Origin of the sequence: Mycobacterium sp., assembly GCF_035274705.1 — a bacterium.
Lineage (GTDB): Bacteria > Actinomycetota > Actinomycetes > Mycobacteriales > Mycobacteriaceae > Mycobacterium.
Map to the genome: position 1 here is coordinate 1 of NZ_DATENY010000015.1, position 57,095 is coordinate 57,095.

The 57,095-nt window shown below is 66.0% G+C and carries 50 protein-coding genes and 5 pseudogenes (1 of these 55 running past the window's edge); 19 read left to right on the top strand and 36 right to left on the bottom strand.

What is annotated here, in order from left to right; translation table 11 throughout:
* Positions 1 to 69: 69 nt before the first annotated feature.
* Together VJV41_RS03200 and VJV41_RS03205 are read left to right on the top strand one after the other, a co-directional pair.
* Complete coding sequence (locus VJV41_RS03200) at positions 70 to 876, top strand: SDR family NAD(P)-dependent oxidoreductase (protein ID WP_325331032.1); 807 nt, start codon at positions 70 to 72, stop codon at positions 874 to 876.
* A gap of 10 nt (positions 877 to 886) precedes the next feature.
* Positions 887 to 1,939 (top strand): dihydrodipicolinate reductase, encoded by a 1,053-nt coding sequence (locus tag VJV41_RS03205; RefSeq protein ID WP_414684868.1) that lies wholly within the window; start codon positions 887 to 889, stop codon positions 1,937 to 1,939.
* Here the strand turns inward: VJV41_RS03205 and VJV41_RS03210 are convergent, their stop codons facing one another.
* The 11 genes from VJV41_RS03210 to VJV41_RS03260 form a co-directional block, all read right to left on the bottom strand.
* On the bottom strand, positions 1,940 to 2,548 hold the full coding sequence (locus VJV41_RS03210; RefSeq protein WP_325331236.1) for a maleylpyruvate isomerase family mycothiol-dependent enzyme: 609 nt from the start codon (positions 2,546 to 2,548) through the stop codon (positions 1,940 to 1,942). It abuts the gene before it with no gap.
* A 14-nt stretch (positions 2,549 to 2,562) separates the two neighbouring features.
* The gene (locus VJV41_RS03215) at positions 2,563 to 3,054 is read right to left on the bottom strand and encodes an SRPBCC family protein (RefSeq protein WP_325331036.1); all 492 of its coding nucleotides are present in this window, start codon (positions 3,052 to 3,054) and stop codon (positions 2,563 to 2,565) included.
* Positions 3,051 to 3,383, bottom strand: coding sequence for a metalloregulator ArsR/SmtB family transcription factor (locus VJV41_RS03220; protein ID WP_325331038.1), 333 nt, complete (start codon positions 3,381 to 3,383; stop codon positions 3,051 to 3,053). Before VJV41_RS03220 ends, VJV41_RS03215 begins: the two co-directional genes overlap by 4 nt.
* Before the next feature lie 53 nt (positions 3,384 to 3,436).
* Positions 3,437 to 4,273 carry a DegV family protein gene (locus VJV41_RS03225; protein WP_325331040.1) on the bottom strand — a complete coding sequence of 279 codons (837 nt, stop codon included), beginning with the start codon at positions 4,271 to 4,273 and terminating at the stop codon, positions 3,437 to 3,439.
* Between the two features lie 2 nt (positions 4,274 to 4,275).
* Entirely contained in the window at positions 4,276 to 5,007 is a 732-nt protein-coding gene (gene octT / locus VJV41_RS03230; protein WP_325331042.1) for a diglucosylglycerate octanoyltransferase, read from the bottom strand.
* Positions 4,997 to 5,683, bottom strand: a complete 687-nt coding sequence (gene gpgP / locus VJV41_RS03235) for a glucosyl-3-phosphoglycerate phosphatase (protein ID WP_325331044.1) — start codon at positions 5,681 to 5,683, stop codon at positions 4,997 to 4,999. Before gpgP ends, octT begins: the two co-directional genes overlap by 11 nt.
* Positions 5,680 to 6,048 carry a ribosome silencing factor gene (gene rsfS / locus VJV41_RS03240; protein WP_325331046.1) on the bottom strand — a complete coding sequence of 123 codons (369 nt, stop codon included), beginning with the start codon at positions 6,046 to 6,048 and terminating at the stop codon, positions 5,680 to 5,682. Before rsfS ends, gpgP begins: the two co-directional genes overlap by 4 nt.
* On the bottom strand, positions 6,045 to 6,668 hold the full coding sequence (nadD, locus tag VJV41_RS03245) for a nicotinate-nucleotide adenylyltransferase (protein ID WP_325331238.1): 624 nt from the start codon (positions 6,666 to 6,668) through the stop codon (positions 6,045 to 6,047). The genes rsfS and nadD overlap by 4 nt, the downstream gene beginning before the upstream one ends.
* 126 nt (positions 6,669 to 6,794) lie before the next feature.
* Positions 6,795 to 8,240 (bottom strand): VWA domain-containing protein, encoded by a 1,446-nt coding sequence (locus tag VJV41_RS03250; protein WP_325331240.1) that lies wholly within the window; start codon positions 8,238 to 8,240, stop codon positions 6,795 to 6,797.
* On the bottom strand, positions 8,237 to 9,112 hold the full coding sequence (locus tag VJV41_RS03255; RefSeq protein WP_325331048.1) for a MoxR family ATPase: 876 nt from the start codon (positions 9,110 to 9,112) through the stop codon (positions 8,237 to 8,239). The genes VJV41_RS03250 and VJV41_RS03255 overlap by 4 nt, the downstream gene beginning before the upstream one ends.
* Before the next feature lie 44 nt (positions 9,113 to 9,156).
* Positions 9,157 to 10,404 carry a glutamate-5-semialdehyde dehydrogenase gene (locus tag VJV41_RS03260; RefSeq protein ID WP_325331050.1) on the bottom strand — a complete coding sequence of 416 codons (1,248 nt, stop codon included), beginning with the start codon at positions 10,402 to 10,404 and terminating at the stop codon, positions 9,157 to 9,159.
* Between the two features lie 103 nt (positions 10,405 to 10,507).
* On the opposite strand from VJV41_RS03260, the gene VJV41_RS03265 reads away from it, so the two are divergent.
* The 5 genes and pseudogenes from VJV41_RS03265 to VJV41_RS03285 form a co-directional block, all read left to right on the top strand.
* The gene (locus VJV41_RS03265; RefSeq protein WP_325331052.1) at positions 10,508 to 11,386 is read left to right on the top strand and encodes a ribokinase; all 879 of its coding nucleotides are present in this window, start codon (positions 10,508 to 10,510) and stop codon (positions 11,384 to 11,386) included.
* Positions 11,383 to 12,201: an enoyl-CoA hydratase/isomerase family protein gene (locus VJV41_RS03270; RefSeq protein ID WP_325331054.1), complete on the top strand. Its 819-nt coding sequence runs from the start codon at positions 11,383 to 11,385 to the stop codon at positions 12,199 to 12,201. The genes VJV41_RS03265 and VJV41_RS03270 overlap by 4 nt, the downstream gene beginning before the upstream one ends.
* Positions 12,202 to 12,305: 104 nt before the next feature.
* Positions 12,306 to 12,635, top strand: coding sequence for a metalloregulator ArsR/SmtB family transcription factor (locus tag VJV41_RS03275; RefSeq protein WP_325331056.1), 330 nt, complete (start codon positions 12,306 to 12,308; stop codon positions 12,633 to 12,635).
* Entirely contained in the window at positions 12,635 to 13,243 is a 609-nt protein-coding gene (locus tag VJV41_RS03280) for a cation transporter (RefSeq protein ID WP_325331058.1), read from the top strand. Before VJV41_RS03275 ends, VJV41_RS03280 begins: the two co-directional genes overlap by 1 nt.
* A gap of 14 nt (positions 13,244 to 13,257) precedes the next feature.
* Positions 13,258 to 13,746 (top strand): annotated as a pseudogene (locus VJV41_RS03285) (methyltransferase family protein); the annotation flags it as partial.
* Positions 13,747 to 13,775: 29 nt separating this feature from the next.
* On the opposite strand, the gene VJV41_RS03290 reads toward VJV41_RS03285, so the two are convergent.
* Together VJV41_RS03290 and VJV41_RS03295 are read right to left on the bottom strand one after the other, a co-directional pair.
* On the bottom strand, positions 13,776 to 14,792 hold the full coding sequence (locus tag VJV41_RS03290) for an NADP-dependent oxidoreductase (protein WP_325331060.1): 1,017 nt from the start codon (positions 14,790 to 14,792) through the stop codon (positions 13,776 to 13,778).
* 228 nt (positions 14,793 to 15,020) lie between these two features.
* Positions 15,021 to 17,063, bottom strand: coding sequence for an NAD(+) synthase (locus VJV41_RS03295; RefSeq protein WP_325331062.1), 2,043 nt, complete (start codon positions 17,061 to 17,063; stop codon positions 15,021 to 15,023).
* Between the two features lie 43 nt (positions 17,064 to 17,106).
* Between VJV41_RS03295 and VJV41_RS03300 the strand changes: the two genes are divergently transcribed.
* From VJV41_RS03300 to VJV41_RS03310, 3 genes and pseudogenes are all read left to right on the top strand, one after another.
* Positions 17,107 to 17,646 (top strand): isochorismatase family cysteine hydrolase, encoded by a 540-nt coding sequence (locus VJV41_RS03300; RefSeq protein ID WP_325331064.1) that lies wholly within the window; start codon positions 17,107 to 17,109, stop codon positions 17,644 to 17,646.
* Positions 17,647 to 17,755: 109 nt separating this feature from the next.
* Positions 17,756 to 18,196: pseudogene (locus VJV41_RS03305) on the top strand (Hsp20/alpha crystallin family protein); the annotation flags it as partial.
* Between the two features lie 144 nt (positions 18,197 to 18,340).
* A complete protein-coding gene (locus VJV41_RS03310) occupies positions 18,341 to 19,177 on the top strand; it encodes an NAD-dependent protein deacetylase (protein WP_325331066.1) in 837 nt (278 codons plus the stop codon).
* Positions 19,178 to 19,276: 99 nt separating this feature from the next.
* Here VJV41_RS03310 and proB read toward each other — a convergent pair whose 3' ends face one another.
* The 8 genes and pseudogenes from proB to ndk all read right to left on the bottom strand — a co-directional run bounded on the left by proB (position 19,277) and on the right by ndk (position 27,071).
* The gene (gene proB / locus VJV41_RS03315; RefSeq protein WP_325331068.1) at positions 19,277 to 20,377 is read right to left on the bottom strand and encodes a glutamate 5-kinase; all 1,101 of its coding nucleotides are present in this window, start codon (positions 20,375 to 20,377) and stop codon (positions 19,277 to 19,279) included.
* Complete coding sequence (gene obgE / locus VJV41_RS03320; RefSeq protein WP_325331070.1) at positions 20,374 to 21,819, bottom strand: GTPase ObgE; 1,446 nt, start codon at positions 21,817 to 21,819, stop codon at positions 20,374 to 20,376. Before obgE ends, proB begins: the two co-directional genes overlap by 4 nt.
* Positions 21,820 to 21,893: 74 nt before the next feature.
* Positions 21,894 to 22,151 (bottom strand): 50S ribosomal protein L27, encoded by a 258-nt coding sequence (gene rpmA, locus VJV41_RS03325; protein ID WP_325331072.1) that lies wholly within the window; start codon positions 22,149 to 22,151, stop codon positions 21,894 to 21,896.
* A 46-nt stretch (positions 22,152 to 22,197) separates the two neighbouring features.
* Positions 22,198 to 22,509, bottom strand: a complete 312-nt coding sequence (gene rplU / locus VJV41_RS03330; protein WP_325331074.1) for a 50S ribosomal protein L21 — start codon at positions 22,507 to 22,509, stop codon at positions 22,198 to 22,200.
* Between the two features lie 359 nt (positions 22,510 to 22,868).
* On the bottom strand, positions 22,869 to 23,369 hold the full coding sequence (locus VJV41_RS03335) for a nitroreductase/quinone reductase family protein (RefSeq protein ID WP_325331076.1): 501 nt from the start codon (positions 23,367 to 23,369) through the stop codon (positions 22,869 to 22,871).
* A pseudogene (locus VJV41_RS28930) lies at positions 23,276 to 23,611 on the bottom strand (pyridoxamine 5'-phosphate oxidase family protein); the annotation flags it as partial. The pseudogene VJV41_RS28930 and the gene VJV41_RS03335, both read right to left, overlap by 94 nt.
* 42 nt (positions 23,612 to 23,653) lie before the next feature.
* On the bottom strand, positions 23,654 to 26,365 hold the full coding sequence (locus tag VJV41_RS03345) for an Rne/Rng family ribonuclease (protein WP_325331078.1): 2,712 nt from the start codon (positions 26,363 to 26,365) through the stop codon (positions 23,654 to 23,656).
* A 295-nt stretch (positions 26,366 to 26,660) separates the two neighbouring features.
* Entirely contained in the window at positions 26,661 to 27,071 is a 411-nt protein-coding gene (gene ndk / locus VJV41_RS03350; RefSeq protein WP_325331080.1) for a nucleoside-diphosphate kinase, read from the bottom strand.
* Positions 27,072 to 27,170: 99 nt separating this feature from the next.
* Between ndk and VJV41_RS03355 the strand changes: the two genes are divergently transcribed.
* A complete protein-coding gene (locus tag VJV41_RS03355) occupies positions 27,171 to 27,611 on the top strand; it encodes a DUF4383 domain-containing protein (protein WP_325331082.1) in 441 nt (146 codons plus the stop codon).
* On the opposite strand, the gene VJV41_RS03360 is transcribed toward VJV41_RS03355, so the two are convergent.
* From VJV41_RS03360 to VJV41_RS03385, 6 genes are all read right to left on the bottom strand, one after another.
* A complete protein-coding gene (locus tag VJV41_RS03360) occupies positions 27,608 to 27,943 on the bottom strand; it encodes a DUF4233 domain-containing protein (RefSeq protein WP_414684873.1) in 336 nt (111 codons plus the stop codon). The genes VJV41_RS03355 and VJV41_RS03360 overlap by 4 nt on opposite strands.
* Positions 27,944 to 28,017: 74 nt before the next feature.
* Positions 28,018 to 29,424, bottom strand: coding sequence for a bifunctional tetrahydrofolate synthase/dihydrofolate synthase (gene folC, locus VJV41_RS03365; protein WP_325331086.1), 1,407 nt, complete (start codon positions 29,422 to 29,424; stop codon positions 28,018 to 28,020).
* Positions 29,421 to 32,099 (bottom strand): valine--tRNA ligase, encoded by a 2,679-nt coding sequence (locus VJV41_RS03370; RefSeq protein WP_325331088.1) that lies wholly within the window; start codon positions 32,097 to 32,099, stop codon positions 29,421 to 29,423. The genes folC and VJV41_RS03370 overlap by 4 nt, the downstream gene beginning before the upstream one ends.
* 65 nt (positions 32,100 to 32,164) lie before the next feature.
* Positions 32,165 to 32,758 carry a DUF937 domain-containing protein gene (locus tag VJV41_RS03375; protein ID WP_325331090.1) on the bottom strand — a complete coding sequence of 198 codons (594 nt, stop codon included), beginning with the start codon at positions 32,756 to 32,758 and terminating at the stop codon, positions 32,165 to 32,167.
* A gap of 16 nt (positions 32,759 to 32,774) precedes the next feature.
* The gene (locus tag VJV41_RS03380; RefSeq protein ID WP_325331092.1) at positions 32,775 to 34,061 is read right to left on the bottom strand and encodes a trans-acting enoyl reductase family protein; all 1,287 of its coding nucleotides are present in this window, start codon (positions 34,059 to 34,061) and stop codon (positions 32,775 to 32,777) included.
* A 9-nt stretch (positions 34,062 to 34,070) separates the two neighbouring features.
* Positions 34,071 to 36,044, bottom strand: a complete 1,974-nt coding sequence (locus tag VJV41_RS03385) for a S9 family peptidase (protein ID WP_325331094.1) — start codon at positions 36,042 to 36,044, stop codon at positions 34,071 to 34,073.
* A gap of 249 nt (positions 36,045 to 36,293) precedes the next feature.
* Here VJV41_RS03385 and VJV41_RS03395 point away from each other — a divergent pair, with 249 nt between their 5' ends.
* Entirely contained in the window at positions 36,294 to 37,463 is a 1,170-nt protein-coding gene (locus tag VJV41_RS03395; protein WP_325331096.1) for an FAD-dependent oxidoreductase, read from the top strand.
* A gap of 163 nt (positions 37,464 to 37,626) precedes the next feature.
* Here VJV41_RS03395 and VJV41_RS03400 read toward each other — a convergent pair.
* The 6 genes and pseudogenes from VJV41_RS03400 to VJV41_RS03425 all read right to left on the bottom strand — a co-directional run.
* Positions 37,627 to 37,857 (bottom strand): annotated as a pseudogene (locus VJV41_RS03400) (transglycosylase family protein); the annotation flags it as partial.
* Between the two features lie 317 nt (positions 37,858 to 38,174).
* Positions 38,175 to 38,399: pseudogene (locus VJV41_RS03405) on the bottom strand (transglycosylase family protein); the annotation flags it as partial.
* A 1,148-nt stretch (positions 38,400 to 39,547) separates the two neighbouring features.
* The gene (gene mobA, locus VJV41_RS03410; protein WP_325331100.1) at positions 39,548 to 40,138 is read right to left on the bottom strand and encodes a molybdenum cofactor guanylyltransferase; all 591 of its coding nucleotides are present in this window, start codon (positions 40,136 to 40,138) and stop codon (positions 39,548 to 39,550) included.
* Positions 40,139 to 40,148: 10 nt separating this feature from the next.
* A complete protein-coding gene (locus tag VJV41_RS03415) occupies positions 40,149 to 41,225 on the bottom strand; it encodes a 2-oxoacid:ferredoxin oxidoreductase subunit beta (protein WP_325331102.1) in 1,077 nt (358 codons plus the stop codon).
* The gene (locus tag VJV41_RS03420; protein ID WP_325331104.1) at positions 41,222 to 43,168 is read right to left on the bottom strand and encodes a 2-oxoacid:acceptor oxidoreductase subunit alpha; all 1,947 of its coding nucleotides are present in this window, start codon (positions 43,166 to 43,168) and stop codon (positions 41,222 to 41,224) included. The genes VJV41_RS03415 and VJV41_RS03420 overlap by 4 nt, the downstream gene beginning before the upstream one ends.
* Positions 43,169 to 43,453: 285 nt before the next feature.
* Positions 43,454 to 44,464 (bottom strand): LacI family DNA-binding transcriptional regulator, encoded by a 1,011-nt coding sequence (locus tag VJV41_RS03425; RefSeq protein WP_325331106.1) that lies wholly within the window; start codon positions 44,462 to 44,464, stop codon positions 43,454 to 43,456.
* 151 nt (positions 44,465 to 44,615) lie between these two features.
* On the opposite strand from VJV41_RS03425, the gene VJV41_RS03430 reads away from it, so the two are divergent.
* The 7 genes from VJV41_RS03430 (at position 44,616) to VJV41_RS03460 (ending at position 54,321) form a co-directional block, all read left to right on the top strand.
* Entirely contained in the window at positions 44,616 to 45,773 is a 1,158-nt protein-coding gene (locus VJV41_RS03430) for a phytanoyl-CoA dioxygenase family protein (protein WP_325331108.1), read from the top strand.
* Positions 45,770 to 46,777: a Gfo/Idh/MocA family protein gene (locus VJV41_RS03435; protein WP_325331110.1), complete on the top strand. Its 1,008-nt coding sequence runs from the start codon at positions 45,770 to 45,772 to the stop codon at positions 46,775 to 46,777. The genes VJV41_RS03430 and VJV41_RS03435 overlap by 4 nt, the downstream gene beginning before the upstream one ends.
* The gene (locus tag VJV41_RS03440) at positions 46,774 to 47,646 is read left to right on the top strand and encodes a TIM barrel protein (protein ID WP_325331112.1); all 873 of its coding nucleotides are present in this window, start codon (positions 46,774 to 46,776) and stop codon (positions 47,644 to 47,646) included. The genes VJV41_RS03435 and VJV41_RS03440 overlap by 4 nt, the downstream gene beginning before the upstream one ends.
* Positions 47,643 to 48,605 carry a Gfo/Idh/MocA family oxidoreductase gene (locus tag VJV41_RS03445; protein WP_325331114.1) on the top strand — a complete coding sequence of 321 codons (963 nt, stop codon included), beginning with the start codon at positions 47,643 to 47,645 and terminating at the stop codon, positions 48,603 to 48,605. Before VJV41_RS03440 ends, VJV41_RS03445 begins: the two co-directional genes overlap by 4 nt.
* A gap of 185 nt (positions 48,606 to 48,790) precedes the next feature.
* Positions 48,791 to 50,545 (top strand): peroxidase family protein, encoded by a 1,755-nt coding sequence (locus tag VJV41_RS03450; protein ID WP_325331242.1) that lies wholly within the window; start codon positions 48,791 to 48,793, stop codon positions 50,543 to 50,545.
* On the top strand, positions 50,542 to 51,660 hold the full coding sequence (locus VJV41_RS03455) for a catalase family protein (protein WP_325331116.1): 1,119 nt from the start codon (positions 50,542 to 50,544) through the stop codon (positions 51,658 to 51,660). Before VJV41_RS03450 ends, VJV41_RS03455 begins: the two co-directional genes overlap by 4 nt.
* Positions 51,661 to 51,720: 60 nt before the next feature.
* Entirely contained in the window at positions 51,721 to 54,321 is a 2,601-nt protein-coding gene (locus VJV41_RS03460; RefSeq protein ID WP_325331118.1) for a helix-turn-helix transcriptional regulator, read from the top strand.
* Between the two features lie 14 nt (positions 54,322 to 54,335).
* Here the strand turns inward: VJV41_RS03460 and VJV41_RS03465 are convergent, their stop codons facing one another.
* The 3 genes from VJV41_RS03465 to VJV41_RS03475 form a co-directional block, all read right to left on the bottom strand.
* Complete coding sequence (locus VJV41_RS03465) at positions 54,336 to 54,884, bottom strand: hypothetical protein (protein ID WP_325331119.1); 549 nt, start codon at positions 54,882 to 54,884, stop codon at positions 54,336 to 54,338.
* Positions 54,885 to 55,254: 370 nt separating this feature from the next.
* Positions 55,255 to 56,079, bottom strand: a complete 825-nt coding sequence (locus VJV41_RS03470) for an ATP-binding cassette domain-containing protein (protein ID WP_325331121.1) — start codon at positions 56,077 to 56,079, stop codon at positions 55,255 to 55,257.
* A 3-nt stretch (positions 56,080 to 56,082) separates the two neighbouring features.
* A protein-coding gene (locus VJV41_RS03475) for an ABC transporter permease (RefSeq protein WP_325331123.1) crosses the window boundary here: on the bottom strand, positions 56,083 to 57,095 show its 3' portion. The gene runs 46 nt beyond the window's last position; only the last 1,013 of its 1,059 coding nucleotides appear in the window; its start codon lies beyond the right edge, outside the window; its stop codon occupies positions 56,083 to 56,085.

Genomic DNA, 57,095 nt, shown 5'->3' on the forward strand with positions numbered 1-57,095 from the left:
GTTCCTTACCGCTCGAAATTTTTCCGATTTGTCGAGCGGTAAGGAACGTTCGCCCAGGAGTATTTGCCTATGACATCTCTTCAGCGATACAGCGACCGTCGCGTCCTGGTCACCGGCGGTGGTTCCGGCATCGGACAAGCGACCGTGCTGCGCATCCTGGCCGAAGGCGGCCGAGTCGCCACGGCAGACATCAGCGAGTCCGGATTGAAGGACACCGTGGCCAGGGCCGAACCGCATGGCGATCGGCTGAGCACCGTAGTCATCGATGTCGCCAGTGAGGAGTCCGTCAAGGAAGGAGTGGCCGAGGCGGTCCGCATGCTCGGCGGCCTCGACACCCTCGTCAACGCCGCAGGAATCCTACGGTCGGCGCACTTCATGGAGACCACGCTCGCCGATTTCGAGCAGGTGTTACGGATCAACCTGATCGGCACCTTCCTGATGATCCGGGAGTCCATCCCCGCCTTGCGCAACGGCAACGACGCCGCCGTGGTCAATTTCAGCTCCACTTCGGCGGCCTACGCGCATCCGTACATGTCCGCCTATGCGGCGTCCAAGGCCGGGATCCAAGCGATGACGCATGCGCTCGCGCTGGAGTTCGCCAAGGAACGGATTCGGTTCAACTCGGTTCAGCCGGGATCGATTTCGTCCGGCATGACCGACGGCACAGGCGAATCCAAACAGAGCATGGGACCCGGACTGCCCGCGGACGCGGACTTCTCACTCTTCGGCAAGATCACCCCGGTGCTGCCGCTTAGCGACGGCGGCATGTTCGCCAAGCCGGACGCGGTCGCTGCCGTCGTCGCCATGCTCGGCTCGTCGGACGCCTATTTCGTCACGGGAACAGAGGTCCGCATCGACGGCGGCACCCACATGTAAATTGCCTCGAATGACTACTGTCGAGCGACCCCTTCGGGTGATTCAGTGGACCACCGGCAACATCGGCCGCAGGTCGCTGCACGCGATCATCGGACGCGACGACATGGAACTGGTGGGTGTGTACGCGCACGGTGCCGACAAGGTTGGTGTCGACGCCGCCGAGCTGGCCGGCTGGTCCGAGCCCACCGGTGTGACGGCCACCAACGACATCGACGCTTTGGTTGCGCTGAAGCCTGACGCTTGCTGCTACAACCCGCTGTGGCCCAACGTCGACGAGCTGACCCGACTGCTCGAGTCCGGCGTCAACGTCTGCTCGAGCGCGGCGTGGATCACCGGCGGCAAGCAGACACCAGAAGACCTGGAACGCATCCGAAAGGCTTGCGAGAAGGGCCATTCCACGATCTTCGGGAGCGGCGCACATCCGGGCATGACGAACATGGTCGGGATGGTGCTGTCCGGCGCCTGCGAGCGGGTCGACGAAATCCGCATCACCGAATCCGTCGACTGTTCGACATACGAATCCGCCGGTACACAGACCGCGATGGGCTTCTCGCAAGACCCGAACACGCCAGGGCTGGCCGAAAGCGTGCGCCGGGAAAGCGAAGTCTTCGCCGAATCCGCGGCGATGATGGCCGACGCGATGGGCGCCAAGCTCGACCGGATGACGTTCGACGTCACATTCACCCCGGCGACCGGCGACACCGACCTGGGCTTCATGCAGATCCCCAAGGGAACGGTCGCCAGCGTGTACGGCTACCACCGCGGCTGGGTCGGCGACCGTCACGTCGTCAGCGTCGGATTCAACTGGACCATGGGCGACCACGTCACTCCGCCCAAGCCGCTGGAGCACGGACATGTCATCCAGGTGTTCGGCCTGCCCAATATGCGCACCGTGCTGCACTGCCTGCCGCCGAAGGACTGGACCGAGCCGGGGTTCATGGGCCTGGGCATGATCTACACCGCAATGCCGGTCACCAACGCGGTACCCGCGGTCGTCGCGGCCTCGCCCGGCATCGTCACACTCAAGGACCTGCCGCCAATCACCGGCCGCGCCGCAGTGTAGTCAAAAGCGTTGGGCCAGTTTCGCTTTGCCTGGACCGTCCAGGTCATCGAGTGCGGCACGCCGACCCGCCATCGCCATCAGCAGCGCCTCACCGCTCCCCCGCAGCTCGGCACCCTTACCGTGAGACCAGTCGAGGTCTGTGGCGACCAGACGCACACCGCGCGCCTGCCACGCCCCGAGAAGGCGAGGTGCGGTCAGCGTGAAGTCCATCGCGATTAGCAATGATTCGGTAGGTATCGTGCGGGGAATCCGGAGCGGTCTGCGAATGTCTTGCTGGTGAATCATGCCATCGGTCAGAGCAATTCGGCCGCCGAAGCCGGCTGTAATGCCTCGCGGCAGGACGTACCGGCGCATCAACTCGGTGAGTTCTTCCGGTGACTTGGCTGCATACGCAGCCACTTCGACCGCGTTCGAACCGCCGCGGGTCGCAAGACCTTTGGCCATCCAGCGGACGAGCTGCATGCGGCTCAGCGGGTCGTATCCGATGACATGAGCGACGACATCGCGGACCCGCCACCCCTTGCACAACGTCGGACTCTCCCACTGCTGCGGCGTAAGCCCTTTCAGCAGCGCGACGAACTCTTCGCGTTCCGCGCGCGCCAGCTGCATCGCGTCCGTCGACGTCACTCCGACGCCGACTCCGACTCCGCAAGGCGGGCACAACGATTGAGCGTGTCGGTCCACCCGTTGGGCGAGTCGAAGATTGCGCGCATCTGCTCGGCATGCTCGCCGTAACGCTGCAGGTTCCGGTGCCGCAGCGCGACCGTCGTGCGTCCGGACTCGTTCTCGGTGAACGTCACCTCGACCTCGGTCTCGAAGCCGGGATCGAACTTCCATTCCGCGGTAAGCTGCCAAACCAAGATCACACGAGAAGTGGGCTCCCACGCACCCACGTGGCCCCAGTCGCACTCGTTGCCGTCCGCGTCGCGCTCGAACCAGCGGCCACCGACCCGCGGCTCCAGCACCACCGCTGCGAATGGCGATGCGCCGATGGAATGCTCGGGAGGCCAGAACTCGGTCATTCGAGACGTGAATAGCTCGAAAGCCTTGGCCTGCCCCAGCGGCACCGTGATCGACCGCGCCACCTCGACTTCGGCTGCAGGGTCTGCGGTCATTTCTCCTCCTCCTCATCTGTGTCGGCCTCGGCGGACGCCAGAAGCGCGAAGTTGTCGAGCGTCGTCTCCCAGAACCGATCGAGGTAGTCACGCACCGCCATCAGTCCAGCTCGGTTGACGCGGTACAAACGCCGAGTACCCGCGACGGATTCGACGACGAGCTCGGCATCCTTGAGCACCCGCAGGTGCTGTGAGACGGCCGGCCGGGAGATCGGTAATTGCTCGGCCAGTACGCCGACCGCGACCGGACCGTCGACCAGCTTCTCCAGAATCGACCGGCGAGTTTTATCCCCGAGGGCATCGAGGACGGCAGCGGCGGAGACAGACACATCGGTAAGTTTGCGCTAACGGTAAGTGATTGTCAACCGTTAGCGATCACTTACTATTCGGGGAGCTGCACCACAACCCCGACCGCCCCACCGCCGAGATGAATCGACAGCACGGGCCCCATGTCGCAGACCGTCAGCGACTCGATCTGCGGCAGCCGTGTCGTCAGCGCGGCGCCGATCTCGTCGGCGGCATCGTGGTTGTCGACATGGTGTACCGCGATCGCGGCCCGGCGCTCGCCGATCACGTCGGCGACCCGATCGACCATCGCGGCGTGCGCCTTGGTGGCCGTGCGAATCCGCTGATCCAGCACAAGACGTCCGTCGACGTCGAGGCAGAGCAGCGGCTTGAGTGACAACGCCGTGCCCAGCCACGACGCCGCGGTGCCAATCCTGCCGCTGCGTCTCAGGTTGTCCAGCCGGTGTACGACGACGAAGACGTGACCACGGCCGACGGCAGCGCGGGTGGCGGCCTCGACAGTGTCGAGGTTTGACCCCGACGCCGCGGATCGCGCCGCTTCCAGCGCAATGAGTCCGACGCCCATCGCCGCCGACCGCGAGTTGACCACACGCACCGCCGGGCCGAACTCGCGGGCCGCCTGAACCGCCGAACTATACGAACTCGACAGCGCCGCCGAAATATGCACGGCGACAACACCATCGCCGTTGCTGTCCCGCAGCGCCTGCCGATACGTCTCGGCCAGCTCGGCGGGCGTCGCGCCTGCGGTGGTGGCTCGCGGCCGTTCGTGGATGTCGTAGGGCACGTCGTCGACGCCGTCGCGCAGGTCGGTGCCGTCGACAAGCACGTGCAGTGGCACCTGCCGGATATCGAACTGCTTGAGCTCATCGGCCGCCAAGCGCGACGACGAGTCGGTCACCACCACGACGGCCATGGCTAACCGCGTGAATCTTCTTGCTGCACACCCGCTTCTGCGAGCGCCTTGAGTGTCAGGTCGGCCACGGCCTGATGGGCTTCGAAATTCCAGTGGATGCCGTCGGGATTGCCTCGGCCGCTCAAGATCTGCTCGGCGACCGCGGCCTTCTGATCGATCAGCGGGATGTCGTGCTGCTCGGCCCACTCGGTGATCGCCTTCGCCGTGCCGTCGCGGCCGTGATGCGCCTTGCCATAGGTTTCAGCGATATGCACCGCGGGCAGCGAGGCCACGATCGGGATGCCCGGGCGGTTGAAGTCGATTGCACCCCTGGTCATTTCAAGGTATTCCGCGGTCAGGTGGGGTGGCAGAGCCGCCCGCGCGACCGGGGAGAACCGGGGCTGCACCCAGCCGTAGCCGTCGCGCACCCACCGCCGAAGCCATGGCGGGCGCACATACCGGATCAGCTCGCGCAGGGCGGTTGGCAGCGGCGAGGGCAGCGAGTCCATGCCGCCCGTCGCAAAGACCACCGCGCCGGCGCGCGGCAGCGCCGCCCACGCCCGCGGGTCCTGCGTGGCTGCCCACCACACGTCGCGACAGGTCCAGCCGATCCGCCCGATCAGCTCGAGATCCCAACCAAGTTGGGTCGCAACGATATTCGGCCAGATTCGCGGATCGTCGGACGGCAGCCCTCCGGTCGGCCCGTAATACGAAAGGGAGTCGCAGAAGACGAGCAGGGTCTTGTCAGAGGACATCGTTGGCGACCTGTGCCGAAGCGTTCCAGACATCGAGCCGCCACCGGATGCCGTTTAAGGAATTCGACGCCCCTGTCTGGCTGTGGCCAGACAGCTGCACCCAGCTGGCGTTGCCCATCCCACCCAGGACAGGCCAGTTGTCGACGGAAAGGCCCAGCAGCGCCGCGGTCAGTGCCGCGATCAGTCCGCCGTGCGCGACCAGAACCACCGGCCGATCAGGATCGTCCCCATGCTGATCCAGGCCCCATTCGGTCTGCTCAGCGACCAGCTCGGCCATCAACGGCATGCTGCGCGCCGCGACGTCGACCCGGCTCTCGCCACCATGCGGTGCCCATCGCGCATCCTCACGCCATGCCAGCCGGGCCCCGGGAGCGACGGCGTCAACCTCGAGGTGGGTCATGCCCTGCCAGTCGCCCAGATGCGTTTCACGCAGCCGGGTGTCGACGCGCACCGGCATTCCTGATCTCTCGCCGAGGGCCACGGCGGTGTCCAGCGCGCGCCGCAGATCCGACGACATGATCACCAGCGGTTGCCGCTTGGCCAGCACTTCGGCGGCGGCAACGGCTTGATCGCGGCCAAGGTCGGACAGGTCGGTGTCCAGCTGGCCCTGCATGCGGCTGCCGGCGTTGTATTCGGTCTGCCCGTGCCTCAGCATGACCAGGCGGCGGACCCTCATACCTGGCCGTCCAGATCGACAGGGACGACGGGGCAGTCGCGCCACAGCCGGTCGAGCGCGTAGAAATTGCGCTCGTCCTGGTGCTGGATGTGAACGACGATGTCGATGTAGTCCAACAGCGTCCATCGGCCCTCGCGGGTGCCCTCGCGGCGAGCCGGTTTGTAGCCCGCGACGCGCATCTTTTCCTCGACCTCGTCGACGATCGCGTTGACCTGACGCTCGTTGGACGCCGACGCGATCACGAAGCAGTCGGTGATGACGAGTTGGCCGGATACGTCGATGACGACGACATCATCGGCGAGCTTGGAGGCGGCGGCACGGGCGGCCACGGTAGCCATTTGCACCGCTTCGTCGGACGCCGTCATCGCGCGCCGTCCTGCGTCGCGACCGGATGGGCGGCGTAAAGCCGGCGCTTGGCCACGTACTGGACCACACCGTCGGGCACCAGATACCAGATCGGCCTGTCCTTTTCGGCGCGCTTGCGGCAGTCGGTCGACGAGATCGCCAACGCAGGCACCTCGACCAATGTCAGCGCATCGTCGGGCAGCGTCTCGAGCGCGGACGCGAGATGCTTACCGTCGAGCTCATAACCGGGCCGGCTGACGCCGACGAACTTGGCGAGCGAGAACATCTCCTCCCAGCCCTGCCAGGTCAAGATCGACGCGAGTGCGTCGGCGCCGGTGATGAAGTAGAGATCGGAGTCGGGGTTGAGGGCGTGCAAGTCGCGCAACGTGTCTTTCGTGTAGGTGGGGCCGGCGCGGTCGATGTCGACGCGGCTGACCGAGAAGCGGGGGTTGGAGGCGGTCGCGATCACCGTCATCAGGTAGCGATCCTCAGCGGCCGTGACGTAGCGATCGTGCTTCTGCCACGGGTGGCCCGTCGGCACGAACACCACCTCGTCGAGCTCGAACAGGTCGGCGACCTCGCTGGCGGCGACCAGGTGGCCGTTGTGGATGGGGTCGAACGTCCCACCCATCACCCCCAGCCGTCGTCGAGAAGTCACAAACAGCCAGCTTACGGGAGTACTCAGACGCACCACCGATCGACGTTTTGCGGCCCGCTACTCGAACTTTCTCTGCAAAACGTTGATCGCTGAGGTGTACCAACCTGCTCACACCGGCAGCAGCTGGTCGATCACGCCGGCCAGCTGCTTGGCCGACCGGCATTCGTGCATGGTGATGACCTCTTGATAGCGCGGGACCGCCGAGTCGCCGCTGCCCCACAGGTGCTTGGGCTCGGGGTTGAGCCAGTGCGCATGCCGACTGGCGTTGACCATGTGAGCGAGCAGGTCCGATTCGGGGTTGCGGTAGTTGTTGCGCCCGTCGCCGAGCACCAGCAGCGAACTGCGCGGCGACAGCACGCTCGGCCACTTCTCCATGAACGACACGAACGCGTTGCCGTAGTCGGAGTGCCCGTCGCGGGCGTACACGCCCGCCTCGCGGGTGATGCGCTGCACGGCCACGGCTAGGTCGGAATCGGGCCCGAACAACTCCGTGACCTCGTCGGTGGTGTCTATAAAGGCAAAGACGCGAACGCGGGAAAACTGCTGACGCAGCGCGTGCACCAGCATCAGCGTGAAGTGACTGAAGCCGGCGACCGAACCGGACACGTCGCAGAGCACGACGAGCTCGGGGCGCGCCGGATGCGGCTTCTTGAGCACCACGTCGATCGGCACGCCGCCGGTGGACATCGACTTGCGGAGCGTTTTGCGCATGTCGATCTCGCCGGCACGCGAGCGTCGCCGCCGCGCGGCCAAACGTGTCGCCAGCATGCGAGCCAGCGGCGCCACCACCCGGCGCATCTGGCGCAGCTGCTCACCTGAGGCGCGCAGGAATTCGACGTTCTCCGCGAGCTGCGGCACACCGTACATCTGCACGTGCTCACGGCCGAGCTGCTCGGCGGTGCGGCGCTTGGTCTCGGCCTCCACCATCTTGCGCAACTGCGCTATGCGTTGGGCCGCAAGGGCTTTGGCGATCTGCTCCTGCGTCGGCGTCGGTTCGTCGCCATACGGAGCCAGCAGGCCTGCGAGTAACCGGCCCTCCAGATCGTCAAGGCTCATCGCCTTGAGCGCCTGATACGACGAGTACGACGGCCCGCGGCTGGACTGATAGCGCCCGTAGGCCTCGACGATCTGCGCGATCATCGCCGCCAGCCGCTCGTCGAGATTGGCGAGATCGGCGTTGTCGGTGAGCATGTCGACCAGCTGCGCGCGCAGCGCCTCGATGTCCTCTGGTGGCAGGCCTTCGGGCTCGTCCGCGCTGCCTTCGTCGTCGAGCAGCACTGTCTTTGCACCCAGCGCTGCCGGGAAGAACAAGTCGAACATCGCGTCGTAGGTGTCGCGGTGATCGGGGCGACGCAGCACCGCGCACGCGATGCCCTCGCGAAGCACCTCACGGTCGCCGAGCCCCAGTGCCGCCATCACCCGCCCGGCATCGACCGTTTCCGACGGACCGACCGAAATACCCTGCCCGCGAAGAGCTTCCACGAACTCCACGAGATGCCCGGGGATTCCATGCGGCGCCAGCGGCTGCGGCGGACGGACGCGGCGGGCCATCAGTTAAGCCTCAGCTCCCCGGCGGCGCGCACTTGGTCGGACTGATGCTTGAGCACGACCCCGAGCGTGGCCGCGATCATCGCGTCGTCGATGGTGTCCAGGCCGAGGGCCAAAATGGTGCGCCCCCAGTCGATCGTCTCGGCGACTGACGGCAGCTTCTTCAGTTGCATACCGCGCAGCACCCCGATGACTCGCACCAGCTCCTCGGCGAGGTGTTCCGGCAACTCGGGTACTCGGGACAGCAGGATGCGGCGCTCCAGGTCGGGATCGGGAAAGTCGATGTGCAGGAACAAACACCGGCGCTTGAGCGCTTCGGACAGCTCACGGGTGGCGTTGGAGGTCAGCAGCACGAAAGGCCGGCGTTCGGCGGTGATGGTGCCCAGCTCGGGCACCGTCACGGCGAAATCGGACAGCACTTCGAGCAGCAGGCCCTCGATTTCGATGTCGGCCTTGTCGGTTTCGTCGATCAGCAGCACCGTCGGCTCCGTGCGGCGGATGGCCGTCAGCAGCGGACGCGTCAGCAGGAACTCTTCACTGAACACATCGGTCTTCGTCTGCTCCCAGTCGCCGTGCCCGGCCTGAATGCGCAGGATCTGCTTAGCGTGGTTCCACTCGTACAGTGCGCGGGCCTCGTCGACGCCCTCGTAGCACTGCAGCCGCACCAGACCAGAGCCGGTGGCCTGCGCGACCGCACGCGCTAGCTCCGTCTTGCCGACGCCTGCGGGGCCTTCGACCAACAATGGCTTGCCCAGCCGGTCGGCCAGGAAAACCGCTGTGGCCGTTGCGGTATCGGGCAGGTAGCCGGTTTCAGCCAGCCGCCGGGCAACATCGTCGATGTCGGCGAACAGCGGCGCCGGGCGTGCGGGGATGCTCACTGGGTCATTCTCTTCGCGCAAGCGCTCATCGGCGTCTTCTCCTGTTAGGCCGGGCGGGTGTGGCCGTCTCCCCACACAATCCACTTGGTTGACGTCAATTCGGGCAGGCCCATCGGGCCGCGGGCGTGCAGCTTCTGGGTGGATATGCCGATCTCCGCACCGAAACCGAACTGCTCACCGTCGGTGAACGCGGTGGACGCGTTGACCATAACCGCGGCCGCGTCGACCCGCTCGGTGAAGCGTTGAGCAGCGGCCAGATTCGTCGCAACGATGGCCTCGGTGTGCCCGGTGCCGTATTCGTTGACATGGTCGATCGCGGCGTCGAGGCCGTCGACCACCGCCACCGCGATGTCCATCGACAAGAACTCGGCACGCAAATCGTCTTCAGACGGGTTCTCGTGCACGGTGACACCGGCATCCTGCAGCGCCTTCGTCAGCCGCGGCACCGCCGTGTCGGCGATCGATTTGTCGATCAGCAGCGACTCCGCTGCGTTGCACACGCTGGGCCGCCGCGTCTTGGCGTTCAGCAGAATCGCCTCGGCGACGTCCAGATCGGCCGATTCGTGAACGTACACATGGCAATTGCCGACGCCCGTCTCAATGGTCGGCACCTGGGCGTCGCGCACGACCGCGTCGATCAAACCCGCTCCCCCGCGCGGAATGACGACGTCGACCAGACCGCGGGCCTGGATCAGATGCGTGACGCTGGCGCGGTCCTGGCTGGGCAGCAACTGCGCCGCGTCGACGTTGCGGTTCTCCATCGCCAGGGCGTCGCGAAGCGCCTTCACCAAAGCGGAATTGGACCGGGCCGCCGATGAACTCCCGCGCAACAGCACCGCATTGCCGGATTTGAGCGTCAACCCGAACGCGTCGACCGTCACGTTGGGCCGCCCCTCGTACACGATGCCGACGACGCCGAGCGGGACCCGCTGCTGGCGCAGTTGCAGGCCGTTCGGTAGCGTGCGGCCGCGCAGCACCTCGCCGATCGGGTCGGGCAGGCCAGCGACCTGACGCAAGCCGGCGGCGATGCCGTCGATGCGTTGCGGGTTGAGCGCGAGGCGGTCCAGCATCGCGTCGGGGGTGCCCGCGGACTTGGCCGCGGCAAGGTCCTCGGCGTTGGCTTCGAGGATCGCCCCGGCGTCGCGCAGCAGATTGTCGGCCGCGGCGTGCAGCGCCGAGTTCTTTGTGGCGGTGCTCAGGGTCGCCAGTTCGCGAGCGGCGATGCGGGCACGCCGCGCGGCGTCGTGGACCTGCTGACGCAAGTCAGGCAGCGACGGTGCTTGCACACTCATCAGCCCAGCGTATCGGACCTGCTGACAGTGCTCGACAGGCGTCAGGTCGCCAGGTTTCGGCTATTGCGCATCGCGGGCGATGGCTGGTCTAGTTTTGACAGTTATGGTGCGGGTCTGCGTAGTGGGCAGTGTCAACGCCGATCTGACTTTCACTGTGGATGCCCTGCCACGGCCCGGCCAAACTGTTCTCGCATCGTCGCTGTCGTCGTCGCCGGGTGGCAAGGGCGGCAATCAGGCGGTGGCCGCGGCCCGCGCCGGCGCGTCGGTGCAACTGGTCGTGGCGCTGGGGACGGACTCGGCGGCCGACCAATTGCGGGCGCATCTGCGCGGCAATGAGGTCGGGTTGGACGGGGTGGTCAGCCTGCCGGGTGCCAGCGGCTCGGCGGTGATCATCGTCGACGCGGCAGCCGAGAACACCATCGTCGTGGCGCCCGGCGCCAATGCACATCTGAGCGTGGCTTCTGCGGATATCCGCGCGGTCATCGCGGACAGCGACGTGGTGCTGCTGCAGCTGGAAATCCCGATCGCCACCGCCATCGCCGCCGCGGGGGTCGCACGCGCCGGCGGTTCGGTCGTGATCATCAACGCCTCGCCCACGGGCGCCGAGCCCCATGAGCTGCTAGCGCTCTCCGAGCTCGCCGACGTCGTCATCGTAAACGAGGCCGAAGCGCGCGAATGGCATTGGCCGGTACCGCATCTGGTGATCACGCGTGGCGCGCGTGGTGCCAGCTATCTCGGCGATGACGAGCGCTTCGACGTGCCGTCGCCAGCGGTCGAGGCCGTCGACACCACGGGCGCAGGTGACGTGTTCGCCGGGGTGTTGGCTGCCGGATGGTTGGACGGCCACGAGAACGCGTTGCGGCGGGCGTGCGCGGCCGGTGCTCTGTCGACGCTTGTTCCAGGCGCGGGTGATTGCGCGCCGTATGCAGAGGCCATCGACGATGCAGTTTCGAACCGAAAGGCGGGAGAACGACACCTATGACGAGCGCACCGCGTCCACCGGAGGGCGACTGGCTGGGCACGCCGTATCTGCGCTTCACCCGGGAAGGCCCGTTCGGCGTGTGCACGCTCGACCGGCCGGAGGCCCGCAATGCGATGACCCCGGCGATGTACTTCGGCATCCGGTACGCCATCCGGCACGTCGACTCCGATCCTGACCTTGCGGGGCTGTTGATCACCGGCAGCGGAGACGTGTTCGCCCCCGGCGGCGACATGGGCGGCGGCGACGGCTCGGACAACTGGCTGACTTTCGGCTCCGCGCTCGGAATGGACGTCACACCGTTCGAGACGCTGAGGCAGTCGGTCAAGCCCGTGGTGTCGGCGGTCAACGGTCTGTGTCAGGGCGGCGGGCTGCAGATCGCGCTGTGCAGCGACATGACCGTGGTCAGCGATCGGGCGACGTTTCGCGTGCCGGAGCTGTTGCGCGGCATCGCCGACACGTACTACAGCCAGATGCTGGCGCGCCTGATCGGGCCGGTCCGTACGCGAGACCTGATGTTCACCGGCCGGACGTTGACCGCGGCCGAGGCACATGAGTGGGGCATGGTCGCCCGGGTGGTTCCGCACGACGAACTGCTCGACGCTGCCCGTGAAGTGCTCGGCCAGTGTTGTCGCTCGGCGCCGGCGGCACGCAGCCTGGTGAAGTCCAGCCTGGACAACTACGTCGGCTTGTTCGACCGCATCGGCATGCAGGCCAGCTACGCCTCGCCAGAAGCGCTGGAGGGTTTCCGTGCGTTCAAAGAACGCCGGTCCCCTGAGTGGGTACATCCCGATTTGCGCGTCGACGGCCGGCTCTGAATAGCCGGCCGAACGTTCCTTACCAAGCGAAAACTCGCCGAAACGTCGAGCGGTAAGGAACGTTCGGCCCAAGATAGTTCAGAATCTGCTGTACTGTCGGTCCTATGCGGACGGTGAGCCACATCGATGCCCTGGCGCGGTTCGGCTACGCGTTATCAGACGCGACTCGAACCGAGATCCTGCTGACGCTGCGCGACGGGCCGGGCTATCCCTCCGACCTGGCCGACAAGATCGGGGTGTCGCGGCAGATTCTGTCCAACCACCTGGCGTGTCTGCGCGGCTGCGGCCTTGTGGTCGCGCAGCCCGAGGGCCGGCGCAGCCGCTACGAGCTGTCCGACAAGCGCATCGCCCACGCGTTGGACGACCTTGTCGGTCTCGTGCTGGCGGTCGACCCGGCCTGCTGCCCGGCCGCCGAGACGGACGACTGCTGCTGATGTCTGCGCCACTTCCGACGCGACGCGCGGCGCTTGAACGCCGAATCCGGCTCCTGGTCGGCGCGACGATCACCTACAACGTGATCGAGGCAGTCGTCGCGTTGACCGAGGGCACACGGGTGTCGTCGTCGGCGTTGATCGGCTTCGGACTCGATTCGGTGGTGGAGATCTCGTCGGCCGCCGCGGTTGCCTGGCAGTTCTCCGCGCGCGACCCCGAGACCCGTGAGAAGGCCGCGCTGCGGTTCATCGCGTTTTCGTTCTTCGCGCTGGCGGCGTACGTGGCCGTTGATGCGGTGCTTTCGCTACTCGGCTTCAGCGAGCCGCGGCCGTCGATGATTGGCATCGTGCTGGCGGCGGCAAGCCTCGTCGTCATGCCGGTGCTGTCATTGACGCAACGCCGCGCCGGTCGCGAGCTGGGCTCGCGCTCGGCGGTGGCCGATTCCAAGCAGACGCTGCTGTGCACCTATCTTTCCGCGATCCTGCTGGCCGGTCTCGTGATGAACAGCCTGTGGGGGTGGTCGTGGGCCGACTCGATCGCCGCCCTGGGTATCGCCGCCATCGCTGTGCGTGAGGGCATCGATGCCTGGCGCGGGGATCCGTGCTGCTGATCAGAGGAATTGCCATGCCCGTTGTCGCACTCACCCTCTTCGCCGTATTCGCCGCACTCGGATTCGGTTGGCGCAGTTGGGAACAGCGACGCCGCACCGGATCGACGGGGTTTCGCGGCGTGAGCGGACGATTGGGGTCGGCCGAATGGTTCGCCGGCGTCGGCTTCGTCGTTGCGCTAGTGGCGGCGGTCACCGCGCCGCTGCTGCAGTTGGCCGGCGTCGTATCGCCCCTCGATGTCCTACACGCGCCGTGGATTCAAGCGGCCGGCATCACAGTCGCGGCGGCCGGCATCACAGTCGCGGCGGCCGGCATCGCCACGACCGTCCACGCCCAACTCGACATGGGTGACTCGTGGCGCATCGGCGTCGATCTCAGCGAGACCACCATGCTGGTCCGCACCGGGGTGTTCGGCTGGGTGCGCAACCCGATCTTCACCGCGATGATGACGTTTGGGCTCGGAATCGCCTTGGTGACATCGAATCTCGTGGCTCTCGTCGGGTTCGGTCGGGCGCTTTGTCCCCGCGGTTGGACTCACGCCGTCGGTGGGCTGACCTTGACCAACGTCTTGCCGACGTTGGCCCCGGTGAACAGCCCGTTGAGGGCATCCACGCACGACTCGATGCCGTCAAAGATGGTCTGGCGGTGCACGAGTCGGCCGTCGGCCTCCCATTGGCGGAGGTGGGCGAAGGCTTCGTCGAAACGGCCCCACTCGTCGAGACCATTGAATCCCTGCATGAGAGCGGTTTTCGACAACAGGTTGACGTAGTTCGCGGGGCCCGGATGTTCGCCGGTCAAATAGCTGGAGATGACGCCGCAGAGCACGACCCGCGCCTTCGGGGCCAGGCGCCCCAACACCGCGTCGAGGATCGGGCCGCCGACGTTGTCGAAGTACACGTTGACGCCCTTCGGGCAGTGCTGCTTGAGCGCCGCGGGAAGGTCATCGTTCTTGTAGTCGATGCACGCGTCGAAGCCGAAGCCCTCGACCACTGCCTTGCACTTTTCCGGGCCGCCCGCGATGCCCACCACTCTGGCGCCGGCGATCTTCGCGATCTGCCCGGCCACCGAGCCGGTGGCGCCCGCAGCGGCCGACACCACCACCGTGTCCCCGGCCTGCGGCCTGCCGATGTCGGTCATGCCGAAGTAGGCGGTGGCCCCGGTCGGGCCGTACACCGACATGATCGCCAGCTGATCGGTCTCGCCCGGAATGGGCGTGCTGAAGATGTCGTCGCGGATGAGCACGTATTCCTGGAACCCCGTCAGAGTGGTGACCACGTCGCCGACCGCGTAGGCATCGCAGCGCGACGCCACGACCTCACCGATGCCGGCGGCCCGGATGACCTCGCCCAGCTGTATCGGCGGCAGATAACCCGGTTGGTCGTTGAGCCACGTGCGGGCGGCCGCGTCGATGCCCACATAGGTCGTACGCAGCAGCGCCTCACCGTCACCCGGCTCTGGCGCCGGCAGGGTGACCAGTTCCGTATCGTCCGGCTGAACCAGTCCCTTCGGGCGTCGACGCAGCAGGACTTGGCGATTCATCACGTCGGGCACGAGGAGAAACTACCGAAGGTGCCGCCGCGCTAGCGTGGGTTAGGTGGCACGCAAGCAGATGAACAGCAAGCATGAGGCTGGCTCTGGACGCCGTTGATCATCGGTCTGATCATCGGCGTCACCGGGGCAGCGATGACCGGTCAATGGTGGTGGTCGACGGTCGGGGTGCTGGCGGACGCGGCGGTAGGCGCCGGTTGGCTCCAGTGGGGGCCGGACAGCTAGCGCCGCTCAGTCCTCCGGGATTTCGCGTTCGATCTCGTCGAGCCAGGTGCGCGCCGACATGTCCGACGGCGCCCGCCAATCACCGCGCGGTGAGAGCGAGCCGCCGTGGGACACCTTGGGCCCGTTCGGCAGCGCTGAACGCTTGAATTGGCTGAACGAGTAGAACCGCTGCGCGAACACCTGCAGCCAGTGCCGTATCTCCTTCAGCGAGTAGGCCGGCCGCTTGTGTTCGGGGAATCCGACGGGCCAGTCCCCGCGATCGGGATCGCTCCACGCGTGCCAGGCCAGGAACGCGACCTTGGACGGGCGGAAGCCATAGCGCAGCACCTGGAACAGTGAAAAGTCCTGCAGCACATACGGTCCGACCTTGGCCTCGCTGCTTTGGATCTCTTCTTCCTCACCCGTCGGGACCAGCTCAGGCGTGATCTCGGTGTCGAGCACCGACTGAAGCACCTCGTTGACCGCATCGTCGAACTGATGCGACGAAATCACCCAGCGGATCAAGTGCTGGATCAACGTCTTGGGCACACCGCCGTTGACGTTGTAGTGCGACATCTGGTCGCCCACACCGTATGTCGACCAGCCCAGCGCCAGCTCGGACAGGTCGCCGGTGCCCAGCACGATCCCACCCCGCTGATTGGCGAGCCGGAATAGGTAGTCGGTGCGCAGGCCTGCCTGAACGTTCTCGAACGTGACGTCGTAGACCTTCTCGCCGCGCGCGAACGGATGGTCCATCTCCTTGAGCATCAACTCGGCCGTGGCCTTGATGTCGATGGTGTCGAACGACACGCCGAGCGCCTCGGCCAGCCGGATGGCGTTGCTTTTCGTGCGCTCGCCCGTGGCGAAGCCCGGCAGCGTGAATGCGAGAATATCGCTGCGTGGCCGGCCTTCCCGGTCCATCGCGCGGGCCGCGACGATCAACGCGTGGGTGGAGTCCAAGCCGCCGGAGAGTCCGAGGACCACCTTCGGGTAGTTCAGGGCGCGCAGCCGTTGCTCCAGACCCGCCACCTGAATGTTGTAGGCCTCGTAACAATCCTGTTCCAGCCGAGCCTCGTCCGACGGCACGAACGGGAATCGCTCGACCTCGCGACGCAAGCCGATGTCACCCGTCGGCGGGTCGAGTTGAAAATCCACGCGCCGGAACGATTCCGCGGGTACGCGGTGGTGGCGTCGGTTGTCATCGAAGGTGCCCATCCGCAGCCGTTCCGAGCGAAGCAGCTCGAGATCCACGTCGGCGACCGAGCGCCGCTCCCCCCTGGGGAACCGCTCGGATTGCGCGAGCAACACGCCGTTCTCCCAGATCATCGTCTGACCGTCCCACGCCAGATCGGTGGTGGACTCCCCTTCGCCGGCCGCGGCGTAGACGTACGCGGCCAGGCAGCGTGACGACGCCGATCGCGCCAGCAGACAACGGTCTTCGGCGCGCCCGACGGTGATCGGACTGCCCGAAAGATTGGCAAGCACCGTCGCGCCCGCGAGTGCGGCCTCCGCGCTCGGCGGGATCGGCACGAACATGTCCTCGCAGATTTCGACGTGCAGCACGAATCCCGGCATATCCGCGGCGGCGAACAGCAGGTCGGGCCCGAACGGCACCTCTGCGCCGCCGAGCCGGATCACACCTCGCTCGTCATCACCCGCGGCAACCTGACGGCGCTCGTAGAACTCCCGGTATGTCGGCAGATACGACTTCGGAACCACCCCCAGCATTCTCCCGCGGTGGATGACCACGGCCGTGTTGTAGATGCGATGACCCCGGCGCAACGGCGCTCCGACGACCAGCACTGGCAGGAGCACCGCCGACGCAGCGACAACCTCGACCAGAGCCTCCTCGACCGCGTCAAGCAGCGCATCCTGCATCAGGATGTCCTCGATGGAGTAGCCGGACAGCGTCAGCTCCGGAAAAACCGCGAGCGCGACGCTGTCGTCGTGGCAGTCACGGGCCAGCCGCAGCACCGACTCGGCGTTGGCCGCGGGGTCGGCAAGCGCTGTGTGGTGTGTGCACGCGGCCACCCGCAGAAAGCCCTGGCGGTACGCCGAGTAGAAGTCCATGCCTCATTGTTGCCCGAAAACGGATCGGGGTATGCAACTCCCCATGAGTGACGTCGCGGTGCTGGTCATCGACATGCTGAACACGTATGAGCACGAGGACGCAGACGCGCTCGCCCGCAATGTCGCCGACATCATCGATCCACTGGCGGGGCTCGTCTCGCGAGCCCGCGAACGCGACGACGTCGACTTGATCTACGTCAACGACAACTATGGCGACTTCGACGCCGATTTCCGCGACGTCGTGGACGCGGCGCTGGACGGCCAGCGGCCCGAGCTCGTGCAGCCGATTGCGCCGGACCAGAACTACCTGAGGCTGCTCAAAGTGCGGCACAGCGCGTTCTACGCGAGCTCGCTCGACTATCTGCTCCGCCGGCTCGAAACACGCAAACTGATCCTCACGGGCCAAGTCACCGAGCAGTGCATCCTCTACAGCGCGCTGGATGCCTATGTGCGGCACTTCCCGGTCATCGTCGCGCCGGATGCCGTCGCGCACATCGATCCCGAACTCAGCGACGCCGCGTTGACGATGATGGCCAAAAACATGCACGCCGAGATCGTTCCGGCGCAGAAGTGCCTGGACTGACGATCCTTGCTGCCTCGTGTTGGTCTGCAGTTCGCCCGCGCGCACCGTGGGCGATTCTGCGATTTTGATTGCATCGCGCATCGTGAACCGCAGACCCAATCCAGGAGGAATCGTGAATAAGCTTGCCGTTCAACGTCAGTCGCGTTCGTTGCTGCCCGAGCTGTCCGAACTCTTCAATGGCTTTTCTGGCTTGCCTGCCCTCGCCGGCTTGCGACCGCTGTTCGACGGCACCGTGCTGCGGGTCGAGGACGAGTACAAGGACGGGCTCTACGAAGTCCGTGCAGAGGTTCCCGGCGTCGATCCGGCCGAGAGCATCGAGGTGACCGTGCTCGACGGCCAGCTCACGATCAAGGCCGAGCGCACTCAGACGAGTGAGTCGAACGGACACTCGGAGTTCTCTTACGGCTCGTTCACCCGGACGGTGGCGCTGCCCGTGGGCGCCGACGAGGACGACATCAGTGCCATCTACGACCGGGGCATCCTCACGGTGTCGGTGCCGCTCGCCGAGGACCACCCGACCGAGAAGCGAGTCGAAATCGTCGAAACCATCCTTGCCGACGACGACGAAGACTATGACGATGACGATGACGATGACGATGAGGATGAGTCCGAGTCGTACGAGTCCGATGAGCACACAGACGGCGAGCATCAGCCTCAGCTCGAGTCGGGGGCCTGATCGCCTACCCTCGAAGGGGTGGAAGCACCCGAACTCGTCGCCTTGCTGCAGGGGCGCCGCGTCGCGGTGCTGACCGGCGCCGGGATGTCGACGGATTCGGGTATCCCCGACTACCGCGGGCCCGACTCGCCGCCCAGCAATCCGATGACCATCCGCCAGTTCACCTCGGATGCGGCGTTTCGGCAGCGGTACTGGGCGCGTAACCACATCGGCTGGCGCCACATGGACGAGACACTGCCCAACGCCGGCCACCGTGCACTGGCCGCACTCGAGCACGCCGGCGTCGTGTCTGGGTTGATCACTCAGAATGTCGACCTGCTGCACACCAAGGCGGGTAGCCGCACGGTGGTCAACCTGCACGGCACGTATGCCCAGGTGATCTGCCTGAACTGCGCCCACACCATGACGCGCACGGCCCTGGCCGGGCTGCTCGAAGCCGCCAATCCTGGGTTTGTCGAACGCGCAGAGGCGGTCGGCGGCATTGCCGTCGCACCCGACGCCGACGCCATAGTCGGGGACACGACTTCGTTTCGGATCGTCGACTGTCTGGCCTGCGGGGGCATGCTCAAACCCGATATCGTCTACTTCGGTGAGAGCGTGCCGAAAGACCGTGTGGAGCACGCGTATTCACTGATCGACGAGGCTGACGCGCTACTGGTCGCAGGCTCATCGCTGACGGTTTACTCCGGATACCGCTTCGTGCGGCAGGCCGCCGCGCGTGGTCTGCCGATCGCGATCATCAACCGCGGCCGAACCCGCGGCGACGACCTCGCGACGGTGAAGGTCGACAACGGTTGCTCGGAAATGCTTGCGCTGCTGGCCGGTGAACTACCGGCCGTTGCGAAGTCGGCCTAGAAGGCCGAGCCCATCAAATCGATGCTCGCCAAGCTCAAACCGTGAGTTGTGGAGTTCTGGCGGCGGTGAGCGCCGTGCCGGTCGCGCTGCACAAACCGCCTAGACGGCGACCAGGTCGTCGGCGTGCACGACGGCTCGGCGCAGTTCGGCCGGCAGGTCTGATGTCGAGCGGCCCAGCATCGTCGCCAGTTCAGCCGCGTCGTAGGCCACCACGCCACGCGCCACCATCGTCGCGTCCTGTGACCGAAGCTCGACGACGTCGCCGCCGTAGAACCGGCCCGACAAAGCGGTGATACCCGCAGGCAGCAGTGAACGCCGTTGCCGCACAACGGCTCGCACCGCCCCGTCGTCAAGCGTCAATGCTCCCGCCGCCTCGGCCGCGTAGCGTACCCAGAACCTGCGCGCCGACATCCGTTCCGGCCGCGGCGCGAACACCGTGCCGACCGACGCGTCGGCCAATGCGGTTGCCGCATCCGACGCCGCCGCGAGCAGCACCGGCACACCTGCGTCGGCGGCCAGCAGAGCCGACGACAGCTTTGAGGCCATCCCGCCGGTGCCGAGGTGGCTGCCCTGGCCGGCCACCACACCGTCGAGGTCGGCAGGCCCAGAAACCTCGGAGATGAAGCGCGCGTCGCCTTTTCGCGGGTCCGAGTCGTAGAGGCCGTCGATGTCGGACAGCAGCACCAGCGCGTCGGCGCCGACGAGATGGGCGACCAGCGCGGAGAGCCGGTCGTTGTCGCCGAATCGGATCTCGTTGGTAGCCACCGTGTCGTTCTCGTTGACGATCGCGACTGCGTGCAGCGCCCGCAACCGGTCCAGCGTGCGCTGGGCGTTGGTGTGTGACACCCGCATCGAAATGTCGTATGCCGTCAACAGCACCTGGCCAACGGTGCGGTCGTAGCGAGCGAACGCCGCGCTCCACGAATTGACCAGCGCCACTTGACCAACGCTGGCCGCCGCCTGCTTGGTCGCCAGATCGGTGGGCCTCTTGGTCAACCGCAGCGGTTCGATCCCGGCGGCTATCGAGCCCGACGACACGATCACCACGTCGGAGCCGGCCTTCATCCGGCCTTCGATGGCGTCGGCCAAAACGGCCAGCCGGCCGGCGTCGAACACCCCGGACGGTGTGGTCAGCGCGGTTGTGCCGATCTTCACGACAACGCTGCGTGCCGTGCGGACGGCTTCGCGATGGTGGCTCATGAGTCGCCATCGGGTCGGCGCCGTTCGCGGCGGGCGACCTTACGCTCGGCCGCCCCCACCCGATCCGTCTGCTCCAGACGCGCATCCGTGCCGCGGCCGGACAACGGCACGTCCACCCCGGCGGGAGTCTGTGGCTCCCAGTCGAAGGTCATGTCGCCGATAGTGACCGCGCAGCCGGGTTTGGCGCCCAGCCGTAGAAGCTCGTCCTCGACGCCGAGTCGCGCGAGCCGGTCGCCGAGGTAGCCGACGGCCTCGTCATTGTCGAAATCCGTTTGGCCGATCCAGCGTTCGGGCCGCGTGCCGCGCACAACGAAGCCGCCTTGGCCGTCGGACTCGACGGTGAAACCACTCTCGTCCACAGGAATCGGCCTGATTACCGGCCGGCGCGGCACGATCGGCGGCTGCGACACGCGGTAGGCCGACACCATGTCCCACAGCGCAAAGGTCAACGGCCGCAAGCCCTCCCGCGTAACCGCGGAGACCTCGTACACCGGCCAGCCGAACCGGCGAGCGATCTCGTCGCGGACGAAGTCGGCCAGCTCGCGGGCATCCGGCACGTCGATCTTGTTGAGCACCACCGCCCGAGGCCGCTCCGCCAGGTCGCCCAGTATCGAATCGCCCTGCAGCGTCGGCGTGTACGCGGCCAACTCCGCCTCGAGTGCATCGATATCGGAGATCGGGTCGCGGCCAGGCTCCAGCGTCGCGCAGTCCACGACGTGCACCAGCACCGCACACCGCTCGATGTGCCGCAGGAAATCCAGGCCAAGGCCGCGGCCTTCGGACGCACCGGGAATCAGGCCGGGAACGTCGGCGACGGTGAACGTGTGCTCGCCGGCCGACACCACGCCCAGATTGGGCGCCAGCGTGGTGAACGGGTAATCGGCGATCTTCGGTTTAGCCGCCGAGATGGCCGACACCAACGACGACTTACCGGCCGACGGGAACCCGACCAGGCCGATATCGGCGACGGTCTTGAGTTCCAGCGTCAGATCGCGGATCTGGCCCTTCTCGCCGAGCAGCGCGAATCCGGGCGCCTTGCGGGCCCGCGACGCCAGAGCGGCGTTGCCGAGTCCGCCGCGGCCGCCTGCGGCAGCTTCGAAGCGGGTGCCCGCACCGACGAGGTCGGCGACCAATCGGCCGTTCTCGTCGAGTACGACTGTGCCGTCGGGAACCTTGACCTCCAGGTCCGCGCCTGCGGCCCCGTCGCGGTTGCCACCCATGCCCTGCTTGCCCGATGGGGCCACGACATGGGGATGGAAGTGAAAATCGAGCAGCGTGTGCACCTGCGGGTCGACGACCAGCACGATGCTGCCGCCACGGCCGCCGTTGCCGCCGTCAGGGCCGCCGAGCGGCTTGAATTTCTCGCGATGAACCGACGCGCAGCCGTTACCACCATTGCCTGCCCGCGCGTGGATCACGACGCGGTCGACAAACCGGGGCATGGGACAACTCCTTCGAATGTAACGCCGGGCCGGAAAGCGTTCGCGACTCCGCCGTAGCGCTACAGTCGCGAAGTTTAGGCCTCTGGTCGAACGACGCTGATCGTCTTGCGGCCGCGGATGACGCCGAACTTGACGGCGCCGGGAGACTTGGCGAACAGCGTGTCGTCGCCGCCACGGCCGACGTTGACGCCGGGGTGGAAGTGGGTGCCGCGCTGGCGGATAAGGATCTCGCCGGCCTTGACGATCTGGCCGCCGAACCGCTTGACGCCCAGCCGCTGAGCGGCGGAGTCGCGACCGTTACGTGAGCTGGAAGCGCCCTTCTTGTGTGCCATTAGATTGACCCTCGCCTCTGCTGTCTGTTCTTCGCCTGGCGGCTCATCACGCGATGCCGGTGACCTTGAGGACCGTCAGCTGCTGACGGTGACCCTGCCGCTTGTGGTAGCCGGTCTTGTTCTTGAACTTGTGGATGCGGATCTTGGGGCCCTTGGTGTGCTCGAGCACCTCGCCGGTGACGGCGACCTTCTCCAGGTCCTTGGCGCTGCTGGTGACGTTCGCGCCATCGACAACCAGGGCGACCGGCAGCGAAACCTTGGCGCCGGGCTCGGAGTCCAGCTTCTCGACCTTGACCACGTCTCCGACGGCCACCTTGTACTGCTTGCCGCCGGTCTTGACGATTGCGTACGTCGCCATCGTTTCCTCTGCTCTGCGGGCGCGCGCGACCTGTGGGTGCGTGCGCGGGTCTGGGGTGCGGAGCCACATGGGCCCGCCGTCCTCGGCATCAGCCGAAAGACAACTGGTCCAGGGTACGTGAGGCGTGGCTATAGGGTCAAATCACCGCAGGTCACGGCTCGTGCACCGTCTGATTGGCGTCGTACCACTGCTCTCCTGCTGGTTCACCCGCGAGATTCCAGCTCCATGACACCCGCGGGACGACCCGGCTGAACCAGCCGGGCCCGACCATGCCGACCCGCTCGATCGGCGGTTCGCCGTCCCCGTAGACCCGCAGCGCCCGCGCAATGAACCGGGGTAGTGGGTCAGTTTGACTTGCGCTAGCTGGGCTTGAGGCGAAAGACGGGAATGTGACGGCCAATCGGGTCGGTCTTCTGGCGATAGTCGCTCCAACCGGCGTAGTACTGCTCCGCGAGCCCATAGACGCGTGCGTAGTCGTCGGGGTCGGTGATCTCGGTCGCCAGGAATTTCTCATCGCCCAGTTCACATTCTGGGTGTGCCTTGAGGTTGTAGTACCACTGCGGGTGCTTCGCGCCGCCGTAGTTTGACGCGGTCACGATGGGATCGGGTCCATCGTGGAAGTAGGTGATTTGGTGCTCTCGCTGTTGACCCGATTTTGCACCCGTGGTCATCAGCGGTGCTGTGGAAACCCCGCCAAGGATCGATGGATAGCGCCCGCCGGTTGCGCGGTACAACCAAGGGTCGATGCGGGGCCAGAGGTGGTGCGCTAAGAACTGTCCTGGCCGCGAACGGCCCAAACTTTCTTGAAACTTATGAAAGCGACCGTGCTTCTTGTATGGGTCGGCGTAATGCAGCGGCATGGGGCGAACCGTACGCTCGCGCGGCTTATCGAATGGGGAGCTTCTTCCGAAATTGTTGGGAGCTGACGGGGTAGCGATTCAGCCCGAACACGGCCCGCGCCGATGTTGCGGAACTTGCGGGTGCGCAGAACGGCGGCGCCGACGCCGCCGACCCAGATGTCGGAACCGTCGAGTTCGAACGCGACCGGAACCACGTCAGGCTGTCCGTCCTCGTTGACGGTCGCCAGGCGCGCGACCGGCTGCGACTGAAGGTAGGCGAACTACTCGTCGCTGAACGCCACTGCTCAGCCTTCGTGGATCGGCGGCCCCGCGGGACGCGCGGCGGCGCGACGACGATGCCGGCCTCCCGGTGCGGTCACAACTGCCGGTGACTCCTCGCGGTCGGGTTCCTCGTTCTCGTCCTCGTCGTCGGACTCGTCTTCGTCATCCTCATCGGACTCATCGGACTCGTCTTCGTCGTAGTCCTCTTCGTCAGAGTCGTCGTCGGAGTCGCCGTTGATGACCTCGATATCGTCGTCGATGTCGTCGTCGTCTTCGTCATCGGCGTCCAGGTCGATCTCGTCTTCGTCGGATTCGTCCTCGTCCTCGTCGGACTCGTCGAAGTCGTCGTCTTCGAGTTCTTCGTCCTCGGCCTCGATCATCGCCTTACGGATGGTGTCCGGATCGAGTTCGGCGACCTCCTCGGCGGCCTTCTTCTCCTCGCCCTCGCCGTCGGTGTCCTCGGCTTCGTGCTTGCCATTGGCCGCGGCCATCGCCTTGAACATCGGATGCTCGCCGGCGGGATGCGCGGGCACCTTGACCACCGGGACATCTTCGGGCTTACTGCCTCGCTTGCCGCGTTTACCCTTGCGGCCACCGGTATCGGACTTACGCCCCGTTGCGCTCGTGGAGTCCACAGGATCGCCGTGCAGCATGATCCCGCGCCCGCCGCAATGCGTGCACTGCGTCGAGAATGCTTCAATCAGCCCGGTGCCCAACCGCTTTCGCGTCAGCTGCACCAACCCAAGCGACGTGACTTCCGACACCTGATGGCGGGTGCGGTCACGGGCCAGCGCTTCGGTCAGCCTGCGCAGCACCAGATCCCGGTTGGATTCCAGCACCATGTCGATGAAGTCGATGACGACGATGCCGCCGATGTCGCGCAGCCGCAGCTGACGGACGATCTCCTCGGCCGCTTCGAGGTTGTTGCGGGTGACGGTCTGTTCCAGATTGCCGCCCGACCCGGTGAACTTTCCGGTGTTCACGTCGACCACGGTCATCGCCTCGGTGCGATCGATGACCAGCGTGCCGCCCGACGGCAGCCACACCTTACGGTCCATCGCCTTGGTCAACTGCTCGTCGATGCGGTGCACGGCGAACACGTCTGGGCCCGCCTGGCCACCAATATCTCCAGCGGGCTCGTACTTCGTCATACGCGGAACCAGCTCGGGCGCAACGGAATTCACATATTCGTTGATCGTGTTCCATGCATCGTCGCCTGAGACGATCAGCCCGGTGAAGTCTTCGTTGAACAGGTCGCGGATCACCTTGACCAGCACGTCGGGCTCTTCGTAGAGCGCGACCGCCGCGCCGGCCTTCTTCTGGGTGGTGTCGGCGGCCTTGGCCTCGATCTCCGACCACCGCTTCTGCAAGCGCTCGACATCGGAGCGGATGTCGTCTTCCTTAACGCCTTCCGACGCCGTGCGGATGATCACGCCGGCATCCGATGGCACCACCTCGCGCAGGATCTCCTTGAGCCGCTGCCGCTCGGTGTCGGGAAGCTTGCGGCTGATGCCCGTCGACGATGCGCCCGGCACGTACACGAGATAGCGGCCGGCCAGCGAAACCTGCGTGGTCAACCGCGCACCCTTGTGGCCGACCGGGTCCTTGCTCACCTGCACTACGACGTAGTCGCCGGGCTTGAGGGCTTGCTCGATCTTGCGCTGAGCCCCGCCGAGGCCCGCGGCCTCCCAGTTCACCTCGCCGGCGTAGAGCACGCCGTTGCGGCCGCGGCCGATGTCGACGAACGCGGCCTCCATCGACGGCAGCACGTTCTGCACGATGCCGAGGTAGATGTTGCCGACCAGCGACGTCTGAGCCGCCGATGTCACGAAATGTTCGACGACGACGCCGTCTTCCATCACTGCGATCTGGGTGTAGCGGGCGCCTTCGTGCGGCGGCTCGCTGCGAACCTTGTCGCGCACCACCATCGTCCGTTCGACGGCCTCGCGCCTGGCAAGGAACTCGGCCTCGGACAGGATTGGCGGGCGACGACGGCCCGCGTCGCGGCCGTCGCGGCGGCGCTGGCGTTTGGCCTCTAGCCGGGTCGATCCCGAAATGCCCTGGATCTCGCCGTTATCCTTGTCAGCCTTCGTCGACTGACGGGGCTCACGCTCGTGCACGACGGTGTTGGGCGGATCATCCGGCGAGCTGTTGTCGTTGTCGTCACCCGAGCCGGACTTGCGACGGCGACGGCGACGGCGACGGCGGGTGCCGCCCTCGGTGCCGGTGCTGTCCTCGTCGCCGCTGTCCTCGTCGGATTCGTCGGACTCGTCGCCGGAATCCTGGTCAGACTGCCTGTCGTCACTGTCGCTGTCGGAGTCGTCGCCACCCTGCTCGCCGCGACCACGACCGCGGCCGCGACGGCCGCGGCGACGGCGGCGGCCGGCGGGCCGGTCCGAGGTCTCGTCGTCGACGTCGCGGCCGACGTCATCGCTGTCGTCGTCCTCGTCCTCGTCGTCCGAGTCGTACTCGAACGTCACCGGCTGCGGCGCGACGAACAGCGGGAGGTAATCCGCCCGCTCGGTCGGCGCAGCGGTCTCAAGGATCAGCCGCGACTCCGGCTCGTCGCCGTCCACGCTCACGTCGGGCTCATCCTCGGCGTCGGAAGCATCGGGACCGTCGGCCGGAGAATCCAGGCTCAGCTGGTCCGGCTGGGAATCCTCTTGCGCCTGCGGTGAGTCCTCCGCGTGCTGAGTCTCTTCTGATAGGTCCTGGGTAGGGGCATCGTCGGCCACGTATTCTCCTCAAGCCCCCGGGCGCGTCGTGTCTGACGCGGCCACGCGAGGGCTTTCGCTATGGACTCGGGTCACTTCACCCGAGCTTGTTATGGTCTCGCCCCGAGGGGTCCCACTTCGGAACCGTCTCGGTGCCGGTCTGAATGATGGCTGGACGGTCGGCGCCGCACCGCGGGTGGCGATGGTCGCGCTCGTCTAAGTCTTCATTCGGGTGTCCGGCCCTGGTTTATGGCCGGCTACCCGTCCTTAGTATCCCACATCACGCGTCCGGGACCGACCATCCCGCGTGAGCTGGCTATTCGCCGGGGAACCAGAGCTCGATTTCCCGTGCCGCCGACTCGGGCGAATCCGACCCGTGGACGAGGTTGTCTTGCGTGACAAGTGCCAGGTCACCGCGGATAGTGCCGGGCGAGGCCTTCTCAACCGGATCGGTTGCGCCGGCGATCTGGCGAAACGCGGCAATCGCTCGCGGGCCCTCCACGATGGCCGCGACCACGGGTCCCGAGGTGATGAATTCCAGAAGCGACGGGAAGAAGGGCTTGCCGTCATGCTCGGCGTAGTGCCGGCGAGCGAGGTCGTCGCCGACATCCTTGAGCTCTAGGGCCGCGATGGTCAGGCCCTTGCGTTCGATCCGGCTCAGGATCTCTCCGACCAGGCGCCGCTGCACGCCGTCGGGCTTGATCAATACGAGGGTCCGCTCAGTCACGGCCGACAGCCTAGCCGGAAGTGACCCATCCACGACCACCCCGGCGCCGAATACAGGACGACCGGCGAACGCCGGCGACCACATCAGAAAGGCATACCGATGGCAACACAACAGATCCGGACGCGCTGGACGCCGGTGCAGATCGCGGCGCTCGTCGTTGGCGTGGCGTTCCTGGTTCCCGGCGTGCTGGGCTTCATTCCGGGCGTCACCACCCACTACGACATGCTCGACTTCGCCGGCCACGAATCGGGAGCGAAGTTGCTTGGCATCTTCGGTATCTCGGTCCTGCACAACATCGTGCACCTGGCATTCGGCATTGCGGGCCTGGTGTTCGCCCGCACCTTCAGCGGCGCGCGCGGGTACCTCATCGTCTCCGGGGTGATTTACCTACTGCTGTCGATCTACGGGTTGATCATCGACCACGAGAGCGCGGCCAATTTCGTTCCGATCGACTCCGCCGACAACTGGCTGCACCTGGTGCTGGCCGTCGGCATGCTGGTGTTGGGGTTCGTGCTGGGCCGACGCCCTGTCAACGCCTAGTCAGGAGGCTGCTGCCCCGGCAGGAGTCCGCGCTTCTGCCGGCGCAGCACCTCGTTGCGTAGATAGAGGATCAGTAGCCACACCCCGGCGAAGATGACGCCGATGAAGCCGACCGCGCCGTGCACCGCCCAGCCCGCGATGAGCACCACCTGGACTCCGAGGTTGACCCAGATGGCCCAGGGCCGGCCCTGCACACCGGCCAGCAGCACCAGCAGGACAGCCAGCCCGATCAAATAGGTTCCGGTCAACGGCGTCAGCCCGCCATGGGAGACCACGACCACCGGCAACGCCAGAAGCACCACGATCGCTTCGAGGATCAGCGTGCCGGCCATGACACCGCGGAAGCTGCGCCACGGATCCGGAGCCGCCTGGCCGGCGACATCGGGCTTGCGCGCGGGCTGGTCGGTCACTGCGGATCCTTCCCGAACAGCGAGCGCGCCGCCCCGGCGGTGACGACCGAGCCCGTGATGACGATCCCCCCGCCCGCCAGAGCCTCTTCGGTGCCGTATTCCTCCACTAGCGCGGTGGCTGTTTCGATCGCGTCCGGCAGAGTCGCCGCCGTGATCACCCGCTCCGGTCCGAACCGCTCTTCGGCACGCAGTGCCAACGCCTCCACCTCGAGGGCACGCGGCGAACCGTTGTGCGTCACGATGACCTGGTCGAAAACCGGCTCGAGCGCAGCCAGGATGCCGTCGACATCCTTGTCGGCCATCACTGCGATGACCCCGACAACGAATCGGAAGTCGAACTCCTCGGACAGGGTCTGCGCCAGTGCGGCGGCCCCGGCCGGGTTGTGCGCCGCGTCGATGAAAACCGTTGGGGCGCTGCGCATCCGCTCGAGGCGGCCGGGGCTTGTGACGGAGGCGAAGCCCGCACGCACCGCGTCGATGTCGAGTTGTCGCTGTGACCCCGCACCGAAGAACGCCTCGACGGCGGCGAGCGCGAGCACCGCATTGTGCGCCTGATGCTCACCGTGTAGCGGCAGGAAGATCTCCGAGTAGATGCCGCCGAGGCCCTGCAGTTCCAGGAGCTGGCCGCCAACTGCAATCTGCCTGCTGACCACCGCGAATTCGGAGTCCTCGCGTGCGACGGCCGCGTCGGCGCGAACCGCTTGCGCCAGAAGCACTTCCATCGCATCGGGCACCTGGCGGCCGATAACGGCGACGGTCTCGGTCGGCACGAGGTCGTCGTCCTGCTTGGTGATGATCCCGGCCTTCTCGCCGGCGATCTCGGCGATCGTGTCGCCCAGGTACTCGGTGTGGTCCACCCCGATCGGCGTGACGACGGCAACGGGCGCGTTGACGACATTGGTGGCATCCCAGCGCCCACCAAGGCCGACCTCGATGACGGCCACCTCGACCGGCGCGTCCGCGAACGCCGCGAACGCCATCCCGGTGACGACCTCGAACTTGCTCATCGCGGGGCCGCCGGCCGCCTGCGACTGCTGGTCGACCAGCTGCACGAACGGTTCGATCTCGCGGTAGGTCGCCACATACTGCGCCGGGCTGATCGGCTTGCCGTCGATCGAGATGCGTTCGACGGCCGACTGCAGGTGCGGGCTGGTGGTGCGGCCGGTGCGGCGGCTAAAGGCGGCCAGCAGCGCGTCGACCATCCTCGCCACCGACGTCTTGCCGTTGGTGCCGGCGATGTGGATCGACGGATAGCCGAGCTGCGGCGAGCCGAGCATCTCCAGCAGTGCCGAGATGCGAGCAGTGCTCGGCTCGAGTTTTGTTTCCGGCCAACGCTGGTCGAGCAGGTGCTCGACCTGAAGCAACGATGCGATTTCGTCCGGCGTCGGGACGAGTTCCGTCATGTGAGGCCGGCCAGCCTCGCCGTGATCCGGTCGACCTCTTCACGGGCCAACTGCTGGCGGGAGCGGATCTTGTCGACGACGTCAGCAGGCGCCTTGGCCACGAAGGCGTCGTTGCCCAGCTTGCTGGTGGTTCCCGCGAGTTCCTTCTCCGCGGCGGCGAGATCCTTTTCGAGGCGGCGCCGCTCGGCGGCGACGTCGACGGTGCCCGAGGTGTCGAGCTCGACGACGACCGTGCCCTGCGACAACCGGACCTCCACGGCGGCCGACGGAGTGAAGCCGTCCTCGGCGGCGGTCAGCCAGGCCAGCGATCTCACCGCGGGGACCTGCGCGGCCAGATCGGCACTGTCGATGTCAGACAGCCGCGCGGGCACCTTCTGCCGATCGCCCAGCCCCTGGTCGCTGCGGAACCGGCGGACCTCGGTGATCAGCTTTTGCATGTCATCAACACGTTGCGCCGCAACGGGTTCCACGTCGAAGCCGGACGGCTGCGGCCAATCGGCAATGACAATGGACTCGCTGCCGGTGAGCGTCTTCCACAGCACTTCGGTGACGAACGGCATCACCGGATGCAGCAGCTTGAGCAACGTGTCCAGCACCCCGGCCAGCACCGCGGTCGTGTGGGCGATGACTTGGCCGTCTTGGCTGGCCAACTGAACCTTGGCCAGCTCGACGTACCAGTCGCAGAACTCGTCCCACGCGAAGTGGTATAGCGCCTCACACGCCCGGCTGAACTCGTAACTGTCGAACGCCGAATCCACTTCGGCGCGAACCTCTTCCAGCCTGCCCAGGATCCACCGGTCGGCGTCGGTGAGCTCGGCGGCCTCGGGCAGTGGGGCCGGGGCGGCCCCGTTGATGAACGCAAACCGCGTCGCGTTGAACAGCTTGGTGGCGAAGTTGCGCGACGCGCGGGCGTGGTCCTCGCCGATCGACAGGTCACCGCCGGGGCTGGCGCCGCGCGCGAGGGTGAACCGCAGTGCGTCGGCACCGAACTTCTCGACCCAGTCCAGCGGGTCGATGCCGTTGCCGCGCGACTTGCTCATCTTGCGGCCGAACTCGTCGCGGATCAGGCCGTGCAGGAAGACATTCTCGAACGGGACCTGCGGCCCGCGCTTGCCTTCGAGGGTGATCGCGGGATCGTCGGCGACGAAGGTGCCGAACATCATCATCCGCGCGACCCAGAAGAACAGGATGTCGTAGCCGGTCACCAGCACCGTGGTCGGGTAGAACTTCGCCAGTTCAGCCGTGTGGTCGGGCCAGCCCATCGTGGAGAACGGCCACAGCGCCGACGAGAACCAGGTGTCGAGCACGTCGGCGTCCTGCTCCCAGCCCTCCGGCGGGGTCTCGTCGGGCCCGACGCAGACGGTCTCGCCGTTAGGGCCGTGCCATATCGGGATGCGATGGCCCCACCAAAGCTGCCGTGAGATGCACCAGTCGTGCATGTTGTCGACCCAGGCGAACCAGCGCGGCTCCTGGCTGGGCGGGTGAATCATGGTGTCTTTGTTGCGAACTGCGTCGCCGGCGGCCTTGGCCAGTGATTCGACCTTCACCCACCACTGCATGGACAGCCGCGGTTCGATCACCTCACCGCTGCGCTCGGAATGCCCGACGCTGTGCAGGTACGGACGTTTCTCCGCCACGATGCGGCCTTGCTGAGCCAGCGCCTCGCGGACTTTGACCCGGGCCTCGAAACGGTCCAGGCCGTCGAATTCGGTGCCGGTGTCGATAATCCGCGCCTTTGTGTCCAAGATCGACGGCATCGGCAGTTGGTGGCGCAGCCCGATCTCGAAGTCGTTCGGATCATGGGCGGGCGTGACTTTGACTGCACCCGTGCCGAATTCGGGATCCACGTGTTCGTCCGCGACGATGATCAGCGGACGGTCGAGGAACGGATGAGGCAACGTCGTGCCGACCAGATGCCGATAGCGCTCGTCGTCGGGGTGTACCGCGATCGCCGTGTCCCCGAGCATGGTCTCCACTCGGGTGGTGGCGACCACGATGTGCGGTTGGTCGTCGCGCAGCGAGCCGTACCGGAACGACACCAGCTCGCCTTCGACTTCTTCGTACTTGACCTCCAGGTCGGACACGGCGGTCTCCAGCACGGGTGACCAGTTCACCAGCCGCTCGGCGCGGTAGATCAACCCTGCGTCGAACAGCCGCTTGAAGATCGTGCGGACCGCCCGCGACAAACCGTCGTCCATCGTGAACCGGTCGCGGCTCCAGTCCACGCCGTCGCCAAGCCGGCGCATCTGCGCGGCGATGGTGCCGCCGGATTCGTGCTTCCAGTCCCAGATCTTGTCGATGAACAGCTCGCGACCGAAGTCCTCTTTGGCTTTGCCGTCGACGGCGAGCTGCTTTTCCACCACGGTCTGCGTGGCGATACCCGCGTGGTCCATGCCTGGCAGCCACAGCACTTCATAGCCCTGCATGCGCTTGCGCCGCGTCAGCGCGTCCATCAGCGTGTGGTCGAGCGCGTGGCCCATGTGCAGGCTGCCCGTCACGTTCGGCGGGGGCAGCACGATGGAGTAGGCGGGCTTGGCGCTGGACGGGTCGGCCTTGAAGTAGCCGGCCTTGACCCAGCCCTCGTACAGCTCACCTTCCACCGCGCCCGGGTCCCACGACTTGGGCAGGGCAGTCGCCGGCGGGTCGCCGGAATCAGATCGAGCGCTGGCGGTCACCGCGCCATTCTATGGAGTCCGGCACGTCCGCCAATCAGGGCAGGTCTTGCCGACTCGCGGGCGTACTACTTCTTGCCGCCGAGCAGGCCACCGAGGATGTCGCCGAGCGCACCGCCCTGATTGCCACCGAGCACGCTGCCCAGGATGCTGCCGAGCGGATTGTTCCCGCCCCCGCCCGACCCACCAAGGATGCTGCCCAGCACGTCGCCGAGGCCACCACCGCCGGGCTGGCCCTGGGGTTCGGCAGGTGCCTGACCCTTGGTCAGCTGCTTGCCGATATAGGCCAGCACGATCGGCGCCAAGATGGGAAGCAACTTCTTGATCAGGTCGCTGTTGCCCGCGCCGCCACTTGCCAACGCCGAGGCGACCTGATTGGTGTCATTGCCGCCGAAGATCCTGGCGACGGCCTTGGAGCCGTCGGCCTCGTCGACCTGGTCGACGCTCACTCCGCCGTCGAGTAGACCGCTGGCGGCGTGGTTGTTGGCCGCGGACTCGATCTTCGACGCCGCGTCTGGATCTTGAGCATTCTGCTGAAGGCCGCCGACCAGCACCGGAACAAGCGTCTGGACGGCGCTGGTCACTTCGGCTTCGTCGGCGCCTAACTTGGTTGCAATCTCTTGCGTGGGAATTTGGTTGAAGAGTTCGTCGAGATCAGGCATGACTAATGACAGTAGGTCAATTCAATTGCTCAGTCTCCAATTTCACACCGGCACCGGGGAATCGGGCCATCAATACGTCGCCCATCGCCGTGGCGGGTGTGAGGACGCCGCGCCGATCCGACAGCCGGTCACGGTCCAGCGCCAGCGCCAAGCCGCTCTCGCCGAGCAGCACCGACGTCGCCTTGTAACCGGGGTCACCCTTCTGGGACATGGTGGCCCGGTAACGCGCGCCAGAAGTTGTGGTGGTGTACGTCTCGACGGTGTAGTGACCCTGTTCGCGAGCCCGTTCGCTGGGGCCGGTGCCTGGCTTGGGGACGATGCGCTCGACGAGTTTGGTCGGCAGCCGGTTGAAATAGCGGCTGCCGAGAGCCATGGTCGCCGCGTTTCCGCCGGTGGCCATCGCTGCGGCCACCCGCGCCGCGAACGAGCGACCCATGCTCAGCTGCTCCGCGTACTCGAACCTGCGGCCGTATGCGTAGTCGAGTAAGGCGTTGGAGCGGCGGACAACTCGTGTGTTCGCCGCGGCCATCACGAACGCTCCGATCCAGTAGCCGTCGAGTTCGGGGGCGATCTCACGGCCACGACGCCATCGAATATCGGGCTGTGCACCGAGTTCGGGTTCCGCGCCGCGATCAGGAGTCAGCGTGTAAGGGTCGTTCATCAGCCGCCTCGCCTCGGGGTCGGTTGATGCCGTACGCATGAGTTCCAACATCGAGGCGACGGTGCCGCCGGACACGCCTCCGGCGAATGAGCGCACCACCAGGTTGGTGTCGCCGAGCTGACCTGCCCCGTCCTGTTCGGCGCGTCGATAGAGTGCATAAACGGTGAGATCCGAAGGAATGGAATCGAATCCACACGAATGCACAATTCGCGCGCCGGTATCCACGGCCTCTTTGTGATACAGATCGATGCTTTCGCGGACGAAGATCGACTCACCCGTCAGATCGGCATAATCCGTTCCGGCCGCTGCGCAGGCAGCAACCAACGGCAATCCGTACCGCACATAGGGCCCCACCGTCGTCACCACCACCTGCGTCCGGGCGGCCATCGCATTGAGACTCGACGGATCCGACGCGTCTGCGGCGATCAGCGGCCAACTCTGCGCCGCCTCCCCCAGTGTCTCCTTGACGGCCAGCAGCTTGTCCTGCGACCGACCGGCCAGCGCGATGCGGGCATCCCCGCCGGCCTTTGCCAGATAGTCGGCGGTCAGTTTCCCGACGAAACCCGTCGCGCCGTATAAAGCGATGTCGAATTCACGCTGGTGTTCTGAATGTCGCCGGCCGGGCGGCTCCGGTGCGCTCATGTGTCGACGCTACCCGAGCATCTCCGGCAGCTCGATGTCCTCATCCAGCACGTGACGGGCCAGGAAGGCGGTCACCACCTGGTACCACAGCTTGGCGTGCTGTGGGGAAAGCACCCAGTGGTTTTCCGACGGGAAGTAGAGGAATCGGTGCGGACTTGTGCCGTCGTCGGCGGCGGGCAGGCCGGACTCGGCGAGCAGCTCGTACCACAGCCGCAGCGCCTCACCGATCGGCACGCGATAGTCCTTGTCGCCGTGGATGACCAGCATCGGGGTGCGAATCTGGCCGACGAACCGGTGTGGCGAGTTCCGGTCGGCCATTTCCGGCGTCATCTCGCGGGACCACCAGTACGCGCCGTCGGTGGTCGGTCCGAACTGATCGAGTGCCCAAAGGCTGGCGTGGGTGACGATCGCGTCGAACCGGTCGGTATGTCCGGCGATCCAGTTCGCCATGTAGCCGCCGAACGAGCCTCCCATCGCGGCGGTGCGCGTTTCGTCGACCCGCGGATGCGCACACGCCGCGTCGGTCGCCGCAATCAGGTCCGTGTATGGCGCGAAACCCCATGCGCCCCAGCCACGCTGGATGAAGTCCTGGCCGTAACCGGTGGACAGTGCAGGGTCGGGCATCAGCACGGCATAGCCCCGGGCGACGAGCAGCCATGGATTCCACCGCCAATGCCAGGAGTTCCAGCTGGCCAGCGGGCCGCCGTGCACCCAGAGCAGCAGTGGCGCGGGCTCTTCGACCTGCGGCAGCGCGAGCCACGACCGAACGGCCTGACCGTCGTCGGTGGTCGCGATCACCTCGCTCAGTACGCCGGGCAGCTGGGGCGATTCCACGCATGGCAATTCCGTCACGACGCCGTCCGGGTCGATCCGCACTGGATGCGGTGGCGTCGCATATGAACTGCGCATCGCAAAGATCACGCCACCCGGGGCGGTGCGCACGTCGGCGTAGGTGTAGTCGTCATCGGTGAGCCGGCCGACCTCGCCGGTCGACGGGTCAACTGCATAGATCGGGCCGCGCCCGTTGTCGTCGGCGGTGACGATCAGCGATGCGCCGTCGGCAGACCACGCGACTGACGTCGGCCAGCGGTCCCAATCGGCCGTCACATCGACGGGCGGCTCTCCGAATTGCATGTGACACAGCGTGATTCGCGGGGCCTTGCCTGGGGTCGAATGCGTTTCGCGGGTGAAGGCCACCGCCGTGCCGTCGGGTGAGATAGCCGGCAATTCCAGGTCGGCGTCGGGGTCGTCGGCGATGATGGCGCGCGCCGCGGTGGCCATGTCGATGCGGACGAGGGTGCTGCGGATGGACGCTTTGGCCGCAGGTGCGTGCCAGGACGTGACGATGAAGGAGCCGTCCGCGCTGACGTCGAAGTCCGCCTCGCGCAACGCATCTCTGGGCTGCGGGGTCAGGTCACGCGGTCCGTCGACGTCGAGCAGATGCGAGTGGTCCGGCCCGAGGTCGTGATCCCAGTACCGCACCGGATAGCCGTTGTGCAGCACCGCCGACACCTTGCTGTCCTTCCGCAGTGCCCGAAGTCGCTTGTCCTCGTCGACGCCGGAAGCCGACCGCAGCAGCTTCGCGGAGGCGACCGTGGCGGCGGCCTCACGCGCGGTGCGGACTCCGTCGATGGCGCCCGGCAGCACCAGGGCCTCGACCGCTTCCCCACCGGCGGCGGGCAGCCGCCACAACGACGCGGGCGGCTTGTCGTCGTCCTCGGAGGGTCGGGCCGCCACGAACAGCAGGTCGCCGTCGAACGTGAACGCCGGCGACGACTCGCCCTTCGCGCCGCGGGTGAGCCGACGCGCCGGCAGTTGCCCGTCCGGGTCGAGTTCCCAGATTGCGGTGACGAACTCGGTGCGCTTGTCGTTGAGTTCGGCGATCGTCGTGACCACCCGTGACCCGTCCGGCGACACCGCGAGGCCGGAGACGCGCGGTAAGGCGAGGAATTCGTCGAGGTCGTCGAATGGCGTCGTCAGCATGTCGTCGAGACTGCGCACAGATCGCCATCAAGCGCAAATTCGCGATCTCGCCGCAGTCTCGGCGAGCTAGTGAGTTTGACGGGTGTGTCCGATCGCCGCGTCGCTGCTGATCGTTCGCGAGCTTGCGCTGGGTAACCGTCGTTTCTCGGGCATCGTCGACAAGACCGGAGCCCCGCGGGATCGCGTCGCGGCGCGGCTCAGGGCGCTGGAACAGGTAGGCGTGACCGCAATAGACGCTACGTTCGACGGATGGCGCAGCAGATCCTTGTGATCGGTGCGGGCATCGCAGGCCTCGCGACAGCCGTGGCACTACAGCGCCGCGGACTCGACGTCACCGTCATCGAGGAGCGCACCGACATGACGTCCGGCGCCGGGATCAGCATCTGGCCCAACGCGCTGGCCGCACTCGACGAGATCGGGCTCGGCGATGCGGTGCGCGACGCCGGAGGGCGGGTCACCGCAGGCGCGCTGCGCTGGCGTGACGGCACCTGGTTGCGCCACCCGTCGCCGCAGCGGTTGGTCAAGGCGCTCGGCGAGCCGCTGGTCGTGATCCGGCGCTCGACGCTCACGACGATCCTGGCCGACGCCCTCGCAGACGGCGCCATGCACCACGGCCTCTCCGCGCGAGAACTCGTCACGACAGGCGACGGCGTGCGGGTCACGCTGTCCGACGACACGACGCGCGCGGCCGCCGCCGTCGTCGGGGCCGATGGCACCCGTTCGGTGGTCGCCCGCCACCTCAACGGAGCGCTCAGCGATCGATACGTCGGCTACACGGCATGGCGGGGCGTCGCCGAATGCGCCATCGACCCCGACGTCGCCGGCGAGGTGATGGGCCCGGGCATCGAGTTCGGTCATGTTCCGCTCGGCCCGGACCACACGTACTGGTTCGCAACCGAGCGGGCACCCGAGGGGCGGACCGCGCCGCAAGGCGAGCTGAACTATCTGAAGGCCAAGTTCGCCACGTGGACCCGCCCGATTCCGGACGTCTTGGCCGCGACCGACCCCGCCGACGTCCTGCACAACGACCTCTACGACCGCGACCAGGCCCGCCAGTGGTCACGAGGACCGGTGGTCGTGGTCGGGGATGCGGCGCATCCGATGCGCCCGCATCTGGGGCAGGGCGGGTGTCAGGGACTGGAGGACGCGGCGATTCTCGCCCGCTTCGTCCATCGGTCCGATGATCTGGCGACCGCGTTTTCGAGTTTCGCGACGTTCCGCAAGCCGCGAGTGCGGCCCCTGGTGCGGGAATCGGCGATGATCGGCCGGATCGTGAACCTGCGCCCCGCGTTCCTCAGCGCGCTGGCGAGCCGAGCCACGGTTCTCGGGCCCGAGGCGCTGCTGACGCGGCATCTGGCAGCGGTGGCGTCGCGTTCGGCGTTCGTCCCGCCCACCGACCGCGACATGGCGCCGGCATGATTCAGCGCGGTGTAGCCAGAGCGCCCAGCGGGTTGAGCAGTGCAGTGCACATCTGACGCGGATTGATGAAACCCAACAACCCGCTGGTCGGCATCGCGGCGCATCCCGTGGCGACGGTCGGCGCGGACGGCGTCGTCGGGTTGCCCCAGACGGCGGGAGCGCCACCCTGGGCGCCACACTTGGGCCACGCGCCCAGGCCCTGCGTGCGCAGGACGTTCTCGGCCACGCGGACCTGCTCGTCACGCGAGGCTGTCGCCGGGCTGCCCACACCGCCGTTGGCGTTCCACGTGGCCTGCTTGAACTGAAGGCCGCCGTAGGCGCCGTTACCGGTGTTGATGGCCCAGTTGCCACCGGACTCGCACTGGGCGATCGCGTCCCAGTTCACGGAGTCGGCGTGCGCGGTGCCCGTCGAAAGTGCCATCGGAACCACGGCGAGCGCCCCGGTGATAGCGGTGGCCATCAGACCTTTGGTGACTGCCTTACGAATGTTCATCACTGCGGTCCTTCCCCGACCGTTTGAAACAAGGCCCGCAAGTGAAGAGTTGTGCGTTCTCCCTACGCGGTTATCCGGTGTTTCGGGTGATGGACATCACGCGTTACGGATGCGTCAAAAGTTTTAATCGTTACTTATCTGGTGTAAGAGGCCTCTGAGAGAGATGGGGCGGTGCCGGGTCGTTTCCCGACACCGCCTCGCAATTGGTTCGTGCAGTCCTAGCCGCGCCGGCCGCAGACCGGCCACGCACCGATGCCTTGCGTCCGGAGCACGTTCTCTGCGACCCGGATCTGCTCCTCACGGCTGGCCTGGCTCGGCGAGCCCGAGCCGCCGTTGGCATGCCAGGTGCCCATCGTGAACTGCAGGCCGCCGTAGTAGCCATTACCTGTAGCAATTGACCAGTTGCCGCCCGACTCGCAGGCAGCGACGGCGTCCCAGTCGACGCCGCTTTCCGCACTCGCGGTGCCGGTCGCCAGCGCCATCGGTGCCAGAGCGAGCGCACCGGCGATGGTGGCCAGACCAAACGTCTTGCGGATGTTCTTCACTTCGATCCTTTCGCCAAGCGCGCGCCATTAACACCCGCGCGGGAACGCGGGCGTAGCTGCCTGTACACAGGCGGAGAGTTGGGCCGCACCATCTCGGTCAGGTGCGGCAGAGGGAGGCCAGAAGGTGCCTCGCCGGATATCAGACCCGGCGACCGCTGAAGGCGAACCCGCCTCCCGCAGCCCCACTCACACGCAGGTTCGTGGGTTTGAAATTATTTGCTCCGTTTGAAGCCGGTTTGGACCGTACAAAGCCTGTCGCGATTAGTCATGTTGATGAAGTTCGTGTCGCGGTTAGATCACGGAAAGATCACGACCGAACCTGAGAAAAGTCTGAGCAGGTCAGCGGCTGGTTTGACGGGACCATACAAATTGGGCCCTCGGCGTGTCGCCGTGAGCCAAATCACGACGATTTTGTGAGCTGTGACACGTGATTTCGGCGCCGATGTGGGTACTACTGCGTCGGAATTGACTGTCCGAGAGCCCAAATCGCCGGTCGCAGGGGTCATATCGCACATTTTGGTTCGCTGGCCAAACCAGTGATCCTCCCCCCGCCTACCACCGGACGAATCACCATGGGGCTGCTACCTTTTCAGCGGCTGGACACGTGTGGGCCTGCACGGTAGCGCGTTTCAGAGCTGACGACCGGCACACTCCGTTCATCCGATGGATTACATTGCAAGACAATCTGTTTCGCACTCAAACACGCCGCTCCGTCACCGAGTCCATCGCCGCCGGCGGACCACCGTTTCGCCCGACGGCCAATAGTGAAGTCGACCAGCTGTCCCCGGCCGCGGGCCTACGGCAGTTTCGAAAGCCAGGGTCTCGCACGGCTCGTGATCAAATTGATACACAGCGCAACGCGACCAATTCCAAAACGCTTATCTCCGAAGGGGTTTCATGAGCCCAGCATCGTGCACGGGCAGTCGCGGCCGTCAGCGCCTATCGCTACTTCGCCGTGTTTATCGGCTGCATTTGGATGGAAATTGAGGGAAAAGAATTCTGCGCGCACGAATTGCAAATAATGCAGGAATTTTGCAGCAAATTTGCTAGCTAATTTTCGGCGGGGCGGTAGCGGCCAGATCGGCCGCGGTGTTGACGTTCGTTAGAGCCCGTTGCTCTGGCATCACGATTCGTTGGGTGTCCACGGTGTCGACCAGCGCTCGCATGCTGCTCTTCCCCGCCGCAATCAGCTCGTCGACCCGGTCGGCCAGCGAGGTGCGGTAGATCCCAGCGAGGTAGTGATCGCGGCCGTCCCACGGCAGCACGACGTCGGCGCCGAGGCGCACGGCCGGACCACTGAGTTCGTCGATCAGGCCGGCGTCGAGATACGGCATGTCGACCGCACACACGAACGCGAGCTGCAAGCCGGCTTCGGCAGCCGCACGCAGCCCCCGCCCCGTCGCGAGCAGCGGCCCGACGCCGCGAACCTCGTCGCGCAGCACTTGGGCCTCAACCGCGGGCAGCGGTTGTCCTGGTGCAGCGATCACGAAAACGGGCGAACACCGCGGGCTTACGACAGACACCGTGCGCTCGAGCAGCGTGGTGCCCTCGTAGGAGAGATTGGCCTTGTCGCGGCCCATTCGGCGGGATGCCCCGCCTGCCAGGATGATTGCAGCAAGCGGCACGGGGGGCGTCACGTCAGTGAGGTTAGTCGACGGTCCAGGTGTCCTTGCCGCGGAGCAGCGACTGCAGGGCAGCCGTGTCGTGCGGCTTGGCGTCACGCGCGCACGCCACCTGGTTGCGGGCCGCGTCGTCGTACGTCGGCTTGCTGACTTGCCGGAATATGCCCATCACCATGTGATCGAGGTTCTGCTCCGACAGCCGAGACAGCGCAAACGCGTACGCCGGGTCCTGCAGCGTTGCGTCGTGGACGACGATCTCGCCGGCCGACACGTCGGCGGTCTTGGCGACCTCGAGCCCATAACCCGACTTGACCACGCAGTACTCGCCGTCGGCGCCGAACGTGATCGGCTCGCCGTGGGTGAGGTTGATCAGCCGTTCCTCCGCGCCCTCTTTGCGAAGCGCGTCGAAGGAGCCGTCGTTGAAGATCGGGCAGTCCTGCATGATCTCCACCAGCGCGGCACCGCGATGCTGAGCAGCGCCACGGAGCACCTCGCTCAGCCCCTTGCGGTCAGAATCGAGCGCGCGGCCAACGAACGTCGCCTCGGCGCCCAGCGCCAGCGACACCGGGTTGAACGGGTAGTCCAGCGAGCCCATCGGCGTGGACTTGGTGATCTTGCCGACCTCAGAGGTCGGCGAGTACTGACCCTTGGTCAGGCCGTAGATGCGGTTGTTGAACAGCAGGATCGTGATGTTGATGTTGCGGCGCAGCGCGTGGATCAGGTGGTTGCCGCCGATCGACAGCGCGTCGCCGTCGCCGGTGACGACCCACACCGACAGATCCTCCCGCGCCAGGGCCAGGCCAGTGGCGATCGTCGGCGCGCGGCCGTGGATGGAGTGGAAACCATACGTTTCGAGGTAGTACGGAAACCGACTCGAGCAGCCGATGCCGGAAACGAACGCAATGTTCTCGCGGCGCAGTCCAAGCTCCGGCAGGAAGTTGCGAATCGTATTGAGGATGACGTAGTCACCGCAGCCCGGGCACCACCGGACCTCCTGGTCACTGGTGAAGTCCTTGGCCTTCTGCGGCGCGTCGGTGGTGGGTACCCCGCTGAGTTTCGAGAGCGGAGTTACGCCCAGGTCCGATCCGATCAGGTCTGTCATGCGCTAGCTCCCACACCAGTCTCTACGGTGGCCGCCGCCAACCGTGCGAACTTGGCCTTGTCAATTTCCTTCTCGCCCAACGTCCCATCCAGCGCGGCATCGATGATGCCCTCAACCTCGTCGGCCAGGAACGCCATGCCTTCCACCTTGGTCACCGACTGGATGTCGACCAGGAACTTGCCGCGCAGCAACAGCGCGAGCTGGCCGAGGTTCATCTCCGGCAGTACAACCTTCGGGTAGCGCCGCAGCACGTCGCCGAGGTTGGCCGGGAACGGGTTGAGGTTCCGCACCTGCGCATGGGCGACCTTGATGCCCCTGCGCCGCGCCCGCCGGCAGGCCTCGCCGATGGGCCCATACGAGCTTCCCCACCCGAGCATCAACAGTTCGGCATCACCGGTCGGGTCGTCGACCTCGAGATCCGGCACAGAGATGCCGTCGATCTTGGCCTGCCGCAAACGCACCATCAGGTCGTGGTTCTTGGGCTCATAGGAGATGTTGCCCGAGCCGTTGGCCGCCTCGAGACCGCCGATGCGGTGCTCCAGACCGGGTGTGCCCGGAACGGCGAACTGGCGCGCGAGGGTCTCCGGGTTGCGTGCGTAAGGCTGAAACGGCTCGCCCGACTTCGCGAACGTGTGCTCGATCGGCGCGTAGCTGCTCACGTCGGGGATGCGCCACGGCTCTGAGCCGTTCGCGATCGCACCGTCGGACAGGATCATCACCGGCGTGTGATAAGTCACCGCGATACGCGCAGCCTCGACGGCGACGTCAAAGCAATCGGAAGGCGTGCGGGGCGCGATGATCGCGACCGGCGACTCGCCGTTGCGGCCGAACATTGCCTGCAACAGGTCGGCCTGCTCGGTCTTGGTGGGCAGGCCGGTGGACGGCCCACCGCGCTGCACGTCGACGACGATCAGCGGAAGCTCGGTCATCACGGCCAAACCGATCGCCTCGGACTTCAGAGAGACACCGGGACCCGAGGTGGTGGTGACACCCAGCGCGCCGCCATAGGACGCGCCGATGGCCGCACCGATGCCGGCGATCTCGTCTTCGGCCTGGAACGTCAGCACGTTGAAGTTCTTGTGCTTGGACAGCTCGTGGAGGATGTCCGAAGCCGGGGTGATCGGGTAGCTGCCGAGCACGAGTTGAACGTCGGCGAGTTGACCCGCGGCGACCAGGCCGTACGCCAGGGCGGTGTTGCCCGAAATCTGCCGGTACTCGCCGGTCTTCAGCTTTGCCGGCGACACCTCGTAGGTGGTGCCGAACGCCTCGGTCGTCTCGCCGTAGTTCCAGCCGGCCTTGAGCGCCAGCACGTTGGCCTCGGCGATATCGGGCTTGCGGGCGAATTTCTCGCGGATGAACGCCTCGCTGTGTTCCAGCTCGCGGCCGTACATCCACGACAGCAGCCCGAGCGCGAACATGTTCTTGGCGCGCTGGCCGTCCTTCTTGGAGGCGCCGATCGACTCGACTGCGCCGAGCGTCAGCGTCGTCATGGCGACGGGCTGCACGACGTAATCGGAAAGCTCGTCGTTCTCCAAGGGATTGGCTTCATAGCCGACCTTGGCGAGGTTGCGCTTGGTGAACTCGTCGGAGTTCGCGATGATCAGACCGCCGCGCGGCAGATCGGAGACGTTGGCCTTCAGCGCGGCGGGATTCATCGCCACAAGGACATCCGGGCGGTCGCCTGCGGTCAGGATGTCATAGTCGGCAATCTGGATCTGGAACGAAGAGACACCCGGCAGCGTGCCCTGTGGAGCACGGATCTCGGCCGGGTAATTCGGCTGAGTAGCAAGGTCATTGCCGAACAGCGCGGCTTCAGAGGTGAAGCGGTCTCCAGTGAGCTGCATGCCGTCGCCCGAGTCGCCGGCAAAGCGAATGACGACCTTTTCGAGCTTCTGCCGAGGGCCTGAAGTGCCGGGACTGATCGCGTTGTCGATGGCCCCCACTACGCCTGCCTTCCGCATTGTTTCCGGCGAAGTCATCCGAGTCGCAGTCAGGGTGACGCGCCGTCGGCGGACGTCCGCCGAAGTTTGATGTCACTGCCAGTACCGATTATTGCACTTCTCTTAGGCGGCGATTTACCCGACGCGCGGGGAACCCCCGGGTGACCTGGGAGCGAACGCACTGCTCAGCCGATGTGCACACGGGCCGAGTGAGACACGATTGTGTTTTCCGTCACTTTCCAGAGAATGGCATTCTCTAAGAAACGGTTACTGATCGGTAGCCATCCGCTAGCAGTAGCTCGGCAGGTTGTACGGCGTGATGACCTGGATCGGCACGGGCCGTACCGGCTCGGCGGGCAACGCCCCACGCTCCTGCAGAATCAGCCGCATCGCCAGGCGGGCGTCGGCGCGCAGATCGTTGTGCAGGACCACCGAGACGCGGCCTTCTCGCAGCAGTTGCCGGTTGTCGGCGTCGAGGTCGTGGGCGATAAAGACGCGGCATGGCCGCCCGAGGCGTTTGAAGGCCGCGACGGTGGCGGTGTTACCGCCGCCGACGGAGTAGACGGCTTCTACGCCGGGGTTCTGCTCGAGCGCCTCGAGCACCAGCCGCTCATTGGTCGCGTCGATGCCGTCGCTGTCGCTGACCTCGACGATCGCGCGACCCGACCCACGCAGAGCTGAGCGGAAACCGACCTCACGCTCACCCTCACCGCGGAACACCGTACGAGACAGCGTGATGAGGACGTCCGACGGCGCCTGCCCGAGCCACTGATTCATCAAATAGGCCGCCGTCACGCCGGCGCCGTGGTTGTCGATGCCGACGTAGGCGCAGCGCGAGCTGGTGGGAACGTCGGTCGCATAGGTCACGACCGGCACGCCCGAGTCGACGAGCCGGTCGATGGCCTCGGCTACCTCTGGTTCATCCTGCGCCTTGAGGATCACGCCGTGAGTGCCGCGGATCTTGGCGAGCGCCTCGACCATCTGCGCGGTCGAGCCCGATTCCCACAGGTGGAAGCGCGCTCGCACCATCGCCGGCGCGAATGCGGGCAGTTCGGCCTCGACCGCGGCGCGAAAGGCATCGGAGAAGCGCCGCGGGGTTTGCATGACCACATCGGTCAGATAGCGCCGGCCGACCAGGCGCAGCTGGGCGCGCTGCTTGTCCAGATCTGCGATCGCCTGCATGACCTCGGCCCTGGTGTTCTCACGCACGCCTGGCCGTTGGTTGAGGACGCGGTCGACGGTGGCCTCGCTCAGACCCGACTGCTGAGCGATCTCGCGGACCTTGTAGCGGTGCGCCATCGAGGGTTCCTTTTCCTCGCGAGCAGTCGCAAAACTGCCCGATTTCAGCCCGATCAGGGCAGTTTTGCGTCTGCTCGCCGGGAAATGGTGAGGGGTTTTTGATGGGTTTCTGGTGTTGAATGCGGTCACTATCACAGCAAGACTATCTGCCATGACCGCGGCCGTCCGCGCCACACGCCAGGCGTGGATGACCGATGCCCACTGCAGCCTCGACGACTTCCGGGCGCAGGTGCTGTGCGACACCGATCCCGCCGACTATCCGCTCGCCTCCGAGATCCGGAGCAACGTGCCGGTTTACGATGCGGACTCCGCCGCTGATCGTCGTGTGCTGCAGTCGGAACTGATTCGGGCGCTGGCCGACGGGCCGGGCGTCGTCGTATTCAAGGCCGCCTTCACCCCCGACCTGATCGAAGCCACCAACGAGGCGTTCTTCGCGATCATCGAAGCGCAGCACGTCGCCGGCTCGGCTGCGGGCGATCACTTCGGCAGGCCCGGCGCCAATGACCGGATCTGGAACGCCGCACAGAAGCTGGCGCTACATGCGCCGCGTGCGTTCACCGAGTATTACTCCAACGACACGCTGGCCGCCGTGTGTCAGGCCTGGCTGGGTCCGCGTTATCAGGTCACCTCGCAGGTAAACGTCGTCAATCCCGGTGGTACACAGCAGGTTCCACACCGCGACTATCACCTCGGGTTCGTGCCCGTCGAGCATCTGGCGTCGTATCCCGCCCACCTGCACCGCACGTCGCCGCTCCTGACGTTGCAGGGCGCCGTCGCCCACTGCGACATGCCGGTCGAAAGCGGGCCGACCATGCTGCTGCCTCATTCGCAGCGCTTCGACGCCGGGTACATCGCATTCAACCGTCCCGAGTTCATCGAGTTCTTCGCCGAGCACCACGTCCAGCTGCCGCTGGCCAAGGGCGACGCGGTGTTCTTCAACCCCGCGCTGTATCACGGTGCGGGATCGAACATCTCGACCGACATCCGCAGGATTGCGAACCTGCTGCAGATCTCGTCACCGTTCGGTCGAGCGATGGAGGCGCTGGATCGCACCGCGATGGTGCGCGCCGTTTATCCGGAACTTCGCGCGATGAAGTCGGCCGGCCGGCCGCAACAGGATCTGGTCAACGTGGTGGTGGCAACGGCCGAGGGCTACGCCTTTCCCACCAACCTCGATCGCGATCAGCCGATCGGCAGCCTGGCCCCGCCAAGCCAGGTTGACACCGTGCTCGCCGCATTGGCCGACGACCTCACCTCGGAAGAACTCGACGCCGCTTTGCGCGACCAGAACGATCGGAGAATTCCATGACCACCCTCGGCGTAGTCGGACTGGGCCGCATCGGCGCCTTTCACGCCGACACGCTCTCGGGCCTGGACGGCGTGGACGGCTTGGTAGTCACTGACGAGCGGCCCGAGCTGGTTGCCGCAGTAGCGGCCAAACACGGTGCAAAACCGGCTGATTCGGTGGAGGCGTTGTTGACCTCCGGCATCGACGGTGTCGTAGTCTCGGCGGCCACGCCCGCTCATGCAGAGCTGACACTGGCCGCCGTGGAGCGGGGGCTGCCTACCTTCTGCGAGAAGCCGATCGCGTCGACCGCCGCCGAAAGCGCACGGGTGGCCGACGTCATCGCTCGTTCAGGAGTGCCGGTGCAGATCGGATATCAGCGCCGGTTCGACGCGGCGTTCGCCGCGGCCAAACGCGCGGTGGACGACGGTTCTCTGGGCCCGCTGCACACTGTCCGGAGCACCACCATGGATCCCGCTCCCCCGCCGATGGAGTACATCGCCGGCTCCGGTGGAATCTTTCGCGACTGTGCCGTCCACGATTTCGATGTCATCCGCTGGATCACCGGCCAGCAGGCCGTCGAGGTATACGCCACCGGCAGTGTGCAGGGCGACCCGCAGTTCACGGAATTCGGTGATGTCGACACCGCAGCGATCGTGGTCAGGTTCGATGAGGGCACCCTCGGGTTGGTATCCGCGGCTCGCTACAACGGGCACGGCTACGACTGCCGCGTTGAGGTACACGGCTTTTACGACACGGTGGTCGCGGGCTGGGATCAGGGCGTGCCGGTGCGAAACACCGACCCACACAACGAGTTTCCCGTCGGCCCCGCCCACCACTTCTTCATGGACCGCTTCACCGACGCATTCCGCGCCGAGCTGACCGCATTCGTCGACGTCGTCAACGGCGCCGCCGCGCCGGCGGTCACGGTGGCCGACGCGGTCGAGGTGGCCTGGCTGGCGGACGCGGCGACGGAGTCGTTCAAACGCGGCGTCCCGGTAAGCATCGAGGAAGTGAGATCAAGATGAAAATCGCAGGTGCGCCGATCTCATGGGGTGTGTGCGAAGTGCCGGGATGGGGCTACCAGCTTGCCCCAGAGCGTGTGCTCGCCGAGATGCGTGACGTCGGCTTGTCCGCCACCGAACTGGGTCCCGAGGGCTTTCTGCCGTCCGATCCGCACGAGCTCACGACGATGTTGGAGTCCTATGGCATGAGCTGCGTGGGCACGTTCGTCCCTGTCGTGTTGCACGATGCCGGTCACGACCCGCTGCCCGACATCGACGGCCCGCTCGACGCGCTACAGGCCTGCGGGGCAGCCGTTCTCGTGCTTGCGGCAGCGACGGGCGCCGACGGTTACGACGCGCGGCCCACACTCGACGACGGCCAGTGGGCCACGCTGCTGACCAATCTGGACCGGCTTGCCGATGCCGCAGCGAACCGCGGCGTGCTAGCCGTGCTGCACCCGCATGTCGGGACCATGGTGGAGACCCGCAGCGACGTCGCGCGGGTGCTGAAAGGCTCGGCGATCCGGTTGTGTTTGGACACCGGGCACCTGTTGATCGGCGGGACGGACCCGTTGCAGTTGGCTCGAAGGGTGCCGGCACGCATCGCGCACGTCCACCTCAAGGACGTCGATATCGAGCTGGCCGCCCGCGTGCAGACCGGCGAATTGACATACACCGATGCGGTTCGGCAGGGCATGTACACCCCGCTGGGTGCGGGCGACGTGGACATCGCCGGAATCGTCACGGCGCTGCGTAGCAACGGGTTTGACGGCTGGTTCGTCATGGAACAGGACACCATCCTGGACGGGCAACCCACCGACGAGGGGCCGGTGGGTGACGTCCGGGAGAGCGTGGCGTTCATCACCGACGTCTGCAGTCGCGTCCCGGTATGAGCTTGAGGATCGGGGTGCTCGGGGCATCCCGCATCGCCGAGCTGGCCATCGTCGGCCCGGCCCGCGAACTGGGCCACCGGCTGGTCGCCGTTGCTGCGCGCGATCCGCGCCGCGCCGAATTGTTCGCCGAAAAGCACGGTGTGGAACGCGTTTTGGGATCGTATAACGAGGTCGTCCACGATCCCGAGGTCGATGCGGTGTACAACCCGTTGGCCAATGCTCTGCACGCACCCTGGAACTTGACGGCGATCTCGGCCGGCAAGCCGGTGCTGACCGAGAAACCGTTCGCCCGCAACCGCGCCGAAGCGCATCAGGTCGCCGAGGCGGCCGACGCGGCCGGGGTCACCGTGATGGAGGGCTTTCACTACCTGTTCCACCCCGTCACCCGCCGCGCGTTCGAATTGGCCTTCGACGGCACCCTCGGCGACGTTGTCCACGTCGAAGTCCGGATGGCCATGCCGGCACCGGAACCCAGCGACCCTCGGTGGTCGCTTGAGTTGGCGGGTGGTGCCCTGATGGACCTGGGCTGCTACGGCCTGCACGTCATACGGCGTCTCGGCCACCCGTCGATCATTCGCGCACACGCCGAAGAGACCAGCCCGGGCGTCGACTCGTGGTGCGACGTCGAACTCGCGTTTCCGGGCGGAGCGACGGGGCTGAGCGCCAATTCGATGGTCGCCGACGAGTACATGTTCACGCTGCGCATCGTCGGCACGCGCGGAGATGTGTTCGTGCACAACTTCATCAAGCCCCACGACGACGACCGGCTCACCATCAACACACCCGCGGGCACCACCGTCGAGCGGCTCGGCACCAAGCCGTCGTACACCTACCAGCTCGAAGCGTTCGCCGCGCACGTGCTGCACGGCGCACCGCTACCGCTCGATACGACCGACGCGGTGGAGAACATGGCCTACGTCGACGCCGCCTATCGTGCGGCGGGCATGACGCCCCGGTAGGCCGCCCCTTCGATCGGCTACGAATCGTTCGTTTGGCAAACGAACCCAAATTCGCGAAACCAAGTAGTGCACTACGCGCGCGTCGTGTCTCTCCAGCTGCCAAGATCACGGTTGCAGGCATCGAGACAGGGGGCAGCGTGGTGGTACGGATGCTGGGTCGGCTCCTTGCATGGGTCGCCGGCAAGATGGATCAGCTCGTCGGATGGTCGAAGTTGCCGACGGTACTGGCAGTACCGGTCTTGATCGGGCTGCGGGGCCAGCTGCGGGCGAAGAACCTCTACGACACCCGCGACCCCAACGCGAAAGAATCCGGCGGCGACGACACTGATGCCGTCGGCCACCGCACTGCCCGCACGATCACCGGCAGCTTCAACAACCTCGACGATCCCCTCGTGGGAGCGGCCGGATGCAGATTCGGTCGCAATGTCCCGCTGACTCACGTCTATCGCGAGGAGCCCGCGCAGCTACTGGAGCCCAACCCGCGGCTGATCAGCCGTCGTCTCCTCACCCGCGAGCAGTTCCAGCCCGCCACCACGCTGAACCTGCTCGCCGCGGCGTGGATCCAGTTCGAGGTGCACGACTGGTTGAGTCACGGCTCGAGCGACTCGCAGCCGTGGGAGATCCCGCTCGAAGCCGACGACCCGTGGCCCGAGCCGCCGATGACCATCAAGCGCACCGAGTCGGATCCCGATCCGGATGGCTGGGGTCCGCCGACGTTCGTGACCCGCGACAGCCACTGGTGGGACGGCTCGCAGATCTACGGTTCGAGAAAGGATTTCGCAGACGCCGTTCGCACGCGGCGAGGCGGACACCTGCGGATCGACCGCCTCGGGCTTGCGCCTGAGGACACCGACCCGTTGCTGGATTTGGAGGGCCCTGCGGGCAACTTCTGGCTGGGTCTGGCGATCCTGCACTCGTTGTTCATGCGCGAACACAACGCGATATGCGACCACCTCGCCGCGAAATATCCGCATATGTCCGACCAAGAGCTCTACGACAAGGCGCGACTTGTCAATGCGGCCTTGATGGCCAAGATTCACACCGTCGACTGGACGCCGGCCATCATCGCGCACCCGACCACCGTCTTTGCCTTGCGCGCCAACTGGTTTGGCTTGCTCGGTGAACGTTTCAGTAAACGGTTCGGACGGATCAGCGACAGCGAGATTCTGCAGGGCATACCTGGATCACCGACCAATTATCACGGCGTGCCCTATTCACTGACCGAGGAGTTTGTGGCGGTCTACCGGATGCATCCGCTGATGCCCGACGAATACGTCTTCCGCTCGGTGACCGACGACTCCGAACTGGTTACTCACGAATTGCCTGATCTGACCGTGCACCAGGTGCGAGACCGACTCGACGAGCTGTCGATGGACGACATCTTTTACTCGTTCGGCCGCTCGAATCCCGGTGCCATCACGCTGCACAACTTCCCGCGGCACCTTCAGGAGTTCCGCAAGGCCAACAATAAGGACCTCGTCGACTTGGCGGCCATCGACGTCCTTCGGGTTCGCGAGCGCGGGGTCCCGCGGTACAACGAATTCCGGCGATTGTTCCGCCTCAAACCTGCTTCCACGTTCGAAGAGCTCACCGACAACCCCGTGTGGGCAGAAGAGCTGCGGCGGACCTACGGCGACGTCGAGCGCGTCGACTTGATGATCGGCATGTACGCAGAACCCAAGCCGGCGGGATTTGGTTTCAGCGACACCGCTTTTCGCGTCTTCGTCTTGATGGCGTCGCGGCGCCTGGAAAGCGATCGCTTCTTCACCACCGACTTCCGCCCCGAGATCTACACCCAGGCGGGTATGGACTGGGTCAAGGACAACACGATGCGAGACGTGCTCCTGCGTCACTTTCCGTCGCTGAAGCCGGCCCTGCGCGGCGTCAAGAACCCATTTGCGCCATGGATGCCGGTCTGGAAGGAAGAGAACTCACGATGACCGACACCATCCAATCCCTCGACACCAGGTTTGTTCCCTACTGGGACAACTTGGAGCAGCCCCGGCCCGACGAAGACCAACTCGTCAAGCAGATCGCCGACAAGCTCGCAGGCAACAACCGGTGGGCGTTCAAGAAATACCGTCATGGCATCCGCGACGCGCACGCCAAGAGCCACGGCATCCTGCGCGGCGAACTCACCATCTACCCGAATCTGCCGGAGCCGTATCGCCAAGGACTCTTCGCGACACCGGGGCCATACCCCGTTATCGCCAGGCTATCGAGCACCTCCGGCGCCCTCCGCAGCGACGAGACGCGCGGTATCCGCGGTCTGGGGATCAAGGTGCTCGGCGTGGAGGGTAAACGGTCGCTGTCCGAGGACACCGCGACGACTCAAGACTTCATCCTCGTCACTCACCGCGAGTTTCCGTTCCCCGACGCACAGGCCTATCTCAAGCGGGGCATGCCCTTCGCCGTGTTGTTGGCGCGCCTCCCCGACTCCGTACTCAAGTTCGTCGGACACACCCTCGGCGCCGTCCGACCGATCCTCGAATTCTTCGGGGGGTCCCTGCCGGCCACATTGGACCTGTTCAGCCATCCCAACACTCACATTCTGGGTATGACATTCTTCTCGTCGGCTCCCCTGCGGCACGGCAACTATGTCGCCAAACTGCTTCTGGCGCCGTTGTCGGAGAACGTCAAGGCGTTCATCGACCAACCGGTGCCAGCCGGCGCGGGCAAGGAAGCCTTCCGCGACATGGTGGTCGATTTCTTTGCCAACAACAGCGCCGAATACGAACTGCGTGTGCAACTGTGCACCAATCCCGTGACTATGCCCATCGAGGACGCGACGGTGTCATGGCCGGAGGAGGAATCGCCCCACGTCGGCGTCGCCAAGATCACCTTCGGTGTCCAGAACCCCGCTACGGATGCTCGACGGGCGTTCGGCGACGACGTGTTGTCGTTCAACTCATGGCGCGGGCTGGCGGCTCACCGACCGCTCGGATCGATCAATCGGCTGAAGAAGCTGGTCTACGAGGCGTCGAGTGACTTCCGGCACCGGGTGAACAACGTCGCGCGGGTGGAGCCCACCAAGATCACGGAGCTGCCCGACTAGCAGCGAATTCGCTGGACATTCGCGAAGCGCTGGCCGCTCCCGCCACCTAAACTCTGCTGCATGGCGGCGCGCTGGCAATTGCTCGATCGTCCGGCGGAGTTCGACGCGATACGGTCTACGGTGACCGGCAATGGCGGCGGCGTCGTGTTGGTCGGGGCCGCCGGGGTCGGCAAAACCACCCTGGCTCGCGCGGTGACCGCCTCACTGGGTTCGGACGTGCAGTGGGTCGGTTGCACGGAGTCCTCACGCAGCATCCCGCTCGGGGTTTTCGCTCATCGCATACCGCCGTCGGGTTCGCGTGACCCGGTCGCCCTTCTGGCCGCCGCACGCGCGTCGATTCTCGAACGTCCCGGCACCGTGATCGGTGTCGATGATGCTCATCTGCTCGACCAGCTCTCGTCGACGCTGATACACCAGATCGCGATCGAGCGAGCGGGACAGATCGTGGCGACGGTTCGCAGTGGTGAATCGGTGCCTGACGCCGTCACCGCGTTGTGGAAAGACAACCACCTCAGGCGTTTTGAGCTGATGCCGTTCACCAAAAAGCAGAGCATCGCGCTCGTCGAGGCCGTTCTCGGCGGGACGCTGGAAGGTCTTTCCGCTGACGTCATGTGGGACGCGTCTGGCGGTAATCCACTGTTCCTCCGCCACATGGTCGAAGGCGCTGTCGACGCCGGGACGCTCACCGAGGTCGACGGCGTGTGGCAACTGCGCGGACGTGCCGTTGTTCCGTCCGGTCTGGCCGCGCTCCTCGAAGACCGCCTCGATCACGTCGGCGACGATGTGGTGAACGCCCTGAAGTTCCTCGCGCTGTGCGAGCCGCTCGACGTCGACGCGCTGTCCGAACTGGCAGGTGAGGAGGCCGTCGATGCCGCCGAGGTCGGCGGGCTGATCCGCATTGCGCAAGACGGCACGTCACTGAACGCTCGATTCAGCCACCCGCTCTACGGTGACGTCGTGCGGCGTCGCGTGGGCACCGCGTCGGCGCGCAGACTCAGGGGACGCATCGTGAAAGTGCTGCGCCACCAAGAACTCGAGACCGCAGCCAGCCGGCTGCGGCTGGCCCAGCTGTCCATCGACAGCGATCAACCGGTGGACACGGACCTTCTCATCGCGGCAACCAAGGATGCGATCTTCCTGTCCAATGTTCCCCTGGGCGAACATCTCGCCAGGGCCGCATTCGAGCGTGACGGCGGCCTGCAAGCCGCCGAGTTGTTGTCGCGCGCGCTGCTGTGGCAGGGCCATCCCGTTGAGGCCGAGGCAGTCCTCGCGCGGTTTGCACCGGAAGACCTTGACGAGCTTCAGCTCGTGCTGTGGGGCATTCCCCGGCTATCCATTCTGTTCTGGTCGATGGGTGAAGTAGAACGGGCCCATCAACTGTTGGACCTGCTTCGCGAACGCGTCCAGCACCCCAGTATCAAGCTCGTCGTCGAGGCCACCGGGTCGGCAATGGCGGTGCACGAGAACAAGATTGACGAGGGCATCGCCGCGGCGGAGGCAGTGCTGTCCGACCCGCACGCGCCGAAACAGGCGGTTGACTTCGCGGCGTTCGCCGCAGGACTGGCGATGCCGGTTGCCGGGCGTGGGAGCGACTTCGAACCGATCGCAGCGCGCTGCCGCTCTGAGCAGAAGGCGACCGACGGCATGATCCGCGTAATGGTCCGCTACTGCGATGTTCTCGCGCTGACCTACGCCGGCGAACTGGACGCTGCCGAGCAGCGCGCCGCCGATTACGAGCAGTTCTCATCGGAGGGCCAATTCCTGGGGTGGGCGATCGCCAAGATCACGTCCGGCCTGGTAGCCACCCATCGCGGCCGCTTTCCCGAGGCCATCTCGAGTATCGAGCAGGCCCTCGCCGCGTTGGCGGCCGAAGCGTCGCTGCCGTGGCGGCTTCCGGCACGGCTGTTACTGGCACGGGCCTACGCGGCGATGGGCAATATCGAGCAGGCCGAGCGCGTCCTGGCCGACGCCAAGGAACACAGCGGAGAGTTCGTCGCGCTCCATCAGCCTCACCGGCTGATCGCAACGGCGTGTGTGGCCGCCGCCAAGACCGGTGAGCGTTCGGGAATCGAATTGGCCCGCGAGGCAGCGGATTTGGCACACCGATCCGGCCAGTACGCAGTGGAGGCAGAAGCGTTACACCACGCCGCCAGATTCGGTGACCGCACCGTTGCGGGTCGATTGGCGGCGCTCGGGAACTCTGTGAGCGGACCAGTGATAACACTGCAGGCCCGGCACGCCGCGGCCGTCGCGGACCGAGACGCCCAGACCCTTGACGTGATCAGCGCCGAGTTCGAAGCCGCCGGATTGATGTTGTCGGCGGCGGATTCGGCCGCGCAGGCCGTCCCACTGCACGACCGCGCCGGTGAACGAAGCAAGAGCGCGGCGTCCTCGGCGCGCGCACTGCGTCTGGCCGCACAGTGCGGGGGCGCGGCGACCCCGGCGATCCGCTCGGCGGCACGGCCCCTGCCGGTGTCTTCCCGGGAGCGGGAGGTCGCTGGGCTGGTGGCGGCGGGCCTGTCGAATCGCGAGATCGCCGATCAGCTCACCGTGTCCGTTCGCACGGTGGAGGGCCATATCTACCGCGCCTGCATCAAGCTCGACGCCGCCGATCGCGATGAACTGGCGAAGATCGTGCGACCCGATACCGATACCCCGTAGGCCTTGCGGATCGGTCACTCGCCCGGATGGCGCTGAAAGAACGGCTGTCGCGTCGGTGAGACCGTAACCGTCTGGGTCACCGTGCTGGTGTCCGTGGGTGGCGCAGTCGTTGTCGGTGTCGCGGTATCGGTGGTCGGGGAGACCGTCGTTGTGACAGTCGGGGTGTCCGTCGGCGGCGGCGTGACCGTGACCGTGTCTGCAGGCGGCGCCTCCTCTGTGACGACGGTCGTCCCGCCACCGCTGGGCGCGTGGTGAGTGGGTGGCGCGACGACGCTGCCCGTCGTGGTAGGCGTCGGCGACGCGCTCGAAGTCGTGGTGGCAACCGACGTCGTGGCCACCGGACCGGTGGTGAGTTTCACAACCGCGACGGCCAGTCCGGCGACGACGAGAACGGCCAGGGCGCCGGCGCCGACGAGAGCGGGGGCACGGCGGTACCACGGTGTTGCGGGCTCAGGTGGCGGTGCGGCGTACGGGTCGCCGTATCCGTCGGAGGAGTGGTAGCCGCCGGCCCGCGTCGGCTCGAAGTAGTAGTTGGGGTTCTCCGGCGGCTGTCGTCCTGGCACGGCCGCACACGGTAACTGCGCAAGCTGTCAGTTGGCCGCCAAGCAGCGCAAGGCTTTCTGAGTTCGTCCGCGGAATCACCGCGGCCGCCGCGGTCCCCGCACTTTCGCCCCAGGGCGTGTCGCCGCACGTTCGTGCCAACGCAGCCGCAGCATCAACAGATTGCGGTGTGCCCGCCATCCCACCGACAACGGGTCACGCCACACCGGCGTAGTAGCCGTCGGTTCGCGATCCCTAGCCATGCCCCCATTGTGCAATGCCGCCGCGACTCCCGCCGCGCGGCGCGCTGCCGCCCAGGTGAACGGCTGTCGAACAGTTGTACGAGCAAAGCTCCGCCGACCTATCCGGTCGACGGGGTCCGCTGGCCTGCATTTATGCGCTTTTACCACGCAATTCGTGCGACAAGGCCTCCAACTCGTCGCCACCGGCCATCTCCTGGGTGAGGTGTTCGAGCGTGATGTCGTCAAAGGTGCAATCGAGCTTCTGACGACCCCGGTTGAGCAGCACGAAGTGGTCGCCGACCATGTGCGCGTGGTGCGGGTTGTGCGTGATGAACACCACACCGAACCCGGCATCCTTGGCCGCGGTGATGTACTTCAGCACCACGCCCGACTGCTTCACACCGAGTGCGGCCGTCGGCTCGTCGAGAATCAGCACCCGCGCACCGAAGAACACCGCCCGCGCGATCGCGACGCACTGCCGCTGACCGCCCGACAGCGAGCCGATCGGCACGTCGACGTCGGGCAGGTCGATGCCCATCTTCGACAGTTCCGTCAGCGTGGTGGCCCGCATTGCGTTGGCGTCCATGGCCCATGGGAAGCGGCTCTGCCGGATCTCCTGACCGAGGAAGAAGTTTCGCCATACCGGCATCAGCGGGACAACGGCAAGGTTCTGATACACCGTCGCAATACCCTTGGCCAACGCGTCCTTTGGCGAGTTGAACTTCGCCGGTTCGCCGTCGACCAACAGCTCGCCGTCGGTCGGCGGGTGATACCCGGCGATGATCTTGATCAGCGTCGATTTGCCTGCGCCGTTGTCGCCGAGGATGCCCGTCACCTCGCCAGCGTGTACGCGAAGCGAGATGTCTTTGAGCGCAGTGATATTGCCGTACGCCTTGCTGACGCTGCGCATCTCGACCAGGGGCACTTTGCCCCCCGAAGGGGCGTCATGCATGGGACGATCAACCGTTGCGGTCATGGGTCACCTCTTCGCCGCATAGTTACGGAATGCATTGTTGGCGATCACCGCGAACAGCAGCATCACGCCCATGAAGAACTTGAACCAGTCGGGATTCCAGCCGGCATACACGATGCCCTGTTGCACCATGCCGAAGATGAATGCGCCGATCGCGGCGCCGATCGCCGTGCCGTACCCGCCGGTGAGCAGGCAGCCGCCGATCACCGCGGCGATGATGTAGATGAATTCGTTGCCGACACCCTGACCGGACTGCACGGTATTGAACGCGAACAGCAGATGCATGCCGGCGAACCAGGCACAGAAGCCGACGAACATGAAGAGCCCGATCTTCACGGCGGTCACGGGCACACCGACTGCGCGGGCACTTTCCTGGTCACCGCCGACGGCGAAGATCCAGTTGCCGACCTTCGTCTTGAAAAGCACATAGGTTGCGACCGCAGTGAACAGCAGCCACCACAACACGGTGATCCGCACCGAAACTCCGGCAATGGTGAACGACGACGAGAACACCTTCTGCGCCGAATCCCAGCCCTGCATGTCGCTCACGCTCGGCGTCGCAACCTGACCCGAAATGAGCTTGGTCACTGCGAGATTGATGCCGGTGAGCATCAGCAGGGTGCCCAACGTGATCAAGAAGCTCGGGATCTTGGTCTTCATCACCAAGTACCCGTTGAAGAACCCGACAGCCAGGGCGACTATCAGCGCCAACGCCGCCCCGGCCCACAGGTTCAGATGCAGGTTGTAAGCCAGCATCGACGCCGCAAGCGAACTCGTGGTCACGGCCACACCCGCCGACAGGTCGAACTCGCCGCCGATCATCAGCAGCGCGACCGCGCAGGCCATGATCCCGATCGTCGAGCTGGCATACAGCACTGTTGCCAGGGCCTCGGGTGACCGGAACGGCGGGGCGACGATCAAGAAGAAGATGAAGATCCCCACCGCGCCGATTGCCGCACCCATCTCAGGACGAATGAGCAGGCGCTGCACACGGTTTCGTTCTTTGACGCGTTCGTCGC

Excerpts from the sequence above, each read along its gene's own strand:
- VJV41_RS03425 (WP_325331106.1), bottom strand. The coding sequence starts at position 44,464 with ATGGCGCACCGCTACAAGGTCCGCGAGATCGCTCAGCAGTCGGGTCTG.
- VJV41_RS03455 (WP_325331116.1), top strand. The coding sequence starts at position 50,542 with ATGACCGACACCATCCAATCCCTCGACACCAGGTTTGTTCCCTACTGG.
- VJV41_RS03270 (WP_325331054.1), top strand. The coding sequence starts at position 11,383 with ATGACGAGCGCACCGCGTCCACCGGAGGGCGACTGGCTGGGCACGCCG.
- folC (WP_325331086.1), bottom strand. The coding sequence starts at position 29,424 with ATGACGGAACTCGTCCCGACGCCGGACGAAATCGCATCGTTGCTTCAG.
- VJV41_RS03380 (WP_325331092.1), bottom strand. The coding sequence starts at position 34,061 with ATGAGCGCACCGGAGCCGCCCGGCCGGCGACATTCAGAACACCAGCGT.
- proB (WP_325331068.1), bottom strand. The coding sequence starts at position 20,377 with ATGAGCCACCATCGCGAAGCCGTCCGCACGGCACGCAGCGTTGTCGTG.
- rsfS (WP_325331046.1), bottom strand. The coding sequence starts at position 6,048 with ATGACGGCGTCCGACGAAGCGGTGCAAATGGCTACCGTGGCCGCCCGT.
- VJV41_RS03280 (WP_325331058.1), top strand. The coding sequence starts at position 12,635 with ATGTCTGCGCCACTTCCGACGCGACGCGCGGCGCTTGAACGCCGAATC.
- VJV41_RS03430 (WP_325331108.1), top strand. The coding sequence starts at position 44,616 with ATGACCGCGGCCGTCCGCGCCACACGCCAGGCGTGGATGACCGATGCC.
- VJV41_RS03415 (WP_325331102.1), bottom strand. The coding sequence starts at position 41,225 with ATGACAGACCTGATCGGATCGGACCTGGGCGTAACTCCGCTCTCGAAA.
- VJV41_RS03300 (WP_325331064.1), top strand. The coding sequence starts at position 17,107 with ATGAGTGACGTCGCGGTGCTGGTCATCGACATGCTGAACACGTATGAG.
- VJV41_RS03470 (WP_325331121.1), bottom strand. The coding sequence starts at position 56,079 with ATGACCGCAACGGTTGATCGTCCCATGCATGACGCCCCTTCGGGGGGC.
- rpmA (WP_325331072.1), bottom strand. The coding sequence starts at position 22,151 with ATGGCACACAAGAAGGGCGCTTCCAGCTCACGTAACGGTCGCGACTCC.
- VJV41_RS03215 (WP_325331036.1), bottom strand. The coding sequence starts at position 3,054 with ATGACCGCAGACCCTGCAGCCGAAGTCGAGGTGGCGCGGTCGATCACG.
- VJV41_RS03375 (WP_325331090.1), bottom strand. The coding sequence starts at position 32,758 with ATGCCTGATCTCGACGAACTCTTCAACCAAATTCCCACGCAAGAGATT.
- VJV41_RS03265 (WP_325331052.1), top strand. The coding sequence starts at position 10,508 with ATGGTGCGGGTCTGCGTAGTGGGCAGTGTCAACGCCGATCTGACTTTC.
- VJV41_RS03335 (WP_325331076.1), bottom strand. The coding sequence starts at position 23,369 with ATGCCGCTGCATTACGCCGACCCATACAAGAAGCACGGTCGCTTTCAT.
- VJV41_RS03450 (WP_325331242.1), top strand. The coding sequence starts at position 48,791 with ATGGATCAGCTCGTCGGATGGTCGAAGTTGCCGACGGTACTGGCAGTA.
- VJV41_RS03360 (WP_414684873.1), bottom strand. The coding sequence starts at position 27,943 with ATGGCCGGCACGCTGATCCTCGAAGCGATCGTGGTGCTTCTGGCGTTG.
- VJV41_RS03385 (WP_325331094.1), bottom strand. The coding sequence starts at position 36,044 with ATGCTGACGACGCCATTCGACGACCTCGACGAATTCCTCGCCTTACCG.
- rplU (WP_325331074.1), bottom strand. The coding sequence starts at position 22,509 with ATGGCGACGTACGCAATCGTCAAGACCGGCGGCAAGCAGTACAAGGTG.
- gpgP (WP_325331044.1), bottom strand. The coding sequence starts at position 5,683 with ATGAGGGTCCGCCGCCTGGTCATGCTGAGGCACGGGCAGACCGAATAC.
- VJV41_RS03435 (WP_325331110.1), top strand. The coding sequence starts at position 45,770 with ATGACCACCCTCGGCGTAGTCGGACTGGGCCGCATCGGCGCCTTTCAC.
- VJV41_RS03295 (WP_325331062.1), bottom strand. The coding sequence starts at position 17,063 with ATGGACTTCTACTCGGCGTACCGCCAGGGCTTTCTGCGGGTGGCCGCG.
- VJV41_RS03200 (WP_325331032.1), top strand. The coding sequence starts at position 70 with ATGACATCTCTTCAGCGATACAGCGACCGTCGCGTCCTGGTCACCGGC.
- VJV41_RS03275 (WP_325331056.1), top strand. The coding sequence starts at position 12,306 with ATGCGGACGGTGAGCCACATCGATGCCCTGGCGCGGTTCGGCTACGCG.
- VJV41_RS03225 (WP_325331040.1), bottom strand. The coding sequence starts at position 4,273 with ATGGCCGTCGTGGTGGTGACCGACTCGTCGTCGCGCTTGGCGGCCGAT.
- VJV41_RS03210 (WP_325331236.1), bottom strand. The coding sequence starts at position 2,548 with ATGCAGCTGGCGCGCGCGGAACGCGAAGAGTTCGTCGCGCTGCTGAAA.
- VJV41_RS03205 (WP_414684868.1), top strand. The coding sequence starts at position 887 with ATGACTACTGTCGAGCGACCCCTTCGGGTGATTCAGTGGACCACCGGC.
- obgE (WP_325331070.1), bottom strand. The coding sequence starts at position 21,819 with ATGCCCCGGTTTGTCGACCGCGTCGTGATCCACGCGCGGGCAGGCAAT.
- VJV41_RS03440 (WP_325331112.1), top strand. The coding sequence starts at position 46,774 with ATGAAAATCGCAGGTGCGCCGATCTCATGGGGTGTGTGCGAAGTGCCG.
- octT (WP_325331042.1), bottom strand. The coding sequence starts at position 5,007 with ATGTCCTCTGACAAGACCCTGCTCGTCTTCTGCGACTCCCTTTCGTAT.
- VJV41_RS03395 (WP_325331096.1), top strand. The coding sequence starts at position 36,294 with ATGGCGCAGCAGATCCTTGTGATCGGTGCGGGCATCGCAGGCCTCGCG.
- VJV41_RS03460 (WP_325331118.1), top strand. The coding sequence starts at position 51,721 with ATGGCGGCGCGCTGGCAATTGCTCGATCGTCCGGCGGAGTTCGACGCG.
- VJV41_RS03445 (WP_325331114.1), top strand. The coding sequence starts at position 47,643 with ATGAGCTTGAGGATCGGGGTGCTCGGGGCATCCCGCATCGCCGAGCTG.
- VJV41_RS03355 (WP_325331082.1), top strand. The coding sequence starts at position 27,171 with ATGGCAACACAACAGATCCGGACGCGCTGGACGCCGGTGCAGATCGCG.
- VJV41_RS03260 (WP_325331050.1), bottom strand. The coding sequence starts at position 10,404 with ATGAGTGTGCAAGCACCGTCGCTGCCTGACTTGCGTCAGCAGGTCCAC.